A 48,645-nucleotide genomic window follows, 5' to 3' on the forward strand; every position below is an offset into this window, starting at 1 on the left:
GAAGAGATAGGCCGGGGCGTAGTCCCGGACGCTGCCCGAGGCGAAGAGACGGATGGTGATCGAGGCACCGCGATCGATGGCGGGCGGTACGGCGACCTGGACCCGAAGCGGACGGCCTGCATATTCTACCTTGCCGGAGACGAGGGGGTTCTTTTCAGAAACGCGGGCCTTGGCATCGCCGACGATGGTCTGGGCCATGTTGAGGGCTGTGGTCCGATCCACGGTCTGACCTTCGTGGCGCATGGTGGCGTCGCCTGCGACCTCAAGCCAGACCTTGCCGTCCGGGTTGATCGCGATCTCGACCACGTCATCGCGTCGCAAGAGGTCGCGGAACGGGTCGAGATAGCGCTCGAGATATGAGGCTGGCGATGCCTGATCCATCAATAAATCACCACATCCCGGTCGACGAGCACGGTGACCGAGGCTCCCTGATCGACATAGATCGTCGGCGCGATCGACACCTGGTCGGCGATGACCGAGCCGACGGCATCCTGCAGGTCGCTGCCGACATCGCCCAGAACGATGCTGGTGGTTTCATTGTTGGCGCTCTCGGCTGCCACGGCCGGTGCCGCCCCGATCACGGAAATCAGCGCCGCACCTCCGAAGCGCTCGGCGAACTTGGTGTCGACGAGGCCGGTGAGGCCCGACCGGCCAAGCTGGTCCCCGCCAACAGCGGCGATTTCCATTGAGGTTCCGTCCGGTGTCAGGACGCGGGTCCAGAGAATGAGGATGCGTTTCTGGTGCATCTCGATGCCAGAGCGGTATTGGCCAAAAAGGCGGGAGCCCCGGGGGATCAGGATCCGGTCCCCGGAAAACGCCGGGACCGGTTCGGAGACAACCGCCACAACGGAGCCCGGCAGGTCGCTGTTGATGGCGGTCTGGAGCGCGGCCTGGATGACGGACCCTTGGGTCAACGTGCGTTCGGGGTGGGTGAGGCGGGTGGCCTCCTGCACTTCGAGCGGTCGCGCACTCTGCAGGAACGCCTCATTGCCCGAGAGGACCGGCCCCTCGGTGCCTGCGGCAGCAGGATCGGCCACCGCCGCGCCACTTTGGCCGCCGCGCGGACCGTCGGCATAGACCACGGCGGGGGATTTGATCTGCGCGGTCAGAAGCTCCTCGGCGACCCGCTCGGCCTCGCGCTGGCGCTGTTCCTCTTCCTGACGACGGCGTTCTTCGAGTAGGCGCTGATCGGCGATCAGCCCCTCGCGATCGAGCTCAGCCTCGAGCCCCTCGCGCTGCGCCCGTTCGGCATCGAGCATGGCCTGCAGACCTTCGATGCGGGCCTCGGTCTGGCGCTGCAGGTTGGCAAGCTCTGCCTCCTTCTCCGCTATAAGTGCTTCCAAGGCCGCCTTCTGCTCATCGAAGGCCTCGCGCAGGTCGGCAACGGCGGACTGGATTTCCGAGTTGCGGGCGGCCTGGCTGGCGGCAAGGGCCTCGCGGAGCTTGGCGATCTCGGCCAGCACCTCGGCGCTCGGCTCGGGGGCAGGGGCGGCGGGCACATCAAGCGCTTCTTCGACGGCGATCAGCGCGTCATTGACCCGTTGTTCGGTCTCATCGGGTGGAAACTCCAGCCGCCCACCGGTGCCGGGGCGGCGGTCCTGGAAGGTTTCAACATCGGAGGTCTCGAGTGCGCTGTCGCCCTCCTGCAGGCCGGTGGCCAGGAAATACGCGACCCCGGCCCCGCCAAGGGCGAGGGCGGCGGCGAGGGCACCGACCCCGAGGCTGTTGCCCCGGCGTTTCGATTTGCCGCGCTGGCTGAACTGGTCGAGACGGTTCTGAAGGTCGGGAGGGGTTTGATCGGCCATGGTCAGTTGCTCACATAGATCGCGCTCTCGTCGCGCCAGGCGCAGATCGCCTCGTCGCCGATGCGCAGCGTCCAATAGGTGTTCACCCCGAGAACGCGAACGGTGTTGCCTTGCTGGGTCCAGTTGACTGTGCGCTCGCGGCCTTGGTCATCGGCCTTGAAGAGGGCGGGCTGGCGACCGTTTTCCGGGAAGACGAAATACGTGTAGCGCCCGTCGTCGTAGATATGGCTGGGGCGGAAATCCCCTTCGCCGGAGACGCGGTAGTTGTAGTTGCGAGGTGCCTCGAACCCCTTCGGTTGGGTGGCACCCGCCGCACGGCGTTCCTCATCGGGGTAGCGGAAGCGCACCTCGAAGAACATGCCTGTGCGGTTCGGGATCGAGCCTTCGCGCAGGTGGAAGGAATAGGTGCGGCGGTTGGTGATCACCGTCATGTTGGTCGAGGTCTGCGCAACATGCGGTTTGATGGTCAGTACATTGCCAAGCTCGGGGATCGGATCGACCTGAAAGCTTTCGGTGTCGCCGACAATCACTGCTTCAAACCGCTCGCCCGTCCCGAAATGGATCGTGGTCGAATGCCGAAGATCCGTTTCGATCCGGTAGACCTGGTTCTCGTTATAGACGGCGGTGCGAATGCGGATATCGAGCGGGCCGCCTTGCGGCGTGGCCTCGGCGAGTGCGGCAACAGGAAGGGCAAGCGCCAGGAGGAGCGCGGGCAGGGATTTCATGTTGGTCAGTTCTCCAGGGTCTCGGCGTCGACGCGGTAGGAGGTCACCACGAAGCCCAAGGGGTTGGCCCAGACGTCCTGAAGGCGCTGGCGGGTTTCGGGTTGGAAGTCGTAGCCGACAGTGGCGACATAGGACCGGGTGACGGTGCGGGTGTCGCGGGGACGGCGGAGCGTGCGGGTGAAGCGGACCTGGGCCACGCCGCGCTCGATCTGGTTCACGGACTTGATCACCACCTCGATCTTGGCATCGCGCCCATAGACGGTGATCGGGTAGTCCTCGTTGGTGGAGGACCAGAGATCGCGCAGCGTGCGGGCGGCGTCACCATCCGAGCGGTCGAGCACCGAGTTGATGCGTTGCTCGCCATCGGTCAGGTCGTAGGTCTCGCGATCGTCGACATAGGCCACGAGATTGGCCTGGATGATGGCGTCGCTCTCGGAAAGGGTCAGCGCTTGGACCGCGGCGACCCGGTCCATCTCGCCGGTTTCCTTGTCGACCACGACAACGAAGGTCTCGGTGGATTTGAGCGGAAAGAGGCTCGCGCCCGCGACCATGCCGGCCACGCCGACTAGCACGCCTGCCGCGGCGACGAACCAGGCGAAGCGCTCGCGCCGCCTGGGCCCGTAGATGAAATCCGCCTCAAAGGCGTCGCGGTCAGGCGCGGAGGAACTGGTCACAGTCTTCTTCAAAGTAGTGGTCTTTCAAATCAGGGTTTGCGGAAGGCCTTGGCGGCGGAGAGGAGCGCGCCAGGGCTTTGCCGGATCATCTCGCCGGTCTTCACCACGCCTGTATTGGCCATCTGGTTCAGCTCGTGCGGAGACTTGCCGGTGACGAGGCGCGAGGTCGCGCCCGTGCCATACTCCCGCGTGTTCACGAAGCCCTGCCGCGCGAGGCCCGTAAGACCCACGGCATTGGACGCAATGCCCACGACACCGGTGAGGTTGGAGGCGATGTAGGGCACCGAGGCCATGATCCCGGCGCTGAGGATCAGGATCACGAGGAAGGGTAGGATCAGGCTGACGGTTTCGACATCGCCCGGATCGGCGGAGGCATCGCCAATCGCTTCGGCGATGGCGACGATGATGCCCGCGGCCCCGGCGGCAGCGACAGGCATGAGCGCATAGCCGATGGTGGCGCGGGTCCAGGCCTCGAAGAGCGACTGGGTGGGCTTGAAGAGCGAGGTCACGATCATGAAGGGGGCGATGACGATCATCAGCGCGAAGACGATGCGGGCAAAGGCGATGATCCCGGCGGTGACGGCGGCAAAGACGGCAGAGAGGACGAAGAAGATCGCGCCCAGGACCGCGCCGAAAACCCAGCCTGCGCGGTCGCCGATCGTGTCGCCATAGGCGGTGATGCGGGCGACCATGTTGTCGAGGCTTGCGTAAACCCCGGCCTCGTCGCCCGACCCGGTGAGGGCCAAGATGGAGGCGCCGATAGAGTCGGGGACCTGCGTGACGATGCCATAGATCACGCTGAAATTGTCCCAGCTCTGCGCGAATATCCCGACAAGTGCCACCTTGATGCCGAAGGCAAAGCCGGTGCCGAAGGGCAGGGGGCGCAGCTGCATCACGGCGTTGATTCCCAGAAGCACGAGCAGCAGTGTCGCGCCCGCCGAGATGACGTTGCCGACCGAGGCTGCGGAAGAGACAAAGCCGTCCTGCGCCACGGTGTTCACCGCGGCGTCGACCTGCCCGAGGATGTCGCGAATGACCCCCATTTACTCCGCACATCCTGCGGCAATTTGGGCTTCCAGCTCATCGGCCTTGGCGTAGAGATCCAGCACCTTGAAGGGCAGGTGCGGGGTGTCCGAAGTCTGGAACCGGGGCAAAGCGTCAAGTGCCTGATCCCAGGTGAACTGGTCCAGCAGGCAGGTGCAGCTTTGCGAGGCGAGCGCCTCTTCGGCGATCAGGATGCGCAGGATCGCGCGGTAGCCGTTGCGTAAGTAAGCGGTCTCGGCCAGATCGGCGGGTGGTTTCGGGACACGGCAGGCGTCGCCCTCGTCCCGCGCGATGGCCATCGAACTGAAGGGCGTATTGCTGGACGGGTCCGTGCTCGGGGTCTGGGCCAGCGCGGCACAGGGCAGGGCACCGAGCACTAGCGCGGCGAAACCAACGAAGCGAATATCCGGGATAGTGAGGCGCATCGACGTGCTCATGGATCCACCGCCATCGAGCGGAACTTGCGCTCATCCGCGAGGGTCGCGGCATCGACAACGCCAAGCTGGCCGGCACTGACGCCCTGGGCCGCTTCCAGCCGCCAGATTTGAGTCAGGATGATACCCAGCTCGGCGGTGACGCGGGTGTTGAGATCGACGGCGGCTTTCAGCCCGTCCTGATCGTCGATCAGCCCGACCATGGTTTCGAGCCGTTCAAGGCTCTGGCCTGCCTCTTCGTGGCTTTCCTGCGCCGCGACGGACAGCATGGCGCTGGCTCCGGCGGAGGCGGCTATGCGGTTGTCGGCGGGCTGATCCGATCCCGAGAGCGTGCTCAGGCGCTCCGAGGTGAAGCCGCTGCCCGACAGCACGCGCTCGACGGAGGCCGAGAGTTCCGCACCGGGATTGAAGCCGCTGAGGAAATCGCCGCTGGCCAAGGACTGCGCGGTGTTGAGAGGAGCCACGAGCTTGCCGCGCAGCGCGCGGAATTCCTCGACTGTTGCGAAGAGCTCGCCCAACCCGCTGCCCTCGATCAGCGAGGTCAGTTGCGCCTCAAGGTTTGTGAGCTGCGACAGCTGGGTTTCCAGTTCCAGCCGCATGGTGGCGAGTTGCTGCATCTGGACATTTAGATCCTCAGCCATGTGTTCGAGCTGGGCGACGAGTTGGCCAAGCTGCGAGCCATCGAAGGTCGGCACGCCCTGAGCCGTGGCGGGCCCGCTGAGCCCGAGCGCGGTGACCGCGGCGGCGGTCAGGAGAAGGTGTCTCATTCGGGAACTCCCATCTGCATGAAGTCGCGTTCGGCCAGACGGTCGGCGACGAGGTGCTGCGCATAGGCCGCCTCGCGCTGCTGGTTGGCGGCCATCAGCCGGACGCGAAGGTTGAGGATGCGGCCGATCTCGGCCTTGGCGTAGGTGTTGAGCTCCCAGGCCGCCTTGGCATTGGGCTGCGCATCGATCTGCAGGATGATCGCGCGGAGGCGGTTGATGACCTGTTCGGTGGTGGCGGAGCTGTCCGCGGCGTAATAGACGCCGGCCTCGGAGATGCTGGCATATTCAGCCAGCGCAAAATCCGAGGGCGAGAGCGTGCCGAGTGCATCGGCACCGCCCACCACGGCGAGGTATTCGTTGTAGAACTTGGAGATGTTGCGCACGTAGCCCTGAGTTTCGGCAAAGGGCGGCACGCCGCCGTATTCGATGACCCGACCGGGCCCCGCGTTATAGGCTGCGAGCGCATGGGGGATATTGCCGAACCGGTTGAGCTGCGTGGTGATGTAGCGCGCGCCGCCGCGCAGGTTGTCTTTCACGTCATAGCGGTCGACGCCGAGGTCGGAGGCAGTGCCGGGCATGAGCTGGGTGAGGCCATAGGCCCCGACCGGGCTTTCGGCGGCAACGTTGAATCGGCTTTCCTGCTTGATCAGGGCCTGGAAGAGGCAGCGCCACTGGGTGGCCGAGAGCCCGGCCCGGGCCACACCGGGCGCGCCCGCGAATTCGCCCGCCACCTCGACGATCATCATCTCTACCGTCTCGCGGCCCTCGCCGAAGAGGCGGCTGTTCATGGGGCTTGCATCGGTATTTGGATAGACCGCCGCCACGCCGAAATCCGCATTGCCCTCGAGCGCGGGGATATCGAAGCCGGGCCCGGTGATGGCCGCCGTCATCTCCTCGAGGACGCGGAGCTGGCCGGCCTGCACGTCCGCCAGCGTGGACTCTGTCCGATCCTTGTCCTGCTGGACGCCGAGGTCTTCAGCCAATGCCGTCACCCGCGCGATGGCGCGCCCGATCGCGGAATTGTCCTGCGTCGGCACCCCCTGGGCATGGGCGGGCATGGCGCTGAGGCCGAGGCAGAGCCCGGCGGATATGATCGCGGCACGGCTCATTCCGGACGCGGCAGGTGTTCAAAGATGCAGTCAGACTTTGCAGCCTGCTGGACCGGAGCGCCCATGGTCGAGAAGGAGAGGGCGGCGCGCGTGACTTGCGGCGCGCCATTGCGTCCGAAGCAGGGCGAAGTTTTCTCGGTGTATTTCTCGCAAGCGGCCAGAAGGCTAGCGGCGGCGCAAAGCGCCAGGATGGGTTTTGAACTCATATCACATGTCTCCAGAAATCGGGATTGGCGCGCCAATCGGCAGGCACACGCGCCTCACCCGTGGCGCCGCCGCCAAGGATGGGAAGGAGGTTGCCCAAGGCGGAGAGGTCGGCGTCGACGAAGACGCTGTCACCCGCCGAGCGAACGAGCGCGATGCGCTGGCCAATGGTGGGCTGGACGAGGAGCGCGGCCTCCTTGGCGTTCACGCGCAGGAAGTCGTAATCCGAGACGGTGGCGCGGTCGTTGGGAAAGAGGATTTGGGTTGGCACCGTCTCGACGATGGTCTTGCCGACGCGGCTGTCGCGCAGCTGGCTCGGATATTGCGTCATCATGATCACGACGCAATTCATCTTCCGAAGTGTGACCAGCCAGTTTTCCAGCCGCGCCCCGAAGTAGGGATCGTCAAGGAGCTTCCAGGCCTCGTCGAGCACGATGATGGTGGGACGGCGATCCTCGACCACGCGTTCGATCTGGCGGAAGATGTAGGAAAGCACCGCCATGCGCTCGGTCGTCATGTCGAGAATCTCGGTCATGTCGAACCCGATGATGTCAGCAGCCAATTCAAGGCCGGCCCCGTGCTCCGGCGCCTCAAAAACCCAGCCATAACGCCCGCCGGGGGCCCATTCGGCGACGCGGGACTGCAACTCGCCATCGTCATCGAGCGACTGGAACAGGGTCTCGAAGCTGGAAAACTTTTGGAGCGCGCTCCCGGCATGGGCGTTCTGGGTCACGGCGCTCTGGATATGGCGCGACTGCTCGCCGGTCAGCGTGCCACCCTGTGTGAGAAGTGTCACGAGCCAGTCCGAGAGCCAGGCGCGACCACGCTCGTCGGTCTCGGTCATCAGCGGGTTCAGACCTGTCGGCACGCCTGCGCGGATTTCGTTGTAGCGGCCGCCGAGGGCGCGCACCGCCATCTCGAGGCCGCGATCCTTGTCGAAGAAGAAGAGCCGGGCGCCGACCCGCTGTGCCTGCGCTGCGAGGAAAGCGGTGGTCAGCGTCTTGCCGGTGCCGGTGCGCCCCAGAACCAGGGTATGGCCAACGGTCGGTTCCTTGCCCGGGCTACCCGTCTCGTGGAAATTAAACCGATAGCCCGAGGTGCCAACCGTCGGCAGGACCGAGATCGTCTGGCCCCAGGGCGACTGGTCAGGACCACGCCCCTCGACGCTTCCGTGAAGGGCGGCGAAATCCGCGAAATTGATCGAGGAGATCGGCGTCTTGCGCGCCCGGTAGCCGAAGTTGCCGGGGGATTGCGCGAAGTAGGTGGCTTTCAGCGCCATGTTTTCGCGCACGATCACCGACATGATCTCCTGGCCGACGCGTTTGATCTGGGCGGCGGCGCGTTCGAGCGTGTCGCGGTCTGGCGCATAGACCGCGATGGAGAGGTGATGATCGCCAAAGGCAATGCGGCCCGCTTCCTGATCGTCGGCGGCTTGGCCGAGCTGTTCACGCAGGGAGACGGCAGCATCGTCGGAGGCATACATCTGACGGATGATGCGTTGAATGCGTTCGGCCATGATGTTGTTCGGGATCGGGCTGAAAGAATTCGTCAGCACGATGTCGAGCGGCAGGTCGAGCGCATCGAGCAGCGTGACATCCGTGAGGGCCGGATAGGTCTTCATGGAAAAGAGCGCGCCGTATTTGACCTGACCGGTCACGGCATCGGTCAGGGTGACGACACCGCCGTCAAAGGTGGCGCGGCAATTGCTCAGGGTGTGCGAGAGGGGCAGGGCGCTTTGCCCGAAGGCGATGGGGGAGAAGCTGCCTGCGTTCAGCGTGTTGAGATAGCCCAGCCATTCACCGCCCGTGCGGGTCAGCCGGACCGGGTTGGCCGAGGAGAGCGCTACCTCGAAGAAGCCCATGACCTCGTTCAGTTCCTGCATCCGTGTCGCGCGGTCCTTGACCCAGGCCTTGCGGGCCAGTGCTCGCAGGAGCGGGATGCGGGCCGAGATATCGGGCCGCCGGATGACACTGAGATAGAGCTGGCGCTTTGCCGGGCGCAGGTCTTTGACATGGGCCTGCCATCGGGCGTCGATCGCGGCGGCGAAGCTGTCACCCTCGATGGGGCGCATGCCGAGATCCTGCGGGACCGAGATCCGGTGAATGTAGAAGCCGAAGGCGTTACCGGTCTGGGCGACGATGGCCGCGACCGCGCGTTTCAGGGCATCGAGCCGGGCGTCCTCAGTGGTCATCGGGTTCAGACCATCAAGGCGCAGGGTCGCCAAGAGATCGCCCTCGCGCAGCACCATGACATCGTCATCGGCGAGGGCAAAATACGGCAGGTGTTCGGCGAGATAGCTCTCCCGCGCGAACTCCCCGCTGCCGGCCTGGAGCAGAGCGGTTCCGTGAGTGGAAAGTGTGCCTGCATCAAGCGCCAAAGCTGTCGCCTCCGTGCAGGGCCCGGTTCTTTGTCGGGCGTACCGAGCCATAGGAGACGTGCAGCACCTCGAAAAAATGCGGCTCTCGGTCGGCGACGAACCAGAGGATCGGGTAGGCGACGAGCCCGATCAGGAAAAAGACCATCGACTTCGTCCAGATGAACGGCAGAACGACCCCAGTCGCCAGAACCACGAGGTATCCGACAGGGAGACCCAGATACTTGGGCGGACGGGCGAGGCCCAGAAAGAGGGGGGATCGTTCTGCCATTGGGTGATATTCCGGCTTAGAAGAAATTGTGTGTCCGGAGAGGGACCCGAGGCAGCGTTTGCGAAGCACAACGCGTTCGGGGCGCTCGTAGGACGCTATTTTGCCGGAATGTCACGAGAAGCCGTCGACGATGGTGCCGGCCGAGAAGATCAGCACGATCCCGATGATGACCGAGGCGAACCAGCCCCAGTTCAGCCGTCCCATCATACACATGAAGCCGGTGCCGATCACGGCGAGCGTGGCGACCGCGATACCGATCGGACCAGTCAGTGCGGCCTCGACGGTTTCCAGCATGGTCTGGATCGGCGACAAGTCTTGCGCGAGAGCGGGCGTTGCGAAAGCCGCCAGGGTTGTGGCGGCGGGCAAGAGGCGGCTGAGGCGATGTCGAAGCATGCGAGATTCCCTTGTTTTACTGAAGTTCGATGAGGACCGGCGCGCGGGCGGGCATCCGGTCTGCGATGCGGATGTCCGGAGCTGAAGCGGGAGGGCCTGCCAGCCGGGACCGGATCCGGTGGATGCGCGCGATGTAGTCGCGGGTCTCGGTGAAAGGCGGGATGCCGGAATACTCGACCACCCTGTGCGGCCCGGCATTATAGGCTGCCAGCGCCAGGTCGATGTCCTTGAAGGTGGCAAGCTGAGCGAGCAAATAGCGCGCCGCGCCATCGAGGTTCTGGGACGGATTGCGCGGATCGACCCCGAGTGCGCGCGCCGTGTCGGGCATCAGTTGCCCCAATCCATAGGCACCTTTCGGGCTCATGGCGGCCGGGTTGTAGCCGCTCTCTGCCTCGACCAGGGCGCGGAACAGGACCTGCCAGTCACCCGCCTCAAGGCCAACCTGGCGTAGAGCACGGTTACCTTCATGTCGGACTGCCGTAGCTTGGATCAGGGAGAGGATATCGTGGCGACCGGAAGGCGGCGCGGCTTCTAGTGACGCAAGTACGATCTCGGCCTCAGCCGGTTCGTCCAACCCAGCCCAAGCAGGGCGCTGGCCATGGAAGGTCCAGCCGGAGGTCCGGGCTGTGCCGTCGCGGCCGAAGGCGATGACGTCAGCCGCGCTCCTCGAGGGTAATACTGTAGTCAGGACCAAAGCGCAGATCGCGCCCGTCACCGAACTCGAGATGATGTTTGAAGAGCCCCGGCCATATGTTGAAATACCGCGGCTCAGGCCCGTGTGGGGTGATCCGGGTCGAGACCAGAATGGCTTCCGGTTCGCCCTCGCGCAGGTAGATGCACTGGTAGCGCGGCTTGCCATCGTCCGTGAACCCCACGAGTTCATACCGGCAGCGGTACGCGATGCCCTCCTCCTGGAGGTCTTTGACACCATCGATGGTGATCAGGATCTGGTTGCGCGCTATCGGCATGTTTGGACTCTCCCGTTGAGAGCCCTTCTACTTCACGACACTAAGGCCATAAAGTCATATAGAGTCAATACGACATATTGCAGAAAAATACAAATTGCACGATAGTTGCCGCAACTTTTGCGGGAGAGTGGCATGAAACGTCAGATGATGGCGGCGATAATCGGGGTGTTTGGTGCTCTTGGTGCCCCTGAGAAAGCGCAGGCCTATGATATCGACTGCGCCATCATGCTCTGTATGGCGGGAGGTTTCCCCCCGAGCGCGGTCTGCGCGCGGGCCTATCGCACCATGATTCGTCGGATCACGCCCTGGCCGAGCCTGCCGCCCTTCGGGGTCTGCACCTTTGCCCATGTCCCGGTCGAGCTTGGTGGGCCAGGTGGGGAGGGTGAGCTCGACACCAACCTGCCGGAATACGAATGGCTGAACCGCACTCACGTAATCTGGTTCACCGGACGCTCCTACGAGCCGCGCGACGAGCCGCGTCAGTGGGATTGGTCGATCCGCTCTTGCGATCGCGAGAACCGGACCTGTCGGTATATCCAACGGGTCTACGGATCCCACACGCCCTGGCCCGCGACATTCACCTCAGAAAGCGGGCAGGAGATTGCCTACCCAAGCGGTGGCGGCCTTTGGCACTTCTACTCCCGCAGCATCATGGTCGAATACGGCGACTATGAGGGCAACTTGGGCCATTCGGAGTGGTTTTCCTACTGATCTGAGCTGTCACTGGGCGTCAGGGAAAACGGGCGCACGATGGCAAGACTGGCATCAAAGCGTTCCGGATCGACATGCCAACGACGGCTCACCGAGCCATCATTCCAACGGTAATCGGTGAACAGGTGAATCTTCTGCGTCCCGTCGTTCAGAAACCCTTCCTGGAAAGGCCAGCCTGTCTTTCTCTTCGCCATGTATCCGCGCCACTCGTACCGTTTTTGCCGTTATGTCTCTCGCGTTGGGGGACGGGATCAAAGCCTCAGGAAACGGACTTGCGCTTCGCGAAGAGTTCTTCGGGGTCGACATTGAGCGCCTTGGCGATGCGTTCGAGAAGGTCGAGGGAAGCCGCGAACTTGGCGTTCTCGACCTTGCCCATATGGCCGCGGCTCACTTCGGCCCGATGAGCAAGCTCCTCCTGGCTGAGGCCGCGGGCGCGTCTCAATTCCTGGATGTTCAGTGCTACACGGTCCCGCAAGTTCATGCCCGCGAAACGGGCACGATGCGCGAAATATCGCCACGCGATATATGTTACATTCGGAGGCGCAGAGAAGAAATGTTTGAGCGGCGCGAGATCGCCGAAATGGGATGCCTGCCGAAACGCAGGTCACGGGATTATCCGTCTCGCAAACATTTTGGGCCGTTCAATCGTTCTTTCTGAAAAGGGCGGCACCGGCAATACCGGTGCCGCCAGTTGGTCGTCCACAGGGAGGTTCAAGAGGACGAATTCTACAGCGAAATTTGAGGTCAGCCAAAAATCGCATAAGAGAACTTATGTTAGTTTTGTGGTTGTCGCGGCACCTCAGACAGCTTCGAGCGCGATTGCAATCCCCTGTCCCACGCCAATACACATGGTCGATAACGACTTTTCTCCAGGTTTGAGGTCCAGCATCGCTGAACCAGTGATGCGGGCACCTGACATGCCAAGCGGATGGCCGAGAGCAATAGCGCCGCCGTTCGGGTTCACGCGGGCGTCATCATCCGCGATCCCCAGGTGCCGTAGTGTGGCCAGACCCTGCGAAGCAAAGGCTTCGTTAAGTTCGATTACCGAGAAGTCTTCTTGTTTCAGTCCAAGTCGCGCCATCAGCTTTTCCGACGCCGGTGCCGGCCCGAAACCCATGATGCGCGGTGCGACGCCCGCGGTTGCGCCGCCCAAGACCCTTGCGATCGGTGTGAGGCCAAATTTTTTTGCGACGTCGCTGGTGGCAAGGATCAATGCTGCGGCACCATCGTTCACGCCCGAAGAATTCCCAGCGGTTACAGTGCCGTCCGCTTTTACGAAAGTTTTCAGTTGGGCGAGCGCTTCCAAAGTCGTACCCGCGCGAGGGTGTTCATCCTGTACGACGATCTTTGGCTCCCCCTTTCGCTGAGGAATCTCTACCGGGACAATTTCACGGGCCAAACGACCGTTCGCCATGGCATCTCTCGCCTTTCGCTGCGAACGCATGGCGAAGGCATCTTGGTCGGCGCGGTTGATGCTGAAGTCTTCCGCTACGTTTTCGGCCGTTTCAGGCATGCTGTCGACGCCGTATTGACTCTTCATCTGTTTATTGACGAAGCGCCAGCCGATGGTGGTGTCTTCAGCAGAATTTTCGCGCGAGAATGCAGTTGTAGCTTTTGGCATCACAAACGGAGCACGAGACATGCTTTCCACACCGCCAGCAACAATGAGATCGGCTTCTCCAGCTTTGATCGCGCGGGCGGCTGTGATTACGGCGTCCATACCCGATCCGCACAACCGGTTCATCGTCGTGCCAGGGACACAATCCGGAAATCCCGCGAGTAGCAGCGACATGCGTGCGACGTTGCGGTTGTCCTCGCCCGCCTGGTTGGCGCAGCCGAAAATCACTTCGTCAATGGCCGCTAGATCTAGCTTCGGGTTTCGGCTGGCCAGGGCCCTGAGTGGGATTGCACCAAGATCGTCGGCTCGCACAGAAGAAAGCGCGCCGCCATAGCGACCAATTGGTGTGCGGATGTAATCGCAGATGTAGACGTTTGTCATTCTTAGAGTGCCTTTGTCATATCCGGGACGGCGTCGAGCAGGTCTGCGACCAGGCCGTAGTCGGCGACCTGGAAGATCTGGGCCTCTTCATCCTTGTTGATGGCGACGATGACCTTGCTGTCCTTCATGCCTGCAAGGTGTTGAATTGCCCCGGAAATCCCGACCGCGATGTACAGCTCGGGCGCCACGACCTTGCCGGTCTGGCCGACCTGCCAGTCGTTCGGTGCGAACCCGCTATCCACCGCCGCGCGCGAGGCGCCGACCGCCGCGCCCAGCTTGTCGGCCAGGCCCTCGATGATCGCGAAGTTCTCCTCGGAACCGACGCCGCGACCGCCCGAGACCACGATCTTGGCCGAGGTCAGTTCCGGACGATCCGACGCCGCGACCTTGTCCTCGACCCAGGCGCTCAGGCCCGCGTTGCCGGCCGCTGCGATGGCCTCGACGGCGGCCGAACCACCCTGGCCAGCCGCGTCGAAGGCGGTGGTGCGGACGGTCAGTACCTTCTTGGAATCGTTGGACTTTACCGTCTGAATCGCGTTGCCCGCGTAGATCGGGCGTTCGAACGTGGACCCGTCCACGATGGCGGTGACGTCCGACAAAACCATCACGTCCAGCAGCGCCGCGACGCGCGGCAGGATGTTTTTCGCGCTCGCCGTGGACGGAGCAACGATATGTTCATAATTGCCTGCCAGGCTGACCACCAGATCGGCGACCGGCTCGGCCAGGCCGTTGGCATAGGCGGCGTCATCCGCCACCAGAACCTTTGCCACGCCGTCGATCTTCGACGCGGCCTCGCCTGCGGCAGCGGGGCCCGCAACCAGAACGGTCACATCGCCCAGCGATTTGGCAGCGGTCACCGCCTTGGCGGTGGCGTCCAGCGCCAGTGCACCACCGGCGATTTCTGCAAGGAGAAGAACAGCCATTACACGATCCCCTTTTCTTTCAGCTTCGACACCAGCTCGTCGACCGAGCCAACCATTTCCCCGGCCGAACGCGCGGCGGGCTCTGCCGTCTTGACGACGGTCAGGCGCGGCGTGACATCGACGCCGAAATCGGCGGCGGTCTTTTCGTCCAGCGGTTTCTTCTTGGCTTTCATGATGTTGGGCAGCGAGGCGTAGCGCGGCTCGTTCAGGCGCAGGTCGGCGGTGACGATCGCCGGCAGCTTCACCTTGATGGTCTGCAGACCGCCGTCCACTTCGCGGGTCACGACGGCATGCTCGCCCTCGATCGCAACCTCAGAGGCATAGGTCGCCTGACCCCAGCCCAGCAGCGCCGCCAGCATCTGGCCGGTCGCGTTCATGTCGTTGTCGATCGCCTGTTTGCCCGCGATCACCAGGCCCGGCGCCTCGGCGTCGATCACGGCCTTTAGGATCTTGGCCACCGCCAGCGGCTCGATATCTTGGTGCACGTCGTCGGCGGCCACGACGAGGATCGCCCGGTCCGCGCCCATCGCCAGCGCCGTGCGCAGCGTTTCCTGCGCCTGTTTCACGCCGATCGACACGACGACAAGCTCGTCCGCCTTGCCCGCTTCCTTCAGACGGATCGCCTCTTCAACCGCAATCTCGTCGAACGGGTTCATCGACATCTTCACATTCGCGAGACCAACTCCGCTACCGTCCGCCTTAACGCGAACCTTCACGTTGTAATCAATTAGGTGTTTTATAGGTGCAATTATTTTCATTGGCGTTTATCGTCTTGGAAATTTGCAATGGCAGTAACGGCCCGGGTTCCAGGCCGTTACTTGGGATGTGTCTCTGTCAATTCGCAGTATAACCGCCATCTACTACAATCTCTGCTCCGTGAACGAACGATGACTCATCCGATGCGAGGAACAGGACCGCATTCGAAACCTCTTCAGGTTTGCTTGGCCGCTTGAGCAGCGTGGCCCCCAGAATTGCCTGCCGGGTCTCTTCGTCGGCGTGTAGCAGATCTTTTGTCATGGGAGTATCGATGACACCGGGATGGATCGAATTGACACGTATGCCACTTTCGGCCAGGTCGACTGCGCAGGATTTGGTCAACATCCGTACGGCGCCTTTGGATCCAATGTAGGCTCCCGCCGAAGCGGCACCAACAATCCCATAGATTGAAGAAATATTGATAATTGATGCTTTTTCGGTCTCTTTCATCAATGGAACCGCGGCTCGGATACCGAGATAAACACCGCGTACATTGACGTTGATCGTCATGTCAAATTCGTCAGGCGAGGTTTCGTGGAGCGGCTTCAGAATGAGAATGCCAGCGTTGTTCACTAGCACATCAAGTCGACCAGCACTTGATTGCACCGTGGAGATGACATTCTTCCAATCTTCTTCAAGCGTCACGTCATGCTGAATGAATTCCGCCTTCCCTCCGGCTCCAATGATACCTTTTACTACGCTTTCACCCGCTTCCGTATCACGGTCGGTTACAAATACATGCGCGCCTTCACGTGCCAGCGTTTCACAATGGGCTTTTCCCATGCCCATGGCGCCACCTGTTACCAGTGCGACTTTTCCGGATACCCGTCCCATAGTTCTCTCCTGAGTGTTCATGAACAAATTTAATTGTTTCCGCCGGGTTTTCTTAATGCCCGACGGAATTCTTTACACCTTCTCGGCAGTGCGGTCGCGGATCAGGGATGTATAACCTTCCTCCTTAACCGCACTAATGGCATTGCGATAATTGCCAATCCCGGCCATGTAGAACATCACCGCATTCTTCTTTCCGGGGATATTTGCGCCGAAGATCCAGCTTTCAGCTTTGGGGAAGAGTGTCATGTCGGCGATTTCACGGCAGGTGCCAACCCAAGCGTCGCGCGCCTCCACGGTTGGCTCCACACTTTGAACCCCCTCTTCTTCCATTGCGCAAATCGTGTCAGCGATCCATTCAACTTGCGTCTCAATGCTGGGGGGCAGGTTAGTGAAGGGGCCATTAGGGCCAAGGATCATGAAGAAGTTAGGGAAGTCTACCTCCATCATGCCGAGGTAACCGAGTGGGCCTTCCTTCCAAGTGTCGCGCATGGTCACGCCTCCGCGTCCGCGGAGGTCCATTTTGACGTAATTGCCGTCGACCGCATCGAAACCAGTGGCAAAGATTACGATGTCAAGCTCATGCTCCTCGCCGCTTTCGAGACGAATGCCGTTCGGAGTGAACTCTGCGATCGGATCGGCCTTCACGTCGGCGAGGGTCACGTTGTCTCGGTTGTAGACCTCGTAATAGTTGTTTCCGCAAAGCGGGCGCTTGGCGTAAAGGTCCTTCGGCGTCAGTTTCTCTGCGACCTTGGGGTCCTTCACGATTTGCTTGATCTTGCCCTTGATGAAGTCAGCGGCCGCATCATTGGCCACTTGGCTGGTCGCAATATCGCAAAAGGTGCCAAACATGAAATAGAAACCACCGCCGCGCTGCCAGGCGGCTTCGAAGACCCGCTCCCGTTCCTCGGGCGAGGCGGTTTCGGCGGGTTCGGCGCTTTCTTCGAAGCCGAAGGCCACAACAGAATTCTTCACTTGATTCCAGATATTATCGTAGTTCGCCTTTTGCTCGGCGATGGTAGCATCGTCTTGCGGGGTGTTCCCAATCGGCACGACATATTGTGCAGAGCGCTGAAAAACAGTCAGGTGTTTTGCAATTGGTGCCGTTGCAGTGATAACCTGAACACCCGTCGAGCCGGTGCCGATAATGCCCACGCGTTTGTTGCTCAAGTCCACTCCCTCGGGCCAGGCACCTGTGTGTAAGATACGGCCTTTGAAATCATCGATGCCCTTGAATTTTGGAACATTCGTTGCGGACAAGAGACCGAGGCCAGTGACAAGGTATTTTGCGGTAACTGTCTCACCACTATCAGTGATCACGTTCCAGAGACCGGTTTTTTCATTATAGTGCGCGCCATCCACTTTGGTGTCGAACTTGTAGCTGCGTCGAAGATCGAGATGATCCGCTACCTCGTTCATGTATTCGAGGATCTCGGGCTGGGTCAGATACCGGGTTTTCCAGCGGCCTTTTCGAAGCAACTCTTTGTCAAAAGAATAGCGATAGACATAGCTTTCCGTGTCTGACAGCGCACCGGGATATCGGTTCCACCACCAGGTGCCGCCAACGTCACTGGCGCTGTCATAGCCCCGGACGTTCAGTCCCTGCTCGTTGCGAAGTTTGTGGACAGCGTAAAGCCCGCCGAAGCCCGCGCCAATGACGACTGCGTCAAAATCCGCTCCGACCGTTTTAGTATTCTCAGTCTGAATGTTCATATCACTCCTCCCAGAGTAAGACCGCTCCGCCCCGCAGATTGCGGGTGAGATGCTAGATGAATGTTTCGTAGGGGTTTGTCTCGCACCGCACCGCAATGCAGTGCGAGTACAGGTCTCAGAGGGCCCGATACCATGCGGCGATGCGACCAAGTTCCTCGTTTGCCTCGGGCGCGCGTCCCGAAAGCGCGGGAAAGACATGCTGCATGCCTTCGACGATAGACAGGGTCACGTTTACGCCCTGTGCCTTGGCCTTTTCGTGCAACCGTTCGGCATCGCTCTTAAGCGTCTCGGCCCCTCCGGCATTGATATAGAGCGGCGGGTAACCGGTGAAATCGTTCTCCAGCGGGTTGGCCAACGGATTAAGCGGATCCGTGCCTTCACCGAGGAACATCCCCGCCATCGCTTCGAGGATCGGTTTGCCGACTAGCGCATCGGTTTCCGCGTTGGTTTCCAGTGTTTCCCCGCGCATCGCCATGTCGAGCCAGGGCGAATAGGCGATGACCGCTCCGGGCAGTGGCAACCCAAGTTCGCGTAACTTCAGCACGCTGGCGATGGCAAGATTGCCGCCAGCACTGTCGCCAGCCGTCAGAATATTTCTTGCCTTGAAACCCTTATCCAGCAGCGCTTTGTATGCGGCTACTGCATCTTCGATCTGCGCCGGAAATGGGTGCTCGGGTGCGCGCCGATAGTGCAGGATCACCGACGTAACCCCAAGCACCTTAGCGAGGTGCCCTGCCATTTTTCGATGACTATCGGCTGAGCCGACGGCAAAGCCGCCACCATGAGTGTAAACAATTACACGCGAGGTATCTGCCCCGGCTGGTAGGGCCCAGATAGCCTCAACTCCTCCGACATGATCGCTTTTGTAGCTAACGTTTTCCGGCTCTAGTGCGGGCTGCCCCCATTCATCGAACATGCTGCGCAGGTTCGCGATCGTCAGGTCTGGGTTCTCGACCATCTGATCGGTCCAATTCTGATAAAGCGCCCGCAGCGTATCGGCTTCTCTACTGATTTCCATGTTTATCCTCCCAAGCATAACATTTGGCAAAGCCACCAACTGACGTCGCCAATCTCGAAGACGTCAAACGGTCAACGGCATACGCCAATTATCTCAGAGTAAGGGCGAAAAATGCGCCATGTATTGAACAATCCTGCTTTGGAAATAGTATGATCGTGCTCAGCCTGTCGTGAGGCAGATATGCCCGTTACTAGGCTCTGTTGATGGCGTGGATACCCCCTCCCGACGGCATCGCAATGTGCCACTATGATGAGCGTTAAAAGCCATCACAGAAGGAAGGAGCATCTATGTCCGAAATTAAAATTATCGGTGTCGACTTGGCAAAGCGCGTTATCCAGTTGCATGGTGCGTACAATGATGGGTCAGTCGCGTTTCGCAAAAAGCTTTCACGAGGCCAGTTTCTCGCGTTCGTGGCACAGCAACCCAAATGCATGATCGCCATGGAGGCGTGGCCACGGCGTATGGCTGGGGCCGCGAATTTGAGAAGCTGGGGTGCGACGTGCGGTTGATACCGCCGGTCTATGTGAAGCCGTTCGTCAAACGCCAGAAGAATGATGCGACCGATGCAGAGGCCATCTTGGAGGCTGCATTGCGTCCAACCATGCGCTTTTTCGCAGTGAAGACGGAAGATCAGCAGGCCCGTGCCATGCTGTTTCGCACGCGGCAGATGTTTGTCGGCCAGCGCCCCCAGATGATCAACGCTTTACGCGGCCACCTCGCCGAACACGGATTGGTCGCGGCCCGCGGGCCTGCCCATCTCAAGCGACTCGCGGACGCAATCGCAGGTGATGACACCGCGCTGCATGCTGAGGTTCGTGACCTCGGCCGGATGTATCTGGGGCAGATTGAGGGGCTGAATACGCGTGTTGCAGAGCTTGACGCGAAGATGCGATGTGCCGCCAAGAAAGCCGACTTGGTGCGCCGAACACAAACCATGCCGGGCGTGGTTCCTGTCACGGCGCTTGCGATCGAGACATTTGCCCGTGACCTGGCCACCTTCCGGCGCGGGTGCGATTTTGCCGCCTGGCTTGGGCTTGTGCCGAAGCAGCACTCGACGGGCGGCAAAGCCCGGCTCGGGAAGACCTCGAAGATGCGACAGCGCGACTCCGGACACTCTTGGTCTCTGGCGCTATGGCTGTCCTCCAGGCTGTCGAGCGGTTTGACACACCGAATAATGGCTGGCTGAAACGCCTACTAACCCGCAAGCCGCGCATGGGTCGCCGCGATTGCGCTGGCCAACAAGATGGCGCGTGGCCTCTGGGCCATCATAATGAAACAAGAGGATTACCGGAATCCGGTGGCGGCGATGGCATAGCGAAGACGGCATGCCACGACGTCCCGGTAAGTTGGGAGTGTGAGGAGGTCACTGAAAAGTAAGGGCAAAGGATCGATCAGATCCGGGTCAGAGAAAGCAGCATTTGTGCAGGAGCCACCGAGCTCGGTTTGTTGATATGCCTCTGGTCCGCGCATCGCCATACCGGCCCGCGGTTACATCAGCGCCGCACACAGAGGCCTGATACATGACCGCACCCGATCACACGCTCGCGCCGTTCAAAAAATCACTTGCACCAATGGGGGCATGCATGCACAAATCCCGTGTCGGACTCATCTTATGAATCCAGCGTGGTAGCTGAGGTGCATGAGCAGACCGACAACCCCGACATACAAGACCATGAACTGGCCCGCTTATAACGAAGCGCTCAAGCGCCGTGGCTCGCTGACGATCTGGTTTGACCCCGAGATGAGCTGGGAGGCCGTGCCGACAGGCAGAAGAGTTACAGCGACGCCGCGACCCAGACCTGTCTTTCGATGAAGGTCCTGTTCGGCATGGCCTTGCGACAGGCGACCGGGTTCGTCGAGAGCCTGTTGCGGCTGATCGGTCTCGACTGGACGGTGCTCGACTTCAGCACCCTGTCCCGGCGCCAGAAGACCCTGGCCGTGAACATCCCGTATCGCGGCTCCAAAGGGCCGTTGCACTTGTTGGTGGACAGCACGGGGATCAAGCTTGAAGGTGAGTGGCATGCCCGCAAGCATGGCGGCCCCAAGCGACGGGTCTGGCGCAAGATCCACCTCGGGATCGACGAGCAAACGTTGGAAGTGCGCGCTGTTCAGATCACCGGGAGCCACATCGGTGACGCTCCAGTGTTACCCAACCTTCTTGAACAGATCCCGGCAGACCAGCAGTGTCACGGCTGACGGTGCGTATGACACACGAAAATGCCAGGACGCGATTGCGGACCGTGGCGTCCACGCCGTTATCCCACCAGGTAAGAACGCAAAGTCTTGGAAGACCATCACCGCCTAAGCCGCGTCGAGACGAAGATGCACTGTGTTAAGTTGCTGGGGCAGCGCCTTATGGCGCGGGACTTTGACCGTCAGGTCGCGAAAACCCTTTCTAAATAACGAGGCACCCTCCAGTCGCAAGGGTCCTCTTTGACAAGCGCGCTAAACAGCGCGGCCAACCGATCCTTGCCGATATTTTTGGCGTGGTGCATCAGGCCTCCCCGCCAGCGGGGAAATCCGTAGCCGTGAATCATTACTAGGTCGATGTCTTGCGGTTTTTCTGCGACGCCTTCGTCAAGGATATCGCAGGCTTCCGCCACCATTGCGAGCAAGAGCCTTTCTACGATTTCGTCAGCTGAGAACTCCCGGCGAGTGAAGTTCATTTCTTCTGAGACACGGAGTATTTCGCTAGCGACCAGCTCCGAAGGTGAGGGTTTGCCGTCCGGCCCATAGTCGTACCATCCGGCGCCCGATTTGCGTCCTAGGCGTTTGTGCTTTTCGACCAGCCGCTCGACCAAGGGCATGTGACCACAGCAGTTCCCTTCTGCAGCGGCCTTGCGACGGATATTCGCGTAGGCGATGTCCAGCCCCGACATGTCCTGTGCAGCATATGGACCCATCGCCATACCGAATCCGCGCATAGCCGCGTCGATCTCGTCGACAATAGCCCCCTTCACCAGAAGGCGATTAGCGGCGTGACGGTAGCTAGACAAAATTCGGTTTCCGATGAAGCCATCGCAAACACCAGACAGTACCGGGATTTTACCAAGCCTGCGCGCCAGCACAAATGCTGCACCTAATGTATCGTCTGACGTTCGGTCGCTCCTGACGACTTCCAGAAGCTTCATAATATGCGCAGGACTGAAGAAATGAATCCCTACAAAGCGTGCTGGGTGCTTCAACCCATCAGAAAGCCGATTTACATCGAGATAGGATGTGTTTGTGGCAATAATCGTCTCGGGCGGCAGAGCACCTTCGAGTTCGGTCAAGATCGCGCTCTTGACCGCAAAATCCTCGAAGGCCGCCTCGATTGCTAGATCGGTTGGTGGCAGAGCGTCATAGCCTGAGACCGTAACCAGCCGGTCCTCAACCGCCTTTCCCGCATCGGGGGACAGAATGCCGCGACTGATACCCTGATCAATCAGCTTTTGCAGGTTTTCTCTGGCCCACTCTGCGGACGAGGCACTGCGTTCGACGACAGTCACCGAGATCCCTGCGGTCGCTAGCGTGTACGCAATAGCTGCTCCCATATTACCACCACCGACCACGATGGCGGTTTCAGCATCTCGGGAAGGTCGGGGGTAGGTGCGCCCCTTGTTGGTTGCGGTACGCTCGGTGAAGAAAACGTGCCTAAGGGCCCGCGCCTGATCCGAGGCACGAAGGTCCAAAAACGCAGCGCGCTCGCTGGCCAGTGCGTCGTGCAGCGGCGTCATCGCGCTGGCCGCGACCAGGTCCACCGCAACATGCGGGGCATTCTGGCCAGGCATACGCCGCGCTACCTGCGCGCGGGCGACTTCCGCTGCGAAGTGGTTTGGCATTGGTGAAGGAAGATTGTCGGGTGCCTGTGCCGCCTCTAGAACAGCGTCATCGAGAGCTATGGCCGCGCCAAGCGGGTCATCGGCTAGCAGCTGGATCAGTCCTATTTTCAGTGCCTGCTCGGCGGAAACAGCCTTCCCGGTGACGATCATGTCAAGCGCAGCTTCAATACCGATAAGTCGCGGCAGTCTTTGGGTTCCCCCTGCGCCAGGCACGATCCCCAAGTTTACCTCTGGCAGGCCCAGTTTGGTAGAAGTTGAGGCGATGCGATAGCAGCAAGCCAGAGCAATCTCTAGTCCCCCACCAAGCGCAGCCCCGTTGATGGCTGCGATAGTCGGAATCGGAAGGTGCGCAAGTTGCAACAGCACGTCATTTAGTTGTGGATCAACAGGCAACTGTCCGAATTCCTTCGCATCCGCGCCCGCGACGAACGTCGTTCCTGCGCCGGTGATAATCAGCCTGGTAGCGCCAGTTTCGAGGACTTGGAAGATACATTGTTGTATTCCAGCCCGAACCTCCGCGTTGATTAGGTTAAGCGGCGAATTGTCTATGGTCAGAATTGCTGCGCCATTTGAGAAGCTTAATTCAACAGGCATGGGCATCCTCACAGCACTGGCGCTCGATTGCGCGAGATAAATTTGGTATTGAGATAGCCTTCGAAGGTTTCTGTCCCGCCTTCAGTCCCATAGCCGCTGTCTCTTACGCCGCCAAACGGAGTCTCGGGCAGAGCCAGGCCGAACTGGTTGATGCTTACCATACCTGCCTGCAAACCCGCAGCTGCTTTATCTGCACGCTCCAACGAATTGGTAAAGACATAGGACGCCAGCCCGAAGGGTAGCCCGTTGGCCCGCGACAGTCCGTCCTCTATTTCACGAAAAGACGAGACGACAGCAATCGGGCCGAAGGGTTCTTCGCGCATCAAGTCGATGTCGTCGTTGGGCGTATCGACGACTGTCGGGGCATAGAAGTTACCATGATTCCCAACCCTTTTGCCTCCCGTCAACACCCGTGCACCGTTTTCGCGGGCATCCTCGACGAGCTTTTCCATCGCATTCACGCGTCCGCGATGACACAATGGCCCCATCTGTGTGCCCTCGGTTAAACCATCGCCCACCTTTACGCTCTCAAATGCTGAAACTAGCTCGGACAGAAATCGGTCGTAGATGCCTTGTTGTACGTAAAACCGGGTTGGGGCGATGCACACCTGGCCTGCATTGCGCAGCTTGTTGCCCGCCAAGGCGCGCGCCGCGGCCGTGGCATCGGCGTCGTCGAACACCAATACGGGCGCGTGACCGCCGAGTTCCATCGTCGCCCGCTTCATGTGGCGGCCAGCCAATTCTGCCAGATGCTTGCCCACCTCGACCGAACCGGTGAAGGTGATCTTGCGCACCTCGGGGCGCGCAATAAGAGTTTCCGAAATGAAGGCCGCATTACCCCAGACAAGGTTCAGACAGCCTTCGGGCAAGCCTGCATCCAGCAGATAGCGCGCAATTGCCATGCAGCCCGCCGGAGCCTCTGCCGGGGCTTTCAAGATCATCGTGCAACCTGACGCAAGCGCCGCCGCGACCTTGCGTACCGCTTGGCTCAGCGGAAAATTCCAAGGCGTGATGGCAAGGCAGACGCCTATCGGTTCGCGCACGACAAGCTGCTGTACCCCCGGGCTGCGCGATGGAATGATGCGCCCATAAATGCGCCGACATTCCTCGGCGTGCCAGTCGACGTGGTCAGCTGAGGCGCGGACCTCAGCCAAGGCCTCAGCCAGCGGCTTGCCTTCATCGAGAGTGATCCAGCCAGCGATCAGTCTGTCATTTTGGCGCAGCAGGTCGGCAAACCGTCGCAAAATTGCACTTCGTTCCATGGGAGAGCTGTTTTTCCATCGGCGAAAAGCTGATTCGGCCGAGTGAACCGCATGGTCCAGATCTGCGGCGCTAGCCTGCGGAATCTGTCCGATAGTTTGCCCGTTTGCAGGGTTTATGACTGCACGATCCTCCGGCGTGGGAGAAGCGATCCAGTCCCGTCCGATGAGGTGCTGGATGGTCGGATAATTCATTTCTTTCATGGCGTTATGCCCTCGCTCAGTTGTGTCATCCGCAGGATCCGGCACGAAGGGGACCAGATGGACGACTTTAGTTTTCCGCATAGCGGAAAAGTTTACCACAGTATTGACGCGGACGTTATCGATCGTTTAGATGTGTTTCAAGACGCATAATTCTTCCCGAGGAGGGATGTCGTGAGACCAAGGAAAGACCGCACCAAGGACGCCGAGAGACAGGACCGCGATTTTGTCACGGCGTTGGCGCGCGGCTTGGAGCTGTTGCGGGCCTTTCGGCGGGAAGGGGAAGCTCTGGGGAATGGTGAGTTGGCCGAGCGCACTGGCCTGAGCAGATCGACGGTCTCAAGGCTGGCCTATACACTGAACAAGCTGGAATACCTCAGCTACGATCCGGATACAGCACGCTATCGACTGGCCCCTCCAGTGCTTTCGCTGGGTTTCTCCTGCCTTGCAGGGATTCCGCTGCGGCAACTCGCAAAGCCCTTTATGCAGGAATTAGCCGATTACACAGGTATGCCGGCGGCCATGGCCAGTCGTGACCGACTATCGATGGTCTATCTAGAGCGGTGCAAGGGCACCAACGCCGTCACGCTGGCGATTGAGGTTGGTGCCCATATTAAACTGGCCACTACCGCGGTTGGTCGCGCCTGCATAGCGGCACACGGCCCGGATGAGCAGGCCAGAATTCTGGCCCTTGTGGAGGAACATGAGGGTGACAACTGGCCGAATGTGCAGCCCGGAATCGAAGCAGCTATCGAAGACTACCAACAGTACGGTTATTGCACGTCCTTCACGGAGTGGAAGCGTGATGTGAACGCAGTAGCAGTGCCCTTCGTGCCGACGGACGGCTCACCCATCATTGCCTTCAACTGCGGCGGTCCTTCGCAAACCCTTACGCGCGATTGGATCGAAAGCGACGTCGCGCACCGCCTTGTCGATCTTGTCCGCCGCGTTGCAGCGGTCGCACCCTGAACAATAGAGAGCATAATGGCCCTTGATACAGATACCCTTTCCCAGTTTCTCGACGCGCTCGACCGCTTCGTGAAAGAGCGACTAATCCCTTACGAGGATCGCGTCGCCGATGAAGATGTGATTCCGCCTATGCTGGTCGATGAAATCCGCACGATGGGCCTTTTCGGCATGTCGATCCCGGAGGATTTCGGCGGGCTTGGCTTGTCGATGATAGAGGAAGTGCAAGCCGCTTTCGTTCTTGGCCAGGCTTCGCCTGCGTTCCGGTCGCTAGTTGGCACAAACAACGGGATCGGCTCGCAGGGAATCATCATCGATGGAACCGACGAGCAGAAGGCGAAGTATCTACCAGCTCTCGCCTCCGGAGATATGATCGCATCCTTCGCCCTAACCGAGCCAGATGCTGGTTCGGATGCTGGCGGTCTGCGCACCACTGCGCGGCGTGATGGAAACGATTTCCTACTGAACGGCACGAAGCGCTACATTACCAATGCGCCGCGTGCCGATCTATTCACGGTTTTTGCCCGGACCAGTCCAGAGGTGAAAGGTTCTGCCGGCGTAAGCGCTTTTCTCGTCGAGGCAGGGACGCCGGGCATAACGCTTGGCCAGCCTGACAGGAAGATGGGGCAGAAGGGTTCGCACACATGCGACGTCATCCTTGACAATGTCCGCGTGCCTGCCTCGAACATCATCGGCGGGCCGGACCGTCTGAACAAGGGCTTCAAAACGGCAATGAAAGTCCTTGATCGGGGCCGACTGCATATTTCTGCCGTCTGTGTGGGCGCCGCCGAACGGCTGATCCGTGACAGCCTATCCTATGCGATTGAACGCAAACAATTCGGTGAACCCATCGCTGAAAAGCAACTGATCCAAGCCATGCTGGCTGACAGTCGCGCCGAGGCCTTCGCAGCGCGTTGCATGATCGAAGAAACAGCACGCCGCAAGGACGCTGGTCAGAACGTGTCGACTGATGCTGCCTGCTGCAAGATGTTTGCCAGTGAGATGGTAGGTCGAGTGGCCGATCGCGCAGTGCAAATCCACGGCGGTGCAGGATACATGGCCGAATATGCGGTCGAGCGCTTCTATCGCGATGTGCGTCTCTTCCGCATCTACGAGGGGACAACCCAGATTCAGCAAATACTGATCGCGCGGAATATGATCCGCACTGCAGCAGCTTAACAGGAGCGAAGACAAACTATGGACTTCAATTTCCTTTCCACCCCGAGGATCGTCTGCGAGAGCGGTGGGCTTGGCCGGATCGGCAGCCTGATGCAAGATTTGTCTTGCACCCGTGCGCTGGTCGTGACGGACCCGGGCATATTGGCCTGTGGTTTTGCGGACGAGGCAGCCGCCTCACTTAGGGCTGCTGGCATCGAGGTTGAGATTTTTCATAAAGTCAAAGCGGACCCCCCGATCGCTGTCGTCGAGGCCGCGGTAGAGGTCGCGCGGGCCTTTGGTGCTGACGGAATCATCGGACTTGGCGGCGGCAGTTCACTGGACACTGCCAAGGTCATCGCAGCGGCGGTAGCCAACGATCAACCGATTACGGACATGATCGGGATCAATCAGGTCACCGATAAACGCTTGCCACTGATTCAGGTGCCAACCACGGCAGGGACCGGATCAGAGGTAACATGGGTGTCCGTGCTGACTTCGGAAAGCCACGAAAAAAAAGCGGTATATGCACCGCAGCTTCTGCCTGACGTTGCCTTGCTAGATGCAAAGCTAACATTGGGAATGCCTCGTCACATCACAGCGGCCACGGCGTTAGACGCAATGGTTCACGCCATTGAGGCAGTAACCAGTCGCACCAGAAAGAATCCCATTTCCGATGGAATGGCGGACAAAGCGCTGGTGCTTCTCGGTCAGAACTTACCAATCGTCATGGAAACGCCTTCGGACCTGTCAGCGCGAGAGGCCATGCTGTTGGGGGCGACACTGGCTGGGATGGCCTTCATTAATGCCAGCGTGGGGGCGATTCATGCCTTGTCATACCCACTGGGAACAGGTTTCAAGGTTCCTCACGGGCACGCAAACGCTCTGGTCGCAGGACCAGTGATGAGGTTCAACATGCCCGTTGCAGAAGCTGAATATGCTCGTCTATCGCGGTTACTACTGCCCTCGCGGCCTTTTAACTCTGATGCGGCTGCGGCCCATGGCCTGATCGACGAGATGGAACGGATGCTAGTCGAAAGCGGACTTGAGTCTCGACTTTCTGGTGTCGGAGTGACCGAGGCAGCCATTCCCGGAATGGCTAATGAGGTCGTGACCGGTATCACGCGATTGCTGGAGACCAACCCGCGCGACATGACAGCCGAAGATGTGTCGCGCCTCTATCAGGAGGCGCTTTGATGGCTGGCTCATTGGACGGGATCAAGGTGGTCGACCTCAGCCGCGTGCTGGGCGGGCCTTACTGCACCCAAATGCTTGCGGATCATGGCGCTGAGGTCATCAAGGTGGAGCCGCCTCTGGGCGACGAGACCCGCAGTTGGGGCCCGCCTTTCAATGATGAACTCAGCGCCTATTTCTCTGGCGCCAACCGCAACAAGCGGTCCATCGCTATCGATCTGCAGCAACCGGAAGGGCGCGACCTGATATTGCGGTTTCTTCAGGATGCAGATGTTTTAGTTCACAATTTTAAGTCTGGTACTCTTGAAAAATGGGGGCTTGGTTATGATGATGTTCTCAGGGCACGTTTTCCTAGACTGGTACTCTGCCACGTGACTGGATTTGGTTCCGATGGCCCACTTGGCGGTTTTCCCGGCTATGACGCCGTGGTACAAGCTATGACGGGCCTCATGAGCATCAACGGCAATCCCTCCGAAGGCCCGACACGCATGGGTACGCCCATCGTGGACATCGGCACCGGTCTGATCGCCTGTAACGCTATTCTCGCCGCACTTTTGGAACGGGGCCGGTCCGGATTGGGCCAAGCCATCGAAGTGCCGCTATATGATTGCGCGATCAGCATGATGCATCCCCAAGCGGCTAATTCCCTCATGTCCGGACAGATACCAATGGCGACCGGCAATGGGCATCCAAATATCGTACCATACGACATGTTCGAAACAAGTAATGGCAAACTCTATCTGGCTATCGGTAACAATGGTCAGTTCGCAAAACTCTGTGACGTGCTTGGCCTACCTGAGGTGCCCTGCGATCCACGATTTGCCGACAATGCCGCGCGTCTTGCGCATCGGTCAGAGATGACAGAGGTCTTGTCAGAGTGCCTGGTGCAACATGACGCCTTCAAACTTGAGCCGGTGCTTTTGAAAGCTGGGATTCCCGCCGGAGTCGTTCGGAATGTGAATGAAGCGTTGGAGCATCCACACACCCGACATCGCGGAATGGTGGTATCAGTTGGCACCTACCGCGGCACCGGCGTGCCAGCACGCTTGTCGCGTACCCCCGGAGCGGTTCGCGCGGCACCGCCTCGCTTCGGGCAGCATAGTAGGCAGTTGCTTAGCGAGGCTGGACTGACAGAAGCTGAAATCGATAGATTGACTCAAGCGGATATCGTTCGAGAAGAACCGCGGATGCGCGAGACGACCTAAGCCGAAATTTCAGCTCAAGCGGACGATCGTGAAAAAGTTCAGGGAGGCCAAGATGGAAAGATTGCTCATATCACCGGACCGGATACCCGAATGGATTCCCGGCACGACTACGTTGGACAGTTCCGGGTGCAACTGGAACGGCATTACCCTGAAGGGCTATCGTTATGAGCGACAAGACGCGGCAATTCCCCCCATGCGCGACTATATGATTGTTGCATATGATGGCGCGCCAACCACTATGCGCCGCACGAGTGGCGGCCCATGGCAAAGCGCGCGCGTAGAGAAAGGTAGGATTTCCTTGCTCACGCGTGCAGAGGAATCCACTTGGAGTTGGTCCGAGCCTATCACGGTTAGACACGTCTATCTCAATCACAGCGAACTCGAAAACACGGCCCTTTCGGTCTTTGATCGTGACCCGAAGTCCATTGAGATCAATGATTGGCTATCTGCGAAGGACCCCTGTATCCTGAACTGCATCCAATTGCTAGAGAATGAGCTAAAGAACGGTGGAATCGGCCAGAGATTGATCATCGACGCCCTGCGCAGCCAGATCGCCGTTCACCTTCTGCGTCAGTACGCCAAGGTCTCTTTGACCAGCGACGCAAACTCGAACTTCAGCCCTGCTCAAAGGCAGAGAATCATCGATCTCGTTGAAAGCTGCTTAGGTGAAAACCTCAGTCTGGAAGACATGGCCGCATCTATCGGTTTCAGCCAGTTTCACTTTTCGCGTCAGTTCAAGGCGGAGTTTGGGTTGGCACCGTATGCATATGTTTTGCGCAAGCGAATATCGAAGGCCCAGGAGATGCTGAGAAAGGGTAATGCCCCCCTGAAAGTGGTCGCGCTTGACTGCGGTTTTGCAGATCAGAGTCATTTTAGTCGAACTTTTCGAAAAATGACAGGCGCGACCCCCGCCGAATTCCGGCGCATGGCATAATGACCGGAAAACTATTCCTTCCTATCGCTGTCACGCACCAGAGACAAAGAAATGTTGAGCCCGTAACGCTGCAATGAATGTACCAGAAACAGAATTTAAACCACGATTTGCCTTCGAACGCAGGATTTTCTTTGGCGACTGTGACCAGCTGGGAATCGCCTTTACTGGCCGGATTACGAATTTCGCGCTGGAAGCGATCGAGACTTTCTGGGACGATTTGCTTTCAGGCCGGGGCTGGCTTTTTCTACTCACGGAAAGAAACACGGCCATGCCTTTTGTCTCTATGGACCTACAATTCCATGCGCCGGTGAAAGCAGGCGCGAACCTAGCATGCGAGGTCTATGTGGTCCATGTCGGGGAAAGTTCAGTTGGTCTAAAAGTTGTCGGCCGTCAGCATGACTTGATTTGCTTCGAATGCGAAACGAAGTCAGTTTTCCGAGATGCTTCAACATTTGGTAAAGTCAAAATTGAAAGCTCAATTCGGCAGATTTTGCTCGCGGAAGTGGGTTCGGAAAATCAAACAGTGAGCTAGGCCTGTAGGCTTTGGAGACAGCAAAGCCTGTGCAAAACGATCTCATGTAAGGGAACACAAGAAAAAGCCAGAGAAAGGGAAGCCCGGGTGCCGGGCTTGAAAGGATAGAGAGAGGCTCTTCCGGGTCCGGCGTGACAAGGACCCTGACCATGGCCAAGACCACAACCCGCCCGAAACCCGCCACTGCGAAGAAAACCGAAGCCACTGAGTTGTCCGTGCCTGGCGGCGGGACCGACATCCGGATGATCCCGCTCGACCAGTTGGAGCCGAGCCCGCTCAACGTTCGAAAAGTTGCGGCCAGCGCCAGCGACGATGCTGAGCTCCTCGTCAGTATCCGCGAGACCGGAATTAAACAGAATCTGGTGGTTCATGCGCTGTCAGAGACACGTTTTGCAGTCGATGCCGGCGGTCGTCGCCTCAAGGCGCTGAAGCAGCTCGCTGAGGACAGCGTCATCCCCGCCGATCACCCCGTGCCCTGCCTCGTCGATGATAAGCGCAACGCCATCCTTACTTCTGCAACTGAAAACCTCCAGCGCGCGGCGATGCACCCCGCCGACCAGTTCGAGGCTTTTGAGGCGATGATCGCCGAGGGCCGCAGCGAAGACGAGATCGCGCTCAAATTCGGCGTCTCCGTCGACCTGGTGCGCCGCCGCCTCAAACTCGCCCGTGTCGCGCCCGAGATCATCGAGCAGTTCCGCGCGGGTGATCTGACCCTTGAATGCGTGATGGCTTTCACACTGACCGACGACCATGATCGCCAGCTGGCGGTCTGGAACGCAGTGAAGGGCGGCTATCACATCCATCCGCAAAGCATCAAACGCCATCTTACCGAGACCGCCCATTCGGCGAACTCGGCCATCGGGCGCTTTGTCGGCATTGAGGCCTATGAGGCGGCGGGTGGTGTTCTGCTGCGCGATCTCTTCGACGACCGCGCCAGCGCCCATATGGAGAACCCCGAACTCCTAGAGCGTCTCGCCATCGAAAAGCTGCAGGCTGCGGCGAAAACCTTCGAGGGAACGTGGAAATGGGTCGAGGTGCATCTCTCGGTGGATTACGGCGCGTTTCGCAGCTTCGGGCGGGTCTATCCGCAGGACATCGACCCCGATCCGGACCTGCTCACCGAAGAAGAACGTCTCATTGCGCGCGAGGAAGAACTGGCGGCGAAGAATGACGGCGAGGACTGGACGGACGCGGAGACGGAAGAATATTATGCCATCGAGCCGCGCCTGCGCGAGATCGAGGCCCTGCAACGCGAACGGCAGCCTTACGCGGACGAAGATCGTGCCATCGCGGGCGTGGTTCTGACCATCGGTCATGACGGCGCGCTGCGTGTCGAGAAAGGCCTCGTGCGGCCAGAAGATATCCCCGCTGCGGTCGTCCCGAGCGAAAATAGTGCTGACGCGGGTGATGCCCCGTCTCCTGTCCGCCCGAACGTGACGCCGCCAACCTCCTCGACACCGGTGCCCACCTCCGACCCGGCCGCGACCTTGCGCAAGGCGAACGGGATTTCGGCGAGCCTCGCCGACGATCTGCGCGCGACGCGTCAGCATATCCTTCGGGCGCATCTGGCGGCGGATTTCGAGGTGGCGTTCGATGCGATGCTCTACGCGCTCTGCGAGCAGGCTCTGGGGCGGTCCTACAACAACGAGGCGCTCGATATCTCGATCCGGCCCTTCCAGGCGCAGAACCGCGAGGTGCTGCATTCGGATACTGTTGCCCAGAAGATGCTCGAGGCGCTGGAGCAGGGCCTCGCCACCGACTGGATTACGCTGGAGAAGCCCGAAAACTTCCGGGCGATGTCGGCGCTGCCCATTGCCGCCAAGCAGGCGCTTTTCGCCTGGGCGACGGGTCTGGCAGTCAAGCCGCAGCTTTCCTCCGACAATCGCCCCTCCCCGATCATCGAGGAGATCGGCGCGCGTCTTGACGTCGATGTGGCGGCCTGCTGGCGCCCGACTGCTCAGAATTACTGGGGTCGGGTCAACAAGGGGCATGCGGTCGCTACCGCGCGCAAGCTCATTGGCGACGATTACGCCGAAGATCGCAATCGCGAGCGTAAGGGCGATATCGCGGCCGCGATGGAGCGGGCCTTCGCGGAAACGGCCGGCGAGACGGAAGGGTTCGACGCCGCAACGGTTGTCAGGACGACGCGCTGGCTGCCCGACGGGATGGTGTTTGCCGGTGCGGCGGAGGCTGTTGCCGACATGGCAGGCGAAGCGCCGGAGACCGAGGAGGGGGATGTGTCCGCCGAAGATTCTCTGAGCGACGCCGAGAGCGATGAACCGTCGTCCTTGCCCGCCTTCCTCAGCGAGGATGCGGCTTGACGAGCCGCACGCTGACCTGATCACGACATGAGCCTTGGGCCGTCCTCACATCGAGGGCGGCCCTTTCCGGCTGACGGGTTACCAACAGCCGATATCGGATCGGCGGGCCCGTCCCGGAGATATCCCATGACCACCACACTTGACCTCGATCCCGTTAAGGAAGCCGCACTCGTCGCTTCGCAGAATGACGCCTTTCGTCGCTCTATCCTTGGCAATATCCTCGTCACCGATGCCCCGCAGGGCCAGTTCGTGATGACCCGTGGCGTTGCAGCGCTTGGGCCCGATGCCCAGCTTGCTCTCACCCGCAGCGTGGCTTCATTTGACGCGTTCAACGCTGACAGCGACCCGCAAGGATGGCACGAGATGGGCGTCATCGACCTCGACGGCACGAAGGTCTGGTTCAAGATCGACCTGTACGACGTCGACTACACCTATGGCTCGCCTGAGCCCTCCGATCCTGATCAGACGCGCCGGGTCCTGACCCTGCTTCTGCCGTCGGAATACTGACGCCCCTTTTTCACCGACATCGCCACGGATCGCCCTTGCACAAAGGGCGGTCCTTTCGGGCTGGCGGGTTCCAAGGGGCGCGATGATCGTGTCCGGCCTGCCGCAGGAGACCAGAGATGGCCAAGACACTCGACTACCAGATCACCCTCTATCCCGCACATCGCGATGGCGCCTTCGTCGTCACCCAGTTCCAGATGCTGGCGAACTACCCCGAAAAGCGCATCGAGGCCGCGGGCATGGATGATCTGATCGACCAAGTGACGCAGTTCGCGATGGAGCACGGCGAGAGCTGCAGCGCCTCGGTGCGCTGCCTCGCTCCGCGCAAACCGCCGGGGTTCAAGCGCGCGACCGAGAATTTGTATTTCAACCTGGTTGACCGGACGGCTGAGAAACGCGGCGACGCTGCGGCCTGAAGCCCCCCAAAGGAAACCTCCGGGGCGCGGCCTGCAAGACGGTCGCCCTCACCCTCCCTCAATTCCAAAGGACCGAAGATATGACACAAGCAAATGATTTCTACGCGCAGATGCTCGAAGCCCAGAGACGGGCAGCCGAACAGCGGGTCGAGACCCGCGCGGCGCTTCTCACCGAACTGCGCGGCCTCGGCGTGACCGGCCTCGACGTGCAATATGAAGGCTATGGCGATTCCGGCAATGTCGAGGAGGTCGTCGTGACGCCTGACACGATTACCCTGACAGAAGAGCTGCGGCGACGGGTCGAAGATTTCGGCTGGGACTTTGCCTATGCGCTGAGCCCTGGCTTCGAAAACAACGAGGGCGGCTATGGCGAATTGACCTGGGCGCTCGAGACGGACAAGATCGATGTCAGCCACTCGAACCGCTTCATCGAGACCGACACCACAGAACATGAGGGGCTCTGACATGGCACATCCTCTCCACCACGCCGAAAGCTCGGCCCGTAGATTTGGCGGTGTTCCAGATGATTACCAACATGTGCATGACTGGTTTGACTCATCTAAAGAGCACCTAGGTCTCTTTGTTCACAGAGCCCAAAAACATCATACGGTCGGGATTTATGATGCCGAGCGGGTGTTCGGTCGCAGCCTGATCAACAGCGCGGGCCGGGTCGTTCCGATCCGCTGGATCGGCGAGCAGCATGTGCGCGAAGACTGCCAGGGGCGTATCCCGTCACTGGCTGACTGGCTCGGACGCATACAACCCGAACCGTGGATGGCCAATGGCCGGATCGACAACGACCCGACGCAGATCGGCAGCGATCCGCGTGCGGCCTGGGTCCAGGCGGTTGCGGGTCACCAGACCATTCTTGGCTTTGAGGATTGGCTTCTCAAGGTCTCTGTCGAGCACGTCCAGCATCGCCAGAATCGCGCCGCCGCCTGATCCGCCGGGCGGCAAACTCACCAACCATCTGATCCCATCCAGATCGACCCGCCTGCGCCACAACCGGCTTGGCGGGTCGATTGCGTTTCGAGAAAGGACATGGACATGCAAGATCCCGTCTACGAGGAGGTCCACCAGGGCCACACGATCAAGATCTACCACGACCCCGACGCTGAGGACCCACGAGAGTGGTGCAACCTCGGTACGCTGATCTGCTGGCACCGCCGCTATCGGCTGGGTGACAGCCATCAGTACGACAGCCCTGAGGCGTTCCTGCGCGATCTTGCGGGCGTCTCGGATCAGAGCGATCTCTCGATGGATCGTCTGCGGGACCGCGCCGAGCGGAAGGCAATCATTCTGCCTGTGTTTCTCTATGACCATTCCGGTCTCGCGATGAACACCGTCGGGTTCCACTGCCCGTGGGATTCTGGGCAGGTCGGTTACGTCTACGTGACGCTCGAAGCGGTCCGAAAGGAATTCGGTGTAAAACGCGTGACCAAGGCCCTGCGCGAACAGGCTGTAGACATCTTACGTGGTGAGACCGCCGACTACGATTCTTACCTTGGTGGGCGTGTCTATGGTTACATCGTCGAACAGGGTGGCGAGGAGATCGACGCTTGCTGGGGGTTTGTTGGCGCCTATGAGACGCATTGTTTGCCGGAGGCGCGGAATGCCGTTCCTCGGTCCGATCCCCATGCGCCACCCGCGACCGGTGCATTGACCGCATATCCATAGAATAACTCGCCGCCACACACCGGAACTATGGGCAGCACCCGATCGCGGACATGCATTGCTGCATTGCAGAAAAGTCATAGCCCGCCCATTGTGCGACTGCAGCATTGCTCCTATGTTCGCTCTTGTGATCGGTTCTCTCCTCCTCCCTGAGCCGATCCGGAATAATCGGCGGCATCCACCTCCTCCCGGATGTCGCCTTTTTATTTGCAGATCCCCATTCTGAGCTCTTGCGATTTCTCCTCGTTGACCATTCGGTCCCCGAGCTTGCTGTGTGTCGGGTCCGTTTCGCTGGAGGTGCCCAAAATGCAGGCACGGCCGTGTCCCAGCAGCCTGGCATGGGTTTGCGCGACAACGCCCACAGCGTCATCCCCAGATTTTGTGGATAAGTTTTCGCTGCCAAGACTTCAGTTTTCGAGGCCATGAAAGAGTGAGAGACAGGGCGGGAGGGGTGACCCCTCCCGGGTGAGAGAGTGCACGCGGGGCTCGGGGCCAACCCTCAACCCCGGAGATTGCCGATGAACGCTCACCCCCATTCCGTCCAACTTGCAACCGAGCCCGAAGCCCCTGCCCTGCCGGATGCCCCACGCTTCGCCCAAAACCTGATGCAGGCTGCGAAAATCCTCGTCCCCGTTTTCGAGGCAGGCAGGTCCATCGACGCCGCCGCACTTCGCGCCGCGATGGAAGATGCTTGCGGTGCCAGTGACACAAGTGGTGCCTGGGTCTGGAAAGACGCCTATGAGGCGGCCGAGGTCGCCCAAATCCTTATACTCTCGCGCTACGGCGCGCTGATGCAGCGTCAGGCACTGTCGCCGCAGGCCTTCCTCACCATGATCGAACGTTTCACGGCTCTGGCCCCGTCTCACACGCGCCGCTCCGAAGACAGTATCCGTCTGCAACAGTTTTCCACGCCTTTGCCCCTCGCGGCCATCGTCGCGCAGGCCGCCGGGTTTCGGGACGACGACCTGATGCTCGAGCCGTCGACGGGCACGGGCATGCTGGCCATCTTTGCAAAGATCGCTGGTGCACGGTTGGCGCTGAATGAACTTGCCGACACGCGCCGCGCCCTACTGGGGCAGTTGTTCCCCGATGCCGCCGTATCTGACCACGATGCTGCCTCGATCGACGATCGTCTTGATCGCTCGATCACGCCCTCGGTCGTGGTGATGAACCCGCCGTTTTCCGCTGCCAACCATGTCGAGGGCCGGTTTAGGCAAGCGACCAGTCAGCATGTGCTTTCCGCCCTGGCACGCCTCGCGCCTGGTGGGCGGCTTGTCGTCATCACCGGCGAAAGCTTCCGTCCCTCTTTGAAATCCTTCCAGTCGACATTTCAGCGGATCGGCCAGAGCGCCGATGTCGTGTTTTCGGCCCCCATCGACGGCAAGGTCTTCGCACGGCATGGCACCACGATCGACACGCGGTTGACGGTAATCGATAAGCGCGCGGCTGGTGCTGAAGAGACCGCACCGGCTGATATTGACGCCGCCTATCATCCGATCTGCGCGACCACGAGTGATCTTCTCTCCGTAGTACTCGCCCATTGCCCGGAACGCCGCAGCCCCCCGCCCTGCCCCACCACATCGGCCCTTTCGGTCCCGTCTCAGCCGACCCGCACCAACCTCCACGCCCTGCGCAACGCAGCACGCAAAGAAACCCGTGCGCTCGCCGAGGAACGCGCGAAGCATCCGTTCGACGACATCGAGACGGCCCCGCTCGACTACTTGCCAAAAGCCTGGAGCGAACCCTATGGCACGTTGCAGGACACGGTCTACGAGGTCTATGACCTGCAGGCGATCCGGATCGACGGCGCGGCGGAGCATCCGACAGCACTTGTGCAATCCGCCGCCATGGCCTCGGTGCCGCCGCCCGTGCCGAGCTACCGCCCCGTTCTGCCGAAGACCCTCGTTCGAGACGGTCTCCTCTCTGCGCCGCAGCTCGAAAGCGTGATCTACGCGGGCAATGCACACGAGACGCATCTCAAAGGCTTGTTCAAGCGTGGCGAGATCGAAGGCCAACTGATTGCAGCGGCTGAGGGTGACGAAGGCGCCTTCCGCCTGCGCAAGGGCTGGTTCCTCGGTGATGGCACTGGATGCGGTAAAGGGCGACAGGTCGCGGGTATCATTCTCGACAACTGGCTGCAGGGGCGTCGCAGGGCGGTCTGGGTCTCAAAAAGCGACAAGCTCATCGAGGATGCGCGACGCGACTGGATGGCGCTCGGCGGGCGTGAAAGCGATATCGTGCCGCTCTCAAAATTCCGCCAAGGCAGCGACATACGCCTGCCCGAGGGCATCCTCTTCGTTACCTACGCCACGCTGCGCTCGGCTGAACGTGAGGGCAAGGCTGCCCGCCTCGAGCAAGTGACCTCCTGGCTCGGCGAGGGGTTCGACGGGGTCATCGCTTTTGATGAAAGCCACGCCATGGCCAATGCCGCCGGCGAAAAGTCCGACCGCGGCGACAAAAAGGCCTCTCAACAAGGCCTTGCGGGCCTCGCGCTGCAAAACGCCGTGCCCGACGCCCGCGTACTCTATGTCTCGGCCACCGGGGCGACGGTCGTTGGCAATCTTGCCTATGCTTCGCGCCTCGGTCTCTGGGGCACGGGAGATTTCCCCTTCGTGACGCGGGCAGAATTTGTCGCCGCGATGGAGGCCGGGGGCATCGCCGCCATGGAGATGATCTCGCGCGACCTGAAGGCGCTTGGGCTCTATCTCGCGCGGTCCCTCTCCTATGCCGGGGTCGAATACGAGATGCTGGTCCATGAGCTGACGCCCGCCCAGGTCGCGATCTACGACAGCTACGCTGATGCCTACCGGACGTTATGCGCAGCTGCGCATAAGATGGCTAATCGCGAGGACGCGATAATGCGAAGGAACGCGGCGCCATCGCTATTGTTCGGGGATTTGAGGGCTACGTCCTTCACATTATCTCTCCTTGGTTTGGGGTCAGAGGGTATCGAGCCAGGCGAGCAGGTCCGCGTCACGTTTCCATCGCGCGGGTCGATTTCCTGCTGTCGGAACGCCGACCTGTTCGAGCGCCTTTCGCTTGGTTTCGAGATTGGCCTGGGCGTAGTGGTTGGTCGTGTCGAGACTGACATGTCCCAGCCAGCTTCGGATGACGGTGATGTCGACGCCCGCCGCGACGAGGTGGACGGCCGTTGCGTGTCGGAAGCTGTGCGGCGTCACATGCTTCGAACGAAGCGTGGGTGTCGTTTTCGCCGCCGCCGCGACGTAGGCCGCCAGCTTGTACCGCACGCCCGAGGCTCCCAGTGGTTCGCCGTAGCGATTGACGAAGATGCGCTCATCGGGTGCGCGCGGCTGCCGCTCCAGCAGTTTCTTCAGCAACGTCACAGTTTCCGGCCAGAGCGGGCAGATACGTTCCTTTCGGCCCTTTCCGTAAAGACGCACGCAATACGGTGCTTCGAACCGGATCGCCTTGGGACAGAGATCGAGCGCCTCTTGGATGCGTGCACCACTATTATAGAGCAGCGACAGCAGCACATGGTCTCGCATCCCTTCGATCGTCGATCGGTTCGGCTGCGCGAGGATGGCCTCGACCTCTCCCGGTTCAAGGTAGCAGGGTGCGGCAGAGGGTTTGCGCTTGAGCGGGATCGTGAGGACCTCGGCGCATTGGGCGACATATTCGGGGCTCTTGTCCGCCACGAAGCTGAAGAAGCTGCGGATCGCGGCAAGCCGACAGTTGCGCGTGCCGATCGTGCCCTTGCGACCATGCTCAGCATGGTTGAGGAACGCGCGCACCTCGCTGGCGGAGACGTCCGCCAGGGTGACCCGTGCGACACCAACGCCGTTTCGCTCCGCGACGAACCGGAGCAACAGCCGCCAAGTGTCCCGATAGGACTTGATGGTATGGATCGAGGCGCTGCGCTGTTCTGCCAGCCATTCCTGGAAGAAGGCCCGCAACAATTCGGGGAACGGATTGGCCGATTTCACGACAGTGCCTCCCCGTTGAGGCAGGGGGCGCCGACGGCGCGGAACCGCTCGCTGGCTTCCTGCAGCAGATCCTGCGTGACGGTGATGTAGACCAGCGTGGAGTTGATGTCCCGGTGACCCAGATAGGTCGAGAGGAAGTGCAGCCGGTCCTGCGGGTTGATGCCGATCCGGTACCATTGAAGGATCCGGTTCACGACCATCGAATGCCGCAGGTCATGCACACGCGGCCCCGTCCGCCCGGAGGGCGGCTTGAACCCGGCGCGGCGCATGACGTTGGTGATCATCGTGGTGACCGTCTCCGGGGTGTGATGCCCCTTGAAGTGGTTCTGCCAGAACAGCCCCGATTGCGGGTCCTGCGGAGCGCCAGCGCGCTGCCGCGCATCGAGATAGATGCGTAATTCGGTCATGACGCTGCCCGACAGCGGCAGGATCCTGGTCTTGTAGAACTTCGTTTCCCGGATCGTGATCGTGCCGGATCGAAGGTCGACGTCGCCCAGATCGAGCCGCGCAATCTCACTACGTCGAAGCCCGGCGCAATAGGCCAGCAGGATCATGGTGTAGAGGGTCTTCGGCCGCAGCGGGGCATGCGGCGACGGATAGCGTCGGGCCACATCGAGCATGTGCCGGATGTCGACCGGGCTGAAGATATGCGGTCGCCGGTGCTCCCGCGCCACCTCTCGTTCCGGTCGCGGGTTGAAGCGTTTCGGCGGGATGTTCGGATCGAGCCGGTGTCGCGCCTTTGTCAGGATGCGTCCCAGCTTCTGGCATTCCGCCGCGTGATTGCGGGTGGACTTGGCCGCCGCCCAATGGGACAGCATCGTCTCGAGCGACTCGTCGGCCAGTTCCGGATGCGATTGCAGGAATCGGTCGAACCGCAGCAGCCAGTGAGCTTGCGCTTCGTATTGGTAGCCCCGGTTTCGCATCAGCGCGACATGGTCACGCATGACGCCGCCCAGAACGCTGCCGTAGGGCGCAGGCCGGTACAGCCCGGCGAGTGCCTCGTCGGGATTGGAGGAGGCAAGAGCCCGCCAGATCGGCTTGTTCTGTTTGATGTTGTGCTGCCTGCGAAGCTCTGCGACGGGATTGCCGGGGATCAACTCGTTCTGGACCAGATAGTCGAGGAAGCGGTCAACGATGCAGACTTGGTTCAACAGCGTCGACAATTTCCACCGCGTTGCCATTTCACCCAGCCAGTCCTCGAGCATCTGGCGATCCACTGCTGAGTGCCGGCGCGCAACATCCTCGAAGCTGCGAAGGATAGACCGGTAAGTGTAGCTGCTTCTCTGTCCGAACCGGGACGTGCGGAGAAAGTCCTCGACAACGGTGTGATCGGGATCGTGCCAGGCGCTCATGACAGCACCTCCGAACCGGGCACGTCGAGCGCCACAGCCCGCAAATCTTCGGTGGCAAGTTTGAGATAGGCATTCGTGGACTCGGTCGATCGGTGCCCGAGCACGTCGCCGATGATCTTTTGCGGAACCGACGCCCGTAGTAGTTCAACCGCCCGCGCGTGGCGGAAGACATGTGGCCCCCGTTTCCCAACCGGGGTGACGCCCGCTGCCGCCAGACGTCTTTTGACCATGCCATACAGGTTCGTCATCCGCGTATAGGGCGCGAGGGAGCGGATGAAGACTTCCCGGCTTTCGACTTGCGGGCGCCCGAGGCGCAGATAGTCGAGCACCGCATCGCCGACCGGCGTCAGTAGTGGCATGTAGGAACAGGAGTTGGTCTTGGTGTGACGGATGCGCAGGGATTCCGCGCGCCAGTCGATGTCGTCGAGCCGGAGACTGCAGATTTCGCTCTGACGCAGCCCGTAGATGGCGAGCATCTGCAGAATCGCATGGTCGCGCAGCCCCCTCGGCGACCTGTCCTTTCTGGTGGCCTCCAGAACTATGTCGATCTGGCTGCGGTCCAGGGTCGAGGGAATATCCTCGTAGGCATAGAGCATGGGGCCGATGACCTGTGCACTCAGATCGGTCGGAACTCGCCCTGACTGATGGAGATAGCGCAGCAGTGAACGGAGCCATGCGGCAGAACCCGCGAGCGATATCCGTCGCAGCCCGATGGCGCGCATGTCCATGTAGTGATCGATATCGCGCACGGCCATTGCTGAGAGATCGTCGGCGCCCCTGCGGCCGAAGTACCAGTCCAGAAAGCGCCGCGCCTCCCGGAGCCGTGCGTCGATTGTTTCATCTGCCAGCCCGCGCTCGTCACGCATCCAGGCGCCATATTCACGGCAGATCGCATGCCGAAGCGCTGTATCCGGCGCAATTTCGGCGACCGGTGGCCATGTGCCTTGGGCCAGCCGGAGCAACTTGCAGATCGCCGTACGAGGCACCCCATGCCAACGCGAACTGGGCGGACGGCCATAGCGTGAATGAAAGCAATGGACAGCGTGGCGGAAATACTGATCGACCTGCGATGGCGTTACCAGCGCCACCGGCATGTCGCGCTCGGCCAGGTAGTCCAGGAACCGGCGGGCATAGAGCCGATGGTTGGCCACAACCACGGGATTGTAGTTCTGCTCCGTGAGCGATTGCGAGAGCTCTTCGATCAGCTCGTCGTGCGACTTCAACATGAGTGTCTCCTCAGACGGTTGGAAAGCCGCTGAGGTCTGCAATCAAAATAATGCGCAGCAAAGGTTGCGCCGACACCCAGAAAACAAGGAAAACAACGATAAACCTCGGACACCTTCGCATTATCGCGTCCTCGCGATTACAGATCATCCACACCAACCTTGAGGCTGCCCTACAAGCCTCTGGCATTTCGTCTGATACCGGCACCTTGAACCCCCAGGCGAAATCCGCCGCGCGCTCGGCGTTTGAGAGCAACAAGCAGCGCTTCTTCAACCACCTCATCACCGCCATGAAATGCCCCTCTCTGATCCGTTCGATCGAGGCAGACCTGGCGGCCGGTCATTCGGCGGTGATCCAGGTGGTGTCGACCAGCGAGGCGGTGATGGAACGGCGTCTCGAAGAGATCCCGCCTTCGGAGTGGGATGATCTGCAGGTCGATTTTACGCCGCGCGAGAACATCATGGACTACCTGATGCATTCCTTCCCGACGCGGCTCTTCGAGCCTTACACCGACGAGAGCGGGGATCTGCGCTCGCGCCCGGCCGTCGATGGCGATGGCAATCACATCATTTGCCGCGAGGCGGAGCGGCGGCGGGACGAGCTTGTCGAGCATCTCGGTGCCCTCGCCCCAGTACAGGGTGCCCTCGACCAGATCCTTTGGCATTTCGGAGGGGAGGCTGTGGCCGAGGTCACGGGGCGCAAACGGCGCATCGTGAAGACGCGGGAGGGGCGGCTCAGGGTCGAGAAGCGTCCCGCTTCCTCCAACCTCGGAGAAACCCAGGCCTTCATGGATGATGCCAAGCGCATCCTGATCTTCTCCGATGCCGGTGGCACCGGGCGCAGCTATCATGCCGATCTCGGGGCCAAGAACCAGCGCCTGCGGGTGCATTACCTCCTTGAGCCCGGCTGGAAGGCCGACAATGCGATCCAGGGGCTCGGGCGCACCAACCGCACCAATCAGGCGCTGCCGCCGCTGTTTCGACCCGTCGCAACAGACGTGAAGGGTGAGAAACGGTTCCTCTCCACCATCGCGCGCCGCCTCGACACGCTCGGGGCGATCACCAAGGGGCAGCGCGAAACCGGCGGCCAGAACATGTTCCGCGCCGAGGACAATCTTGAGAGCCCCTACGCACGCGCGGCGCTGCGACAGTTCTTCTACAAGCTGCGGGCGGGCAAGATCGACGCCTGCTCATATGCCAGGTTCCAGGAGATGACCGGGCTGACACTCGATGAGGCGGATGGCACGATGAAAGAGAATCTGCCGCCTATCCAGCAGTTCCTGAACCGCTGTCTGGCACTGCGGATCGACATGCAGGACGCGATCTTCGAGGCTTTCGGCGGGTTACTTTCGGCCATCATCGAGGACGCACGGCAGGCTGGCACGCTGGACGTCGGGCTAGAGACCCTGCGCGCCGAAAAATTCGAGATCGTCGACCGCAAGGTGATCTTCGAACATGAGGCGACGGGGGCGACGGCCACCGCCCTGACCGTTGAGCGTACGGATCGAAACGATCCGCTCACCCTGTCCCGCGTGAAAGCCATCTGCGCTGATAACAAAGGCGCGACGCTCTATTGGAACAAGACCTCCAAACGCGCGGCCCTGATGGTGAAGGCGCCGGCCTTCATGGATGAGGATGGCGTACCGATCCTGCGGGTGAAACTGCTACGGCCCATGGCGACCGAGATCCTCGCCCTCACCGAGTTCTCGAAATCGCACTGGGAAGAGATAGACGATGCGATGTTCGAACAGCTCTGGCAGGCTGAGGTCGACGCGGTGCCGCAGTTCACCACATCGAAGATCACGCTGATCTGCGGCCTCCTCCTGCCGATCTGGGACCGGCTTCCTGCCGACAACATGCGCATTTACCGCCTGCAGGCCGAGGACGGGGAGCGCGCTATCGGCCGTCTCGTCAGTCAGGAGCAGCTCCTGAATGTCTATTCACGCCTTGGTCTCGATTGTCAGATCGAGATGTCGCCGCAGGAAGTGCTCAGCGCGGTGATGGAAGCCAGGACGACCCTGAACCTCCTCGGCGGCTACCAGTTGCGCCGGTCGTTGGTCATGGGACAGCCGAGACTTGAGCTGATCGGCGCGTCGGGCGCGGCCCTGCCCCGTCTGAAAGCGATGGGTTGTTTTGCCGAGGTGATCCAGTGGAAGACTCGGGTGTTCATCCCAGTGGATGGCACTGACGTGCTGGCGCGGGTTCTGGCTGAGCACCCGGTGGGTGCCAGCGCAGCGGATGTCGCCGCATGAGCGCGCGGCGCAGCATCGCAGACCTCTCGGCCGCTCTGGCAGACCGTGCCGAGAGTTTCTGCCGCCAGTATTTCCCCGAGGGTCGTAAGCAGGGCAATTATTGGCAGGTCGGCGACACGTCCGGTGCAAAGGGCCAAAGCCTCGCCATCCGTCTGCAAGCTCAAGGTGAGCGCAAGGCCGGATCCTGGCAAGATTTCGCGACGGGTGAATATGGCGATCTCATCGACCTGCTGCAGGAACGGCTTGGGTCGGTCACGCTCAAGGAGACGCTGAGGGAGGCCCGGTCCTTTCTCGGCGAGGCCCCCTGCCCTGCCGCACCTCGAGACACCCAAAGGGCTGAGCGCCCTGATGCAGCCTCCGCCAAACGCATCGCGCGGGCGCGGAAGCTCTTTGCCGCTGGCAAGCCGGTGCTTGGCACCCCGGCCGCCACCTATCTGCAGGGGCGCGGCATCACACGGCTTGGACCTGCCCTGCGCTATCACCCTCGAGTCTTCCTGCGGCAGGGCGAGGACGATCCCGATCAGCCGCGAAGGGCCCCTGCCCTGCTCGCAAAGATCACCGACAAACGGGGCCAGATCACCGGATGCGCGCGGGTCTATCTCGACCCGTCTACCGACGGGTTGGCCACGATCGAGAGACCCAAACGGATCCTTGGGCAGCTGCACGGCCATGCCATCCGCTTCTGGGCCGGCGCGGGTCGCTCGGATCTCATCGTCGGCGAAGGGCTCGAAAACACCCTCTCAATCGGAACGGCTCTCCCGGAGTTCGACCTCGCCTCCTGTCTCACCGCCACCCATCTCGGCCTCTTCATTCCATCGCCGGGGATTCAGCGCATCTGGATCGCGCGGGACAATGACGATGCCGGACGCAATGCATCCATAAGATTGCGTAACCAACTGGAATATCGAGGAATTTCCTGCGGTTATCTCGTCCCTGAACTGGGCGATTTCAACGATGATCTGCGGACATTTGGCAGAGATGCGCTGCGCCGGTCTCTGTTAGGGGCCATGAAGGCAAACGGTCTGGAGATCGAGGACGGATGAGCGCCAGTCTCCCCGGTGATGCCGGACAGGGCAAAGGTTCCGCGGGTTCGATCTGATCCCGTTTGGATAAGGGGAGCGATGGACCGGCGGGTCGGGGCAGAGTGCCCCTCGCCCGGGCAGCAATGCCCCCCGAACCAGAAAATTCCCCTGCCCCTTCGGGCCATTCCTCGCGGGAGCAATTTTCCGGCCTTGGGCGCATTCTCCGCTGCGCTCCGATCCTGACGGATGCGGCCCGGTCGCCGCCGGTCCTGATATCGCCCCATCCAAATCGGGTCAGATCAAACAGAGGAACCAGACAATGCCCCATCAGACAGACATCCAAGAGGAGACCGGCGTGACCTCCGGCATCCTCGACCACCTGGCACTTCACGGCGCAACACCGGGACCCGGCGAGACCGATCACCGCCCCCTGCCCCAGCCCGACGAAGTCGAACTCGCCATGGCGACCCTCTTTGACACCACCATCGGCCTCCTCACTGGCAGCCAGTTGGAAGACAATCTCGAAGAGATGCTCTGGTCCCTCACCTCGATCTTCCATCGTCGGCTCACCCATATCCAGAAGCTTCTCGACGACAACGAATTCGAGGTCAGGGAAAGCTTGGGGCTACAGGACGGCTCCGAGGTCGCCTCGGTCGAACTCGAGCGCCTCCAGATGATCGGGCTCAAGCTCTGGGACCATCGCGACGCCTTCGAGCAGATGCGCGATCTGGCCGTAGACCACTTCTCGGCCGCCACCGGTTCGCCCTGGCTCCCCCGCACCGGATCCAAGGTCTCACATCGCGGCCTCACCTCCGCCGTGGTGGACAGCCGGGCCTATCTCTCGGCCAAGCGTCGCAAGGAGACCGAGGTGCACTGCCCCGAAGGCACGCGGATCGCTTTCTCAGGCGGGGACTATCAGGCTTACGATCTGATCTGGTCCGTCCTCGATGCCACCCATGCGAAATACCCCGACATGGTGCTGCTGCATGGTGGCACGCCCAAAGGCGCCGAGATGATCGCGGCCCGCTGGGCAGATACCCGTGGGATCACCCAGGTGGTCTTCAAGCCCGACTGGAAGAGCCACGGCAAGGCCGCCCCCTTCAAGCGCAACGACAAGATGCTCGAAACCATGCCACAGGGTCTGATTGCCACGCCCGGTTCGGGCATCACCGAGAACATCGTCGACAAGGCCCGCAAGCTCGGAATCCGCATCAAGAGGATCGGGGCTTAGGCCCCGGTTCACGCCCCGCGCAAGAGGTCCTGTACGACGGAAGGCTTCTTGGCGATCAATGCCAGCAGAACCTGTGCTGGGCCTGTCGGGTGCCGGCGCCCGTGTTCCCAGTTCAGGAGCGTACCTTTCGCGACGCCAATGCTCTTCGCAAACTCGGCCTGGGACAGGCCCGTCCGTTGCCGGACTTCGGCGACATCGACCTCCGCCACGGAAACTTCATGCACTTTGGCGTCGGCCAAATCGCCATTCGCGAAGGCCAGAGCCTCTTCGAGGCCCTTGGATACGGTTTCAAATGCACTCATGTTGCGTCTCCATATTTCGCGACAAGCGCCTTGCTCATCTCTACCGCAGCAGCTTGTTCGGTCTTTGACAGGTTGGCTTTCTCATTCTTGGCAAAGACCGTAATCAGAAAGATCGGCATATGGGTCCCGCCAAAGACATACACCGTCCTGAAGCCGCCACTCTTGCCGCTCCCCTCTCTCGGGATGCGGACTTTGCGTAATCCGCCGCCAAGAGAGACGCCCGCTTCCGGATTGGCGGCAATGAAGTTGATCGCCGCCTCACGCTCCTGGTCCGACATGATTGCCTTGGCGCGCCTTTGGAATTCGGGCAGTTCGACCACTGTCTGCAATCGCGTCATCTCTTGTCCCATATAGGTTTCGGCGGTGTATGTGTCAATGACGTATAGCATGAGCACTGGAAGGACAAGTCGCCGACGCTTGCCGGAGCTAGAGAGGATGTCCCGTCCGTTGGTAGCGGCGGCCCTTGGTCAAATGTCCTGTCGCATTTTCTGACCTAACCAACCAGCCGGGCTGTCATCTAGGGCTATTGGGTGGTTGCTGTGTCTCGTGGCGACCCGGTCTTTCGTTCCACGCTCTGATCGCGCCGAGCACTCCTCCGCATCGTGGGCGCTTCAGCGAAGACTATCGGCACGTTAGTGATCCTGGGGATGCGACTTTGACGTCTGGACTATGTCTCATCTTCGGTGAATTTGGAAGGAGTCAAGACACTCGTGGCATCTCCCTCGGCCGTTCACCCAGTTTCCTTCGTGGCCAGGGCACTTCTCCCGATGTGTTGCTTTGCATGACACGCTGGTCGCAGCTGTCGTCCCGTCCACAAAGGTTGTCGCCGATCTTTTTCCCCTGACCCACCAAAGAACAGGGGTGGGCCATTCCTCGCGCAGCAAAAAGACCGGCGCCTGCCCCTCTCCGCTGCGCTTCGCCTTCGGAGTGGTCGGGCCTTGGCCAGCTGCATGACCGCACGTCGTGCTGCAACGCAAACAAGGAGAAGAGCAATGACCACGAACTGCATCAAATTCACCAGCGCCGACATCGAAACCGCCAAGGGCGTCGGCTCCATCTCGACCTTGACCTTCGACCTCGACATCACAGTCGAACCCGTCGCGAGCACGAACCCGATGGCCCCCACACACCGCGTCCTCGGCCGCTCCCCGCGTGGCAAGCTGGTTGAGTGCGGCGGCATCTGGAAGAAGCAGAACAAGGAGACCGGCGCCGACTACTTCACGCTGACCATCCGCGACCACGGCTTCAACGCCAACCTCGGCAAGGCGGCAAGCCAGGACGATCTGTCCCTGCAGGCGATCATCCCCTGGGGCCCCAAAGACGCCGCGTGACGCAAAGAATCGGCTGGGGCAACCCAGCCGATTCTCGTTGTCTCCTATGGCACTGACACGATTTATTATGTGTTGGAGTGGCATGGGCGATGTGTTTGACGGAACCAAGTGACCACGGTTCAGATGTAGAACTTTTCTGATGCAGCTCGCTGCGTGGCTGTCGTGTTTGCGGATCCGCTAGGCGTTTCGACGCTTCAAGCCATGTGCCGTTTGACAGCCGTGCAGTTACATAAATGTATTTTAAAACAGTAGGTTAAAGTATTTTTACCGCGCCGTTCGAGTTGAGTGCTGCGCAGAAGGCCGCACCGTTGGTTCCATATGTTGGGCCGCCTTTTTCGCCGCTCACTATAGCTTGTCGCCGCATCTAGACTCGATCGTGCTGCGGGAGTGCATAAGCCACCGCGTGAAAATCGTTGTTAAGACTCATTTTTCCGTGTAGATGACACTTTAAAGGGATAAATTGCTGAAAAAGCGATATTTAGAGGGCAGGCGG

Annotated in this window: 45 protein-coding genes and 4 pseudogenes (1 of these 49 running past the window's edge); 20 read left to right on the plus strand and 29 right to left on the minus strand. The window is 60.7% G+C overall.

From position 1 onward, the window contains the following. The 14 genes from DSM107133_RS24215 to DSM107133_RS24280 form a co-directional block, all read right to left on the minus strand. A protein-coding gene (locus DSM107133_RS24215) for an ATPase, T2SS/T4P/T4SS family (protein ID WP_064225015.1) crosses the window boundary here: on the minus strand, positions 1 to 381 show its start. It extends 600 nt beyond the left edge of the window; 381 of the gene's 981 nt are visible here — the first part of the coding sequence; the start codon lies at positions 379 to 381; its stop codon lies beyond the left edge, outside the window. Next, positions 381 to 1,805 (minus strand): TrbI/VirB10 family protein, encoded by a 1,425-nt coding sequence (locus tag DSM107133_RS24220; protein WP_064225014.1) that lies wholly within the window; start codon positions 1,803 to 1,805, stop codon positions 381 to 383. Before DSM107133_RS24220 ends, DSM107133_RS24215 begins: the two co-directional genes overlap by 1 nt. Positions 1,806 to 1,807: 2 nt before the next feature. Further along, positions 1,808 to 2,530: a TrbG/VirB9 family P-type conjugative transfer protein gene (locus DSM107133_RS24225; RefSeq protein ID WP_064225013.1), complete on the minus strand. Its 723-nt coding sequence runs from the start codon at positions 2,528 to 2,530 to the stop codon at positions 1,808 to 1,810. A 5-nt stretch (positions 2,531 to 2,535) separates the two neighbouring features. Continuing rightward, positions 2,536 to 3,216: a type IV secretion system protein gene (locus tag DSM107133_RS24230; protein ID WP_064225012.1), complete on the minus strand. Its 681-nt coding sequence runs from the start codon at positions 3,214 to 3,216 to the stop codon at positions 2,536 to 2,538. Between the two features lie 17 nt (positions 3,217 to 3,233). Next, on the minus strand, positions 3,234 to 4,247 hold the full coding sequence (locus tag DSM107133_RS24235; protein WP_064225011.1) for a type IV secretion system protein: 1,014 nt from the start codon (positions 4,245 to 4,247) through the stop codon (positions 3,234 to 3,236). Further along, positions 4,248 to 4,673, minus strand: coding sequence for a hypothetical protein (locus DSM107133_RS24240; RefSeq protein WP_233501452.1), 426 nt, complete (start codon positions 4,671 to 4,673; stop codon positions 4,248 to 4,250). It abuts the gene before it with no gap. 8 nt (positions 4,674 to 4,681) lie between these two features. Next, complete coding sequence (locus DSM107133_RS24245) at positions 4,682 to 5,449, minus strand: type IV secretion system protein (protein WP_064225010.1); 768 nt, start codon at positions 5,447 to 5,449, stop codon at positions 4,682 to 4,684. Beyond that, a complete protein-coding gene (locus DSM107133_RS24250) occupies positions 5,446 to 6,558 on the minus strand; it encodes a transglycosylase SLT domain-containing protein (protein WP_114295284.1) in 1,113 nt (370 codons plus the stop codon). Before DSM107133_RS24250 ends, DSM107133_RS24245 begins: the two co-directional genes overlap by 4 nt. Then, a complete protein-coding gene (locus DSM107133_RS24255) occupies positions 6,555 to 6,764 on the minus strand; it encodes a hypothetical protein (RefSeq protein WP_082894842.1) in 210 nt (69 codons plus the stop codon). The genes DSM107133_RS24250 and DSM107133_RS24255 overlap by 4 nt, the downstream gene beginning before the upstream one ends. Then, complete coding sequence (locus tag DSM107133_RS24260) at positions 6,761 to 9,190, minus strand: type IV secretion system protein B4 (RefSeq protein ID WP_233501450.1); 2,430 nt, start codon at positions 9,188 to 9,190, stop codon at positions 6,761 to 6,763. The genes DSM107133_RS24255 and DSM107133_RS24260 overlap by 4 nt, the downstream gene beginning before the upstream one ends. Continuing rightward, positions 9,129 to 9,407, minus strand: a complete 279-nt coding sequence (locus tag DSM107133_RS24265; protein WP_037931006.1) for a VirB3 family type IV secretion system protein — start codon at positions 9,405 to 9,407, stop codon at positions 9,129 to 9,131. Before DSM107133_RS24265 ends, DSM107133_RS24260 begins: the two co-directional genes overlap by 62 nt. Before the next feature lie 111 nt (positions 9,408 to 9,518). Next, entirely contained in the window at positions 9,519 to 9,800 is a 282-nt protein-coding gene (locus tag DSM107133_RS24270) for a TrbC/VirB2 family protein (RefSeq protein WP_009574106.1), read from the minus strand. A 16-nt stretch (positions 9,801 to 9,816) separates the two neighbouring features. Then, on the minus strand, positions 9,817 to 10,374 hold the full coding sequence (locus tag DSM107133_RS24275; protein ID WP_037931001.1) for a lytic transglycosylase domain-containing protein: 558 nt from the start codon (positions 10,372 to 10,374) through the stop codon (positions 9,817 to 9,819). A gap of 79 nt (positions 10,375 to 10,453) precedes the next feature. Then, on the minus strand, positions 10,454 to 10,768 hold the full coding sequence (locus DSM107133_RS24280) for a hypothetical protein (protein ID WP_037930998.1): 315 nt from the start codon (positions 10,766 to 10,768) through the stop codon (positions 10,454 to 10,456). A 132-nt stretch (positions 10,769 to 10,900) separates the two neighbouring features. On the opposite strand from DSM107133_RS24280, the gene DSM107133_RS24285 reads away from it, so the two are divergent. Further along, complete coding sequence (locus DSM107133_RS24285; protein ID WP_114295283.1) at positions 10,901 to 11,479, plus strand: hypothetical protein; 579 nt, start codon at positions 10,901 to 10,903, stop codon at positions 11,477 to 11,479. Here DSM107133_RS24285 and DSM107133_RS24290 read toward each other — a convergent pair. The 8 genes from DSM107133_RS24290 to DSM107133_RS24325 all read right to left on the minus strand — a co-directional run bounded on the left by DSM107133_RS24290 (position 11,473) and on the right by DSM107133_RS24325 (position 18,719). After that, complete coding sequence (locus DSM107133_RS24290) at positions 11,473 to 11,673, minus strand: hypothetical protein (protein WP_009804208.1); 201 nt, start codon at positions 11,671 to 11,673, stop codon at positions 11,473 to 11,475. The genes DSM107133_RS24285 and DSM107133_RS24290 overlap by 7 nt on opposite strands. A gap of 65 nt (positions 11,674 to 11,738) precedes the next feature. Further along, on the minus strand, positions 11,739 to 11,960 hold the full coding sequence (locus tag DSM107133_RS24295) for a helix-turn-helix transcriptional regulator (protein ID WP_037930992.1): 222 nt from the start codon (positions 11,958 to 11,960) through the stop codon (positions 11,739 to 11,741). A gap of 318 nt (positions 11,961 to 12,278) precedes the next feature. Beyond that, positions 12,279 to 13,478 (minus strand): 3-oxoadipyl-CoA thiolase, encoded by a 1,200-nt coding sequence (pcaF, locus tag DSM107133_RS24300; RefSeq protein WP_009804213.1) that lies wholly within the window; start codon positions 13,476 to 13,478, stop codon positions 12,279 to 12,281. A 2-nt stretch (positions 13,479 to 13,480) separates the two neighbouring features. Next, complete coding sequence (locus tag DSM107133_RS24305) at positions 13,481 to 14,401, minus strand: FAD-binding protein (RefSeq protein WP_009804214.1); 921 nt, start codon at positions 14,399 to 14,401, stop codon at positions 13,481 to 13,483. Continuing rightward, positions 14,401 to 15,159 (minus strand): electron transfer flavoprotein subunit beta/FixA family protein, encoded by a 759-nt coding sequence (locus tag DSM107133_RS24310; protein WP_009804215.1) that lies wholly within the window; start codon positions 15,157 to 15,159, stop codon positions 14,401 to 14,403. Before DSM107133_RS24310 ends, DSM107133_RS24305 begins: the two co-directional genes overlap by 1 nt. Positions 15,160 to 15,235: 76 nt before the next feature. Beyond that, the gene (locus DSM107133_RS24315; RefSeq protein ID WP_009804216.1) at positions 15,236 to 15,991 is read right to left on the minus strand and encodes a glucose 1-dehydrogenase; all 756 of its coding nucleotides are present in this window, start codon (positions 15,989 to 15,991) and stop codon (positions 15,236 to 15,238) included. Positions 15,992 to 16,063: 72 nt separating this feature from the next. Then, the gene (locus DSM107133_RS24320) at positions 16,064 to 17,701 is read right to left on the minus strand and encodes an NAD(P)/FAD-dependent oxidoreductase (protein ID WP_009804217.1); all 1,638 of its coding nucleotides are present in this window, start codon (positions 17,699 to 17,701) and stop codon (positions 16,064 to 16,066) included. A 115-nt stretch (positions 17,702 to 17,816) separates the two neighbouring features. After that, positions 17,817 to 18,719 carry an alpha/beta hydrolase gene (locus tag DSM107133_RS24325; RefSeq protein ID WP_017468330.1) on the minus strand — a complete coding sequence of 301 codons (903 nt, stop codon included), beginning with the start codon at positions 18,717 to 18,719 and terminating at the stop codon, positions 17,817 to 17,819. Positions 18,720 to 19,006: 287 nt separating this feature from the next. On the opposite strand from DSM107133_RS24325, the pseudogene DSM107133_RS24330 reads away from it, so the two are divergent. Next, a pseudogene (locus DSM107133_RS24330) lies at positions 19,007 to 20,034 on the plus strand (IS110 family transposase). Positions 20,035 to 20,358: 324 nt separating this feature from the next. Next, positions 20,359 to 21,122, plus strand: a pseudogene (locus tag DSM107133_RS24335) (IS5 family transposase). Here DSM107133_RS24335 and DSM107133_RS24340 read toward each other — a convergent pair. Together DSM107133_RS24340 and DSM107133_RS24345 are read right to left on the minus strand one after the other, a co-directional pair. Next, positions 21,095 to 23,134: an FAD-dependent oxidoreductase gene (locus DSM107133_RS24340; RefSeq protein ID WP_037930989.1), complete on the minus strand. Its 2,040-nt coding sequence runs from the start codon at positions 23,132 to 23,134 to the stop codon at positions 21,095 to 21,097. The pseudogene DSM107133_RS24335 and the gene DSM107133_RS24340 overlap by 28 nt on opposite strands. Positions 23,135 to 23,142: 8 nt before the next feature. Next, the gene (locus DSM107133_RS24345; protein ID WP_224769585.1) at positions 23,143 to 24,597 is read right to left on the minus strand and encodes an NAD-dependent succinate-semialdehyde dehydrogenase; all 1,455 of its coding nucleotides are present in this window, start codon (positions 24,595 to 24,597) and stop codon (positions 23,143 to 23,145) included. Between the two features lie 171 nt (positions 24,598 to 24,768). Here DSM107133_RS24345 and DSM107133_RS24350 point away from each other — a divergent pair, with 171 nt between their 5' ends. From DSM107133_RS24350 to DSM107133_RS24410, 13 genes and pseudogenes are all read left to right on the plus strand, one after another. Beyond that, entirely contained in the window at positions 24,769 to 25,563 is a 795-nt protein-coding gene (locus tag DSM107133_RS24350) for an IclR family transcriptional regulator (RefSeq protein WP_037930983.1), read from the plus strand. Positions 25,564 to 25,578: 15 nt separating this feature from the next. Then, complete coding sequence (locus tag DSM107133_RS24355; protein WP_037930980.1) at positions 25,579 to 26,739, plus strand: acyl-CoA dehydrogenase family protein; 1,161 nt, start codon at positions 25,579 to 25,581, stop codon at positions 26,737 to 26,739. An 18-nt stretch (positions 26,740 to 26,757) separates the two neighbouring features. Continuing rightward, positions 26,758 to 27,912 (plus strand): iron-containing alcohol dehydrogenase, encoded by a 1,155-nt coding sequence (locus tag DSM107133_RS24360; RefSeq protein ID WP_037930977.1) that lies wholly within the window; start codon positions 26,758 to 26,760, stop codon positions 27,910 to 27,912. Then, positions 27,912 to 29,114, plus strand: a complete 1,203-nt coding sequence (locus DSM107133_RS24365; protein ID WP_037930974.1) for a CoA transferase — start codon at positions 27,912 to 27,914, stop codon at positions 29,112 to 29,114. The genes DSM107133_RS24360 and DSM107133_RS24365 overlap by 1 nt, the downstream gene beginning before the upstream one ends. 52 nt (positions 29,115 to 29,166) lie before the next feature. Continuing rightward, complete coding sequence (locus DSM107133_RS24370; protein ID WP_227511477.1) at positions 29,167 to 30,048, plus strand: AraC family transcriptional regulator; 882 nt, start codon at positions 29,167 to 29,169, stop codon at positions 30,046 to 30,048. 73 nt (positions 30,049 to 30,121) lie between these two features. Next, positions 30,122 to 30,580, plus strand: coding sequence for an acyl-CoA thioesterase (locus DSM107133_RS24375; RefSeq protein WP_007120589.1), 459 nt, complete (start codon positions 30,122 to 30,124; stop codon positions 30,578 to 30,580). 149 nt (positions 30,581 to 30,729) lie between these two features. Beyond that, complete coding sequence (locus tag DSM107133_RS24380; protein WP_009804227.1) at positions 30,730 to 32,901, plus strand: ParB/RepB/Spo0J family partition protein; 2,172 nt, start codon at positions 30,730 to 30,732, stop codon at positions 32,899 to 32,901. Between the two features lie 126 nt (positions 32,902 to 33,027). Then, on the plus strand, positions 33,028 to 33,408 hold the full coding sequence (locus DSM107133_RS24385; protein WP_009804228.1) for a DUF3768 domain-containing protein: 381 nt from the start codon (positions 33,028 to 33,030) through the stop codon (positions 33,406 to 33,408). A gap of 116 nt (positions 33,409 to 33,524) precedes the next feature. Beyond that, entirely contained in the window at positions 33,525 to 33,821 is a 297-nt protein-coding gene (locus DSM107133_RS24390) for a hypothetical protein (protein WP_009804229.1), read from the plus strand. Positions 33,822 to 33,901: 80 nt separating this feature from the next. Beyond that, positions 33,902 to 34,285 (plus strand): DUF6878 family protein, encoded by a 384-nt coding sequence (locus tag DSM107133_RS24395; RefSeq protein WP_009804230.1) that lies wholly within the window; start codon positions 33,902 to 33,904, stop codon positions 34,283 to 34,285. Between the two features lies 1 nt (position 34,286). After that, positions 34,287 to 34,763, plus strand: coding sequence for a hypothetical protein (locus DSM107133_RS24400; protein WP_037930962.1), 477 nt, complete (start codon positions 34,287 to 34,289; stop codon positions 34,761 to 34,763). 105 nt (positions 34,764 to 34,868) lie between these two features. Continuing rightward, positions 34,869 to 35,498 carry a hypothetical protein gene (locus DSM107133_RS24405; RefSeq protein ID WP_037931030.1) on the plus strand — a complete coding sequence of 210 codons (630 nt, stop codon included), beginning with the start codon at positions 34,869 to 34,871 and terminating at the stop codon, positions 35,496 to 35,498. Positions 35,499 to 36,013: 515 nt separating this feature from the next. After that, a pseudogene (locus tag DSM107133_RS24410) lies at positions 36,014 to 38,305 on the plus strand (strawberry notch-like NTP hydrolase domain-containing protein); the annotation flags it as partial. Between the two features lie 129 nt (positions 38,306 to 38,434). Here the strand turns inward: DSM107133_RS24410 and DSM107133_RS24415 are convergent. From DSM107133_RS24415 to DSM107133_RS24425, 3 genes are read right to left on the minus strand one after another with little or no spacing between them, the layout of a single operon-like run. Continuing rightward, positions 38,435 to 39,439, minus strand: a complete 1,005-nt coding sequence (locus DSM107133_RS24415; protein WP_114293633.1) for a tyrosine-type recombinase/integrase — start codon at positions 39,437 to 39,439, stop codon at positions 38,435 to 38,437. Further along, complete coding sequence (locus tag DSM107133_RS24420) at positions 39,436 to 40,791, minus strand: tyrosine-type recombinase/integrase (protein ID WP_114293634.1); 1,356 nt, start codon at positions 40,789 to 40,791, stop codon at positions 39,436 to 39,438. The genes DSM107133_RS24415 and DSM107133_RS24420 overlap by 4 nt, the downstream gene beginning before the upstream one ends. Continuing rightward, on the minus strand, positions 40,788 to 42,017 hold the full coding sequence (locus tag DSM107133_RS24425; RefSeq protein WP_114293635.1) for a site-specific integrase: 1,230 nt from the start codon (positions 42,015 to 42,017) through the stop codon (positions 40,788 to 40,790). The genes DSM107133_RS24420 and DSM107133_RS24425 overlap by 4 nt, the downstream gene beginning before the upstream one ends. A 140-nt stretch (positions 42,018 to 42,157) precedes the next feature. Between DSM107133_RS24425 and DSM107133_RS24430 the strand changes: the two are divergent. From DSM107133_RS24430 to DSM107133_RS24440, 3 genes and pseudogenes are all read left to right on the plus strand, one after another. Further along, positions 42,158 to 44,266: pseudogene (locus DSM107133_RS24430) on the plus strand (strawberry notch C-terminal domain-containing protein); the annotation flags it as partial. Further along, positions 44,263 to 45,309 carry a toprim domain-containing protein gene (locus DSM107133_RS24435; protein ID WP_064225045.1) on the plus strand — a complete coding sequence of 349 codons (1,047 nt, stop codon included), beginning with the start codon at positions 44,263 to 44,265 and terminating at the stop codon, positions 45,307 to 45,309. The pseudogene DSM107133_RS24430 and the gene DSM107133_RS24435, both read left to right, overlap by 4 nt. 298 nt (positions 45,310 to 45,607) lie before the next feature. Further along, complete coding sequence (locus tag DSM107133_RS24440) at positions 45,608 to 46,519, plus strand: DUF2493 domain-containing protein (protein ID WP_064225044.1); 912 nt, start codon at positions 45,608 to 45,610, stop codon at positions 46,517 to 46,519. A gap of 8 nt (positions 46,520 to 46,527) precedes the next feature. Here the strand turns inward: DSM107133_RS24440 and DSM107133_RS24445 are convergent, their stop codons facing one another. Together DSM107133_RS24445 and DSM107133_RS24450 are read right to left on the minus strand one after the other, a co-directional pair. Beyond that, complete coding sequence (locus DSM107133_RS24445; RefSeq protein WP_064225043.1) at positions 46,528 to 46,821, minus strand: helix-turn-helix domain-containing protein; 294 nt, start codon at positions 46,819 to 46,821, stop codon at positions 46,528 to 46,530. Further along, positions 46,818 to 47,159 (minus strand): type II toxin-antitoxin system RelE/ParE family toxin, encoded by a 342-nt coding sequence (locus tag DSM107133_RS24450; protein ID WP_064225051.1) that lies wholly within the window; start codon positions 47,157 to 47,159, stop codon positions 46,818 to 46,820. The genes DSM107133_RS24445 and DSM107133_RS24450 overlap by 4 nt, the downstream gene beginning before the upstream one ends. Positions 47,160 to 47,813: 654 nt before the next feature. Between DSM107133_RS24450 and DSM107133_RS24455 the strand changes: the two genes are divergently transcribed. Then, positions 47,814 to 48,152: a DUF736 family protein gene (locus tag DSM107133_RS24455; RefSeq protein ID WP_064225042.1), complete on the plus strand. Its 339-nt coding sequence runs from the start codon at positions 47,814 to 47,816 to the stop codon at positions 48,150 to 48,152. The last annotated feature ends 493 nt before the right edge of the window (positions 48,153 to 48,645 follow it).

It is taken from the genome of Pseudosulfitobacter sp. DSM 107133, from assembly GCF_022788695.1.
Lineage (GTDB): Bacteria > Pseudomonadota > Alphaproteobacteria > Rhodobacterales > Rhodobacteraceae > Pseudosulfitobacter.

What these genes read in the sequence shown, in the direction of transcription:
- DSM107133_RS24395 (WP_009804230.1), top strand. Translation starts at nt 33,902, where the DNA reads ATGACACAAGCAAATGATTTCTACGCGCAGATGCTCGAAGCCCAGAGA.
- DSM107133_RS24365 (WP_037930974.1), top strand. Translation starts at nt 27,912, where the DNA reads ATGGCTGGCTCATTGGACGGGATCAAGGTGGTCGACCTCAGCCGCGTG.
- DSM107133_RS24315 (WP_009804216.1), bottom strand. Translation starts at nt 15,991, where the DNA reads ATGGGACGGGTATCCGGAAAAGTCGCACTGGTAACAGGTGGCGCCATG.
- DSM107133_RS24380 (WP_009804227.1), top strand. Translation starts at nt 30,730, where the DNA reads ATGGCCAAGACCACAACCCGCCCGAAACCCGCCACTGCGAAGAAAACC.
- DSM107133_RS24440 (WP_064225044.1), top strand. Translation starts at nt 45,608, where the DNA reads ATGCCCCATCAGACAGACATCCAAGAGGAGACCGGCGTGACCTCCGGC.
- DSM107133_RS24295 (WP_037930992.1), bottom strand. Translation starts at nt 11,960, where the DNA reads ATGAACTTGCGGGACCGTGTAGCACTGAACATCCAGGAATTGAGACGC.
- DSM107133_RS24310 (WP_009804215.1), bottom strand. Translation starts at nt 15,159, where the DNA reads ATGAAAATAATTGCACCTATAAAACACCTAATTGATTACAACGTGAAG.
- DSM107133_RS24355 (WP_037930980.1), top strand. Translation starts at nt 25,579, where the DNA reads ATGGCCCTTGATACAGATACCCTTTCCCAGTTTCTCGACGCGCTCGAC.
- DSM107133_RS24385 (WP_009804228.1), top strand. Translation starts at nt 33,028, where the DNA reads ATGACCACCACACTTGACCTCGATCCCGTTAAGGAAGCCGCACTCGTC.
- DSM107133_RS24245 (WP_064225010.1), bottom strand. Translation starts at nt 5,449, where the DNA reads ATGAGACACCTTCTCCTGACCGCCGCCGCGGTCACCGCGCTCGGGCTC.
- pcaF (WP_009804213.1), bottom strand. Translation starts at nt 13,478, where the DNA reads ATGACAAACGTCTACATCTGCGATTACATCCGCACACCAATTGGTCGC.
- DSM107133_RS24455 (WP_064225042.1), top strand. Translation starts at nt 47,814, where the DNA reads ATGACCACGAACTGCATCAAATTCACCAGCGCCGACATCGAAACCGCC.
- DSM107133_RS24400 (WP_037930962.1), top strand. Translation starts at nt 34,287, where the DNA reads ATGGCACATCCTCTCCACCACGCCGAAAGCTCGGCCCGTAGATTTGGC.
- DSM107133_RS24340 (WP_037930989.1), bottom strand. Translation starts at nt 23,134, where the DNA reads ATGCCTGTTGAATTAAGCTTCTCAAATGGCGCAGCAATTCTGACCATA.
- DSM107133_RS24345 (WP_224769585.1), bottom strand. Translation starts at nt 24,597, where the DNA reads ATGAAAGAAATGAATTATCCGACCATCCAGCACCTCATCGGACGGGAC.
- DSM107133_RS24405 (WP_037931030.1), top strand. Translation starts at nt 34,869, where the DNA reads ATGCAAGATCCCGTCTACGAGGAGGTCCACCAGGGCCACACGATCAAG.
- DSM107133_RS24265 (WP_037931006.1), bottom strand. Translation starts at nt 9,407, where the DNA reads ATGGCAGAACGATCCCCCCTCTTTCTGGGCCTCGCCCGTCCGCCCAAG.
- DSM107133_RS24270 (WP_009574106.1), bottom strand. Translation starts at nt 9,800, where the DNA reads ATGCTTCGACATCGCCTCAGCCGCCTCTTGCCCGCCGCCACAACCCTG.
- DSM107133_RS24320 (WP_009804217.1), bottom strand. Translation starts at nt 17,701, where the DNA reads ATGAACATTCAGACTGAGAATACTAAAACGGTCGGAGCGGATTTTGAC.
- DSM107133_RS24235 (WP_064225011.1), bottom strand. Translation starts at nt 4,247, where the DNA reads ATGGGGGTCATTCGCGACATCCTCGGGCAGGTCGACGCCGCGGTGAAC.
- DSM107133_RS24250 (WP_114295284.1), bottom strand. Translation starts at nt 6,558, where the DNA reads ATGAGCCGTGCCGCGATCATATCCGCCGGGCTCTGCCTCGGCCTCAGC.
- DSM107133_RS24240 (WP_233501452.1), bottom strand. Translation starts at nt 4,673, where the DNA reads ATGCGCCTCACTATCCCGGATATTCGCTTCGTTGGTTTCGCCGCGCTA.
- DSM107133_RS24435 (WP_064225045.1), top strand. Translation starts at nt 44,263, where the DNA reads ATGAGCGCGCGGCGCAGCATCGCAGACCTCTCGGCCGCTCTGGCAGAC.
- DSM107133_RS24290 (WP_009804208.1), bottom strand. Translation starts at nt 11,673, where the DNA reads ATGGCGAAGAGAAAGACAGGCTGGCCTTTCCAGGAAGGGTTTCTGAAC.
- DSM107133_RS24220 (WP_064225014.1), bottom strand. Translation starts at nt 1,805, where the DNA reads ATGGCCGATCAAACCCCTCCCGACCTTCAGAACCGTCTCGACCAGTTC.
- DSM107133_RS24375 (WP_007120589.1), top strand. Translation starts at nt 30,122, where the DNA reads ATGAATGTACCAGAAACAGAATTTAAACCACGATTTGCCTTCGAACGC.
- DSM107133_RS24225 (WP_064225013.1), bottom strand. Translation starts at nt 2,530, where the DNA reads ATGAAATCCCTGCCCGCGCTCCTCCTGGCGCTTGCCCTTCCTGTTGCC.
- DSM107133_RS24325 (WP_017468330.1), bottom strand. Translation starts at nt 18,719, where the DNA reads ATGGAAATCAGTAGAGAAGCCGATACGCTGCGGGCGCTTTATCAGAAT.
- DSM107133_RS24370 (WP_227511477.1), top strand. Translation starts at nt 29,167, where the DNA reads ATGGAAAGATTGCTCATATCACCGGACCGGATACCCGAATGGATTCCC.
- DSM107133_RS24420 (WP_114293634.1), bottom strand. Translation starts at nt 40,791, where the DNA reads ATGAGCGCCTGGCACGATCCCGATCACACCGTTGTCGAGGACTTTCTC.
- DSM107133_RS24425 (WP_114293635.1), bottom strand. Translation starts at nt 42,017, where the DNA reads ATGTTGAAGTCGCACGACGAGCTGATCGAAGAGCTCTCGCAATCGCTC.
- DSM107133_RS24445 (WP_064225043.1), bottom strand. Translation starts at nt 46,821, where the DNA reads ATGAGTGCATTTGAAACCGTATCCAAGGGCCTCGAAGAGGCTCTGGCC.
- DSM107133_RS24260 (WP_233501450.1), bottom strand. Translation starts at nt 9,190, where the DNA reads ATGGCTCGGTACGCCCGACAAAGAACCGGGCCCTGCACGGAGGCGACA.
- DSM107133_RS24280 (WP_037930998.1), bottom strand. Translation starts at nt 10,768, where the DNA reads ATGCCGATAGCGCGCAACCAGATCCTGATCACCATCGATGGTGTCAAA.
- DSM107133_RS24450 (WP_064225051.1), bottom strand. Translation starts at nt 47,159, where the DNA reads ATGACGCGATTGCAGACAGTGGTCGAACTGCCCGAATTCCAAAGGCGC.
- DSM107133_RS24360 (WP_037930977.1), top strand. Translation starts at nt 26,758, where the DNA reads ATGGACTTCAATTTCCTTTCCACCCCGAGGATCGTCTGCGAGAGCGGT.
- DSM107133_RS24305 (WP_009804214.1), bottom strand. Translation starts at nt 14,401, where the DNA reads ATGGCTGTTCTTCTCCTTGCAGAAATCGCCGGTGGTGCACTGGCGCTG.
- DSM107133_RS24390 (WP_009804229.1), top strand. Translation starts at nt 33,525, where the DNA reads ATGGCCAAGACACTCGACTACCAGATCACCCTCTATCCCGCACATCGC.
- DSM107133_RS24255 (WP_082894842.1), bottom strand. Translation starts at nt 6,764, where the DNA reads ATGAGTTCAAAACCCATCCTGGCGCTTTGCGCCGCCGCTAGCCTTCTG.
- DSM107133_RS24285 (WP_114295283.1), top strand. Translation starts at nt 10,901, where the DNA reads ATGAAACGTCAGATGATGGCGGCGATAATCGGGGTGTTTGGTGCTCTT.